57 protein-coding genes, 4 tRNA genes and 1 riboswitch (2 of these 62 running past the window's edge) are annotated in these 57,470 nt (G+C 49.6%); of the genes, 19 read left to right on the forward strand and 42 right to left on the reverse strand.

Translation table 11 applies throughout. The features are described 5' to 3' along the window. The 4 genes from FHS77_RS01075 to FHS77_RS01090 form a co-directional block, all read right to left on the reverse strand. A tRNA-Trp gene (locus tag FHS77_RS01075) sits at positions 1–50 on the reverse strand (it extends 26 nt beyond the left edge of the window). Between the two features lie 143 nt (positions 51–193). Then, positions 194–1,369, reverse strand: a complete 1,176-nt coding sequence (tuf, locus tag FHS77_RS01080; protein ID WP_184218709.1) for an elongation factor Tu — start codon at positions 1,367–1,369, stop codon at positions 194–196. Between the two features lie 131 nt (positions 1,370–1,500). After that, a tRNA-Gly gene (locus FHS77_RS01085) sits at positions 1,501–1,574 on the reverse strand. Between the two features lie 23 nt (positions 1,575–1,597). After that, positions 1,598–1,682 (reverse strand) — tRNA-Tyr (locus tag FHS77_RS01090). A 367-nt stretch (positions 1,683–2,049) separates the two neighbouring features. Between FHS77_RS01090 and rlmB the strand changes: the two genes are divergently transcribed. After that, the gene (rlmB, locus tag FHS77_RS01095) at positions 2,050–2,910 is read left to right on the forward strand and encodes a 23S rRNA (guanosine(2251)-2'-O)-methyltransferase RlmB (RefSeq protein WP_184219619.1); all 861 of its coding nucleotides are present in this window, start codon (positions 2,050–2,052) and stop codon (positions 2,908–2,910) included. Positions 2,911–2,988: 78 nt separating this feature from the next. On the opposite strand, the gene FHS77_RS01100 is transcribed toward rlmB, so the two are convergent. Both FHS77_RS01100 and FHS77_RS01105 read right to left on the reverse strand, forming a co-directional pair. Beyond that, positions 2,989–3,420 carry a CBS domain-containing protein gene (locus tag FHS77_RS01100; protein WP_184218748.1) on the reverse strand — a complete coding sequence of 144 codons (432 nt, stop codon included), beginning with the start codon at positions 3,418–3,420 and terminating at the stop codon, positions 2,989–2,991. Between the two features lie 194 nt (positions 3,421–3,614). After that, a complete protein-coding gene (locus FHS77_RS01105; protein WP_184219622.1) occupies positions 3,615–4,349 on the reverse strand; it encodes a rhomboid family intramembrane serine protease in 735 nt (244 codons plus the stop codon). A gap of 494 nt (positions 4,350–4,843) precedes the next feature. Between FHS77_RS01105 and FHS77_RS01110 the strand changes: the two genes are divergently transcribed. Beyond that, positions 4,844–5,470, forward strand: a complete 627-nt coding sequence (locus FHS77_RS01110; protein ID WP_184218751.1) for a PAS domain-containing protein — start codon at positions 4,844–4,846, stop codon at positions 5,468–5,470. A 39-nt stretch (positions 5,471–5,509) separates the two neighbouring features. Here the strand turns inward: FHS77_RS01110 and FHS77_RS01115 are convergent, their stop codons facing one another. The 6 genes from FHS77_RS01115 to FHS77_RS01140 form a co-directional block, all read right to left on the reverse strand. Beyond that, complete coding sequence (locus FHS77_RS01115) at positions 5,510–6,037, reverse strand: gamma carbonic anhydrase family protein (protein ID WP_184218754.1); 528 nt, start codon at positions 6,035–6,037, stop codon at positions 5,510–5,512. Between the two features lie 212 nt (positions 6,038–6,249). After that, entirely contained in the window at positions 6,250–6,465 is a 216-nt protein-coding gene (locus tag FHS77_RS01120; RefSeq protein ID WP_184218756.1) for a DUF3126 family protein, read from the reverse strand. A gap of 101 nt (positions 6,466–6,566) precedes the next feature. Continuing rightward, entirely contained in the window at positions 6,567–7,391 is an 825-nt protein-coding gene (cysE, locus tag FHS77_RS01125) for a serine O-acetyltransferase (protein WP_184218758.1), read from the reverse strand. Positions 7,392–7,439: 48 nt separating this feature from the next. Then, a complete protein-coding gene (locus tag FHS77_RS01130; RefSeq protein ID WP_184218760.1) occupies positions 7,440–8,222 on the reverse strand; it encodes an alpha/beta fold hydrolase in 783 nt (260 codons plus the stop codon). A gap of 62 nt (positions 8,223–8,284) precedes the next feature. Continuing rightward, positions 8,285–8,755, reverse strand: a complete 471-nt coding sequence (locus tag FHS77_RS01135) for a DUF192 domain-containing protein (protein WP_374786190.1) — start codon at positions 8,753–8,755, stop codon at positions 8,285–8,287. 121 nt (positions 8,756–8,876) lie between these two features. Next, positions 8,877–9,455 carry a cold-shock protein gene (locus FHS77_RS01140; protein ID WP_184218762.1) on the reverse strand — a complete coding sequence of 193 codons (579 nt, stop codon included), beginning with the start codon at positions 9,453–9,455 and terminating at the stop codon, positions 8,877–8,879. Positions 9,456–9,689: 234 nt separating this feature from the next. Between FHS77_RS01140 and gloA the strand changes: the two genes are divergently transcribed. Next, a complete protein-coding gene (gene gloA, locus FHS77_RS01145) occupies positions 9,690–10,130 on the forward strand; it encodes a lactoylglutathione lyase (protein WP_184218764.1) in 441 nt (146 codons plus the stop codon). A gap of 119 nt (positions 10,131–10,249) precedes the next feature. Here gloA and FHS77_RS01150 read toward each other — a convergent pair whose 3' ends face one another. The 6 genes from FHS77_RS01150 to FHS77_RS01175 all read right to left on the reverse strand — a co-directional run bounded on the left by FHS77_RS01150 (position 10,250) and on the right by FHS77_RS01175 (position 17,564). Then, a complete protein-coding gene (locus FHS77_RS01150; protein ID WP_184218766.1) occupies positions 10,250–11,278 on the reverse strand; it encodes a TIM44-like domain-containing protein in 1,029 nt (342 codons plus the stop codon). A gap of 116 nt (positions 11,279–11,394) precedes the next feature. Further along, on the reverse strand, positions 11,395–13,176 hold the full coding sequence (gene recJ, locus FHS77_RS01155; RefSeq protein WP_184219628.1) for a single-stranded-DNA-specific exonuclease RecJ: 1,782 nt from the start codon (positions 13,174–13,176) through the stop codon (positions 11,395–11,397). A gap of 87 nt (positions 13,177–13,263) precedes the next feature. Then, entirely contained in the window at positions 13,264–14,250 is a 987-nt protein-coding gene (gene glpX / locus FHS77_RS01160; protein ID WP_184218768.1) for a class II fructose-bisphosphatase, read from the reverse strand. A gap of 267 nt (positions 14,251–14,517) precedes the next feature. Beyond that, positions 14,518–15,834 carry a homoserine dehydrogenase gene (locus FHS77_RS01165; protein ID WP_184218770.1) on the reverse strand — a complete coding sequence of 439 codons (1,317 nt, stop codon included), beginning with the start codon at positions 15,832–15,834 and terminating at the stop codon, positions 14,518–14,520. Positions 15,835–15,926: 92 nt separating this feature from the next. Further along, positions 15,927–17,120: an LL-diaminopimelate aminotransferase gene (locus FHS77_RS01170; protein ID WP_184218773.1), complete on the reverse strand. Its 1,194-nt coding sequence runs from the start codon at positions 17,118–17,120 to the stop codon at positions 15,927–15,929. A gap of 93 nt (positions 17,121–17,213) precedes the next feature. Further along, a complete protein-coding gene (locus FHS77_RS01175) occupies positions 17,214–17,564 on the reverse strand; it encodes a hypothetical protein (RefSeq protein WP_184218776.1) in 351 nt (116 codons plus the stop codon). A gap of 587 nt (positions 17,565–18,151) precedes the next feature. On the opposite strand from FHS77_RS01175, the gene FHS77_RS01180 reads away from it, so the two are divergent. The 7 genes from FHS77_RS01180 to FHS77_RS01210 all read left to right on the forward strand — a co-directional run bounded on the left by FHS77_RS01180 (position 18,152) and on the right by FHS77_RS01210 (position 23,152). Further along, the gene (locus FHS77_RS01180) at positions 18,152–19,189 is read left to right on the forward strand and encodes a YcbK family protein (protein ID WP_343060937.1); all 1,038 of its coding nucleotides are present in this window, start codon (positions 18,152–18,154) and stop codon (positions 19,187–19,189) included. 122 nt (positions 19,190–19,311) lie between these two features. Then, positions 19,312–19,386 (forward strand) — tRNA-Glu (locus FHS77_RS01185). Between the two features lie 102 nt (positions 19,387–19,488). Next, positions 19,489–19,776 carry a DUF2218 domain-containing protein gene (locus FHS77_RS01190; RefSeq protein ID WP_184218782.1) on the forward strand — a complete coding sequence of 96 codons (288 nt, stop codon included), beginning with the start codon at positions 19,489–19,491 and terminating at the stop codon, positions 19,774–19,776. Positions 19,777–19,852: 76 nt separating this feature from the next. Further along, a complete protein-coding gene (sfsA, locus tag FHS77_RS01195) occupies positions 19,853–20,560 on the forward strand; it encodes a DNA/RNA nuclease SfsA (RefSeq protein WP_184218785.1) in 708 nt (235 codons plus the stop codon). Positions 20,561–20,571: 11 nt separating this feature from the next. After that, positions 20,572–21,399 carry a type I methionyl aminopeptidase gene (map, locus tag FHS77_RS01200; RefSeq protein WP_184218788.1) on the forward strand — a complete coding sequence of 276 codons (828 nt, stop codon included), beginning with the start codon at positions 20,572–20,574 and terminating at the stop codon, positions 21,397–21,399. A 150-nt stretch (positions 21,400–21,549) separates the two neighbouring features. Continuing rightward, the gene (gene radC, locus FHS77_RS01205) at positions 21,550–22,308 is read left to right on the forward strand and encodes a RadC family protein (RefSeq protein ID WP_184218791.1); all 759 of its coding nucleotides are present in this window, start codon (positions 21,550–21,552) and stop codon (positions 22,306–22,308) included. Between the two features lie 205 nt (positions 22,309–22,513). Beyond that, positions 22,514–23,152, forward strand: coding sequence for an outer membrane protein (locus FHS77_RS01210; protein WP_343060924.1), 639 nt, complete (start codon positions 22,514–22,516; stop codon positions 23,150–23,152). Between the two features lie 58 nt (positions 23,153–23,210). Here FHS77_RS01210 and FHS77_RS01215 read toward each other — a convergent pair whose 3' ends face one another. The 3 genes from FHS77_RS01215 to cbiE all read right to left on the reverse strand — a co-directional run bounded on the left by FHS77_RS01215 (position 23,211) and on the right by cbiE (position 27,400). Beyond that, positions 23,211–24,938, reverse strand: a complete 1,728-nt coding sequence (locus FHS77_RS01215) for an ABC transporter ATP-binding protein (RefSeq protein WP_184218793.1) — start codon at positions 24,936–24,938, stop codon at positions 23,211–23,213. Between the two features lie 47 nt (positions 24,939–24,985). After that, positions 24,986–26,095 carry a siderophore-interacting protein gene (locus FHS77_RS01220; protein WP_184218796.1) on the reverse strand — a complete coding sequence of 370 codons (1,110 nt, stop codon included), beginning with the start codon at positions 26,093–26,095 and terminating at the stop codon, positions 24,986–24,988. 93 nt (positions 26,096–26,188) lie between these two features. After that, positions 26,189–27,400 carry a precorrin-6y C5,15-methyltransferase (decarboxylating) subunit CbiE gene (gene cbiE / locus FHS77_RS01225; protein ID WP_184218799.1) on the reverse strand — a complete coding sequence of 404 codons (1,212 nt, stop codon included), beginning with the start codon at positions 27,398–27,400 and terminating at the stop codon, positions 26,189–26,191. A gap of 73 nt (positions 27,401–27,473) precedes the next feature. On the opposite strand from cbiE, the gene cobG reads away from it, so the two are divergent. The 4 genes from cobG to cobJ are packed head-to-tail and all read left to right on the forward strand — an operon-like array spanning position 27,474 to position 31,876. Continuing rightward, complete coding sequence (gene cobG / locus FHS77_RS01230; protein WP_184218802.1) at positions 27,474–28,817, forward strand: precorrin-3B synthase; 1,344 nt, start codon at positions 27,474–27,476, stop codon at positions 28,815–28,817. Further along, positions 28,810–29,436, forward strand: a complete 627-nt coding sequence (locus tag FHS77_RS01235) for a precorrin-8X methylmutase (RefSeq protein ID WP_184218806.1) — start codon at positions 28,810–28,812, stop codon at positions 29,434–29,436. The genes cobG and FHS77_RS01235 overlap by 8 nt, the downstream gene beginning before the upstream one ends. Then, complete coding sequence (locus FHS77_RS01240) at positions 29,436–30,176, forward strand: precorrin-2 C(20)-methyltransferase (RefSeq protein ID WP_184218809.1); 741 nt, start codon at positions 29,436–29,438, stop codon at positions 30,174–30,176. The genes FHS77_RS01235 and FHS77_RS01240 overlap by 1 nt, the downstream gene beginning before the upstream one ends. Further along, a complete protein-coding gene (gene cobJ, locus FHS77_RS01245) occupies positions 30,161–31,876 on the forward strand; it encodes a precorrin-3B C(17)-methyltransferase (protein ID WP_184218812.1) in 1,716 nt (571 codons plus the stop codon). Before FHS77_RS01240 ends, cobJ begins: the two co-directional genes overlap by 16 nt. 58 nt (positions 31,877–31,934) lie before the next feature. On the opposite strand, the gene FHS77_RS01250 is transcribed toward cobJ, so the two are convergent. The 3 genes from FHS77_RS01250 to FHS77_RS01260 all read right to left on the reverse strand — a co-directional run bounded on the left by FHS77_RS01250 (position 31,935) and on the right by FHS77_RS01260 (position 33,940). Further along, positions 31,935–32,435 carry a hypothetical protein gene (locus FHS77_RS01250; RefSeq protein WP_184218815.1) on the reverse strand — a complete coding sequence of 167 codons (501 nt, stop codon included), beginning with the start codon at positions 32,433–32,435 and terminating at the stop codon, positions 31,935–31,937. A 127-nt stretch (positions 32,436–32,562) separates the two neighbouring features. Next, positions 32,563–33,441, reverse strand: a complete 879-nt coding sequence (locus tag FHS77_RS01255; protein ID WP_343060926.1) for an alpha/beta hydrolase — start codon at positions 33,439–33,441, stop codon at positions 32,563–32,565. 43 nt (positions 33,442–33,484) lie between these two features. Next, on the reverse strand, positions 33,485–33,940 hold the full coding sequence (locus tag FHS77_RS01260; protein ID WP_184219637.1) for a flavin reductase family protein: 456 nt from the start codon (positions 33,938–33,940) through the stop codon (positions 33,485–33,487). Positions 33,941–34,187: 247 nt separating this feature from the next. Between FHS77_RS01260 and FHS77_RS01265 the strand changes: the two genes are divergently transcribed. Beyond that, a complete protein-coding gene (locus FHS77_RS01265) occupies positions 34,188–35,273 on the forward strand; it encodes a branched-chain amino acid ABC transporter substrate-binding protein (protein WP_184218818.1) in 1,086 nt (361 codons plus the stop codon). Here the strand turns inward: FHS77_RS01265 and cbiB are convergent. From cbiB to cobA, 4 genes are read right to left on the reverse strand one after another with little or no spacing between them, the layout of a single operon-like run. Further along, on the reverse strand, positions 35,270–36,250 hold the full coding sequence (cbiB, locus tag FHS77_RS01270; protein WP_184218821.1) for an adenosylcobinamide-phosphate synthase CbiB: 981 nt from the start codon (positions 36,248–36,250) through the stop codon (positions 35,270–35,272). The genes FHS77_RS01265 and cbiB overlap by 4 nt on opposite strands. A gap of 30 nt (positions 36,251–36,280) precedes the next feature. Beyond that, on the reverse strand, positions 36,281–37,297 hold the full coding sequence (gene cobD / locus FHS77_RS01275) for a threonine-phosphate decarboxylase CobD (RefSeq protein WP_210307006.1): 1,017 nt from the start codon (positions 37,295–37,297) through the stop codon (positions 36,281–36,283). A gap of 5 nt (positions 37,298–37,302) precedes the next feature. Then, on the reverse strand, positions 37,303–38,610 hold the full coding sequence (locus FHS77_RS01280) for a cobyrinic acid a,c-diamide synthase CobB (RefSeq protein WP_184218826.1): 1,308 nt from the start codon (positions 38,608–38,610) through the stop codon (positions 37,303–37,305). Then, positions 38,607–39,455, reverse strand: a complete 849-nt coding sequence (gene cobA / locus FHS77_RS01285; RefSeq protein ID WP_246431189.1) for a uroporphyrinogen-III C-methyltransferase — start codon at positions 39,453–39,455, stop codon at positions 38,607–38,609. Before cobA ends, FHS77_RS01280 begins: the two co-directional genes overlap by 4 nt. 134 nt (positions 39,456–39,589) lie before the next feature. Here cobA and FHS77_RS01290 point away from each other — a divergent pair, with 134 nt between their 5' ends. Together FHS77_RS01290 and FHS77_RS01295 are read left to right on the forward strand one after the other, a co-directional pair. Next, positions 39,590–40,705, forward strand: coding sequence for a cobalt-precorrin-5B (C(1))-methyltransferase (locus FHS77_RS01290; protein WP_184218832.1), 1,116 nt, complete (start codon positions 39,590–39,592; stop codon positions 40,703–40,705). Beyond that, positions 40,692–41,456: a cobalt-precorrin-6A reductase gene (locus tag FHS77_RS01295; RefSeq protein WP_184218835.1), complete on the forward strand. Its 765-nt coding sequence runs from the start codon at positions 40,692–40,694 to the stop codon at positions 41,454–41,456. The genes FHS77_RS01290 and FHS77_RS01295 overlap by 14 nt, the downstream gene beginning before the upstream one ends. On the opposite strand, the gene cobM is transcribed toward FHS77_RS01295, so the two are convergent. Genes cobM through FHS77_RS01310 form a run of 3 tightly spaced genes read right to left on the reverse strand, consistent with a single transcriptional unit; the run spans position 41,420 to position 43,011 of the window. Further along, positions 41,420–42,187: a precorrin-4 C(11)-methyltransferase gene (gene cobM, locus FHS77_RS01300; protein ID WP_184218838.1), complete on the reverse strand. Its 768-nt coding sequence runs from the start codon at positions 42,185–42,187 to the stop codon at positions 41,420–41,422. The genes FHS77_RS01295 and cobM overlap by 37 nt on opposite strands. 9 nt (positions 42,188–42,196) lie before the next feature. Continuing rightward, positions 42,197–42,574 carry a cobalamin biosynthesis protein gene (locus tag FHS77_RS01305; RefSeq protein WP_184218841.1) on the reverse strand — a complete coding sequence of 126 codons (378 nt, stop codon included), beginning with the start codon at positions 42,572–42,574 and terminating at the stop codon, positions 42,197–42,199. Next, on the reverse strand, positions 42,559–43,011 hold the full coding sequence (locus tag FHS77_RS01310) for a tellurite resistance TerB family protein (RefSeq protein ID WP_184218844.1): 453 nt from the start codon (positions 43,009–43,011) through the stop codon (positions 42,559–42,561). Before FHS77_RS01310 ends, FHS77_RS01305 begins: the two co-directional genes overlap by 16 nt. 148 nt (positions 43,012–43,159) lie before the next feature. Between FHS77_RS01310 and FHS77_RS01315 the strand changes: the two genes are divergently transcribed. Continuing rightward, positions 43,160–43,945 (forward strand): TSUP family transporter, encoded by a 786-nt coding sequence (locus FHS77_RS01315; RefSeq protein WP_184218847.1) that lies wholly within the window; start codon positions 43,160–43,162, stop codon positions 43,943–43,945. On the opposite strand, the gene FHS77_RS01320 is transcribed toward FHS77_RS01315, so the two are convergent. The 11 genes from FHS77_RS01320 to FHS77_RS01370 form a co-directional block, all read right to left on the reverse strand. Beyond that, on the reverse strand, positions 43,942–44,370 hold the full coding sequence (locus FHS77_RS01320; RefSeq protein ID WP_184218850.1) for an EamA family transporter: 429 nt from the start codon (positions 44,368–44,370) through the stop codon (positions 43,942–43,944). The genes FHS77_RS01315 and FHS77_RS01320 overlap by 4 nt on opposite strands. Positions 44,371–44,426: 56 nt before the next feature. Next, positions 44,427–45,065 (reverse strand): cob(I)yrinic acid a,c-diamide adenosyltransferase, encoded by a 639-nt coding sequence (gene cobO, locus FHS77_RS01325; RefSeq protein WP_184218853.1) that lies wholly within the window; start codon positions 45,063–45,065, stop codon positions 44,427–44,429. Beyond that, positions 45,058–48,855: a cobaltochelatase subunit CobN gene (cobN, locus tag FHS77_RS01330; RefSeq protein ID WP_184218856.1), complete on the reverse strand. Its 3,798-nt coding sequence runs from the start codon at positions 48,853–48,855 to the stop codon at positions 45,058–45,060. Before cobN ends, cobO begins: the two co-directional genes overlap by 8 nt. Positions 48,856–48,858: 3 nt before the next feature. Further along, the gene (cobW, locus tag FHS77_RS01335; RefSeq protein WP_184218858.1) at positions 48,859–49,914 is read right to left on the reverse strand and encodes a cobalamin biosynthesis protein CobW; all 1,056 of its coding nucleotides are present in this window, start codon (positions 49,912–49,914) and stop codon (positions 48,859–48,861) included. A 3-nt stretch (positions 49,915–49,917) separates the two neighbouring features. Then, on the reverse strand, positions 49,918–50,436 hold the full coding sequence (gene cobU, locus FHS77_RS01340; protein WP_184218860.1) for a bifunctional adenosylcobinamide kinase/adenosylcobinamide-phosphate guanylyltransferase: 519 nt from the start codon (positions 50,434–50,436) through the stop codon (positions 49,918–49,920). A 5-nt stretch (positions 50,437–50,441) separates the two neighbouring features. Beyond that, the gene (locus FHS77_RS01345; RefSeq protein WP_184218862.1) at positions 50,442–51,155 is read right to left on the reverse strand and encodes a CbtA family protein; all 714 of its coding nucleotides are present in this window, start codon (positions 51,153–51,155) and stop codon (positions 50,442–50,444) included. 90 nt (positions 51,156–51,245) lie between these two features. After that, positions 51,246–51,434, reverse strand: coding sequence for a CbtB domain-containing protein (locus FHS77_RS01350; protein WP_184218864.1), 189 nt, complete (start codon positions 51,432–51,434; stop codon positions 51,246–51,248). Positions 51,435–51,484: 50 nt separating this feature from the next. Beyond that, positions 51,485–51,714: riboswitch (cobalamin riboswitch) on the reverse strand. Between the two features lie 60 nt (positions 51,715–51,774). Then, positions 51,775–53,241, reverse strand: coding sequence for a cobyric acid synthase (locus FHS77_RS01355; protein ID WP_184218865.1), 1,467 nt, complete (start codon positions 53,239–53,241; stop codon positions 51,775–51,777). 416 nt (positions 53,242–53,657) lie between these two features. After that, entirely contained in the window at positions 53,658–53,795 is a 138-nt protein-coding gene (locus tag FHS77_RS01360; RefSeq protein ID WP_184218867.1) for an entericidin EcnAB, read from the reverse strand. A gap of 177 nt (positions 53,796–53,972) precedes the next feature. Then, positions 53,973–54,248 (reverse strand): hypothetical protein, encoded by a 276-nt coding sequence (locus FHS77_RS01365; protein WP_184218870.1) that lies wholly within the window; start codon positions 54,246–54,248, stop codon positions 53,973–53,975. Positions 54,249–54,379: 131 nt separating this feature from the next. Next, positions 54,380–56,746 (reverse strand): mechanosensitive ion channel domain-containing protein, encoded by a 2,367-nt coding sequence (locus FHS77_RS01370; protein ID WP_246431190.1) that lies wholly within the window; start codon positions 56,744–56,746, stop codon positions 54,380–54,382. 367 nt (positions 56,747–57,113) lie between these two features. Here FHS77_RS01370 and FHS77_RS01375 point away from each other — a divergent pair, with 367 nt between their 5' ends. Continuing rightward, a protein-coding gene (locus FHS77_RS01375; RefSeq protein WP_184218876.1) for a hypothetical protein crosses the window boundary here: on the forward strand, positions 57,114–57,470 show its 5' portion. It continues 15 nt past the right edge of the window; 357 of the gene's 372 nt are visible here — the first part of the coding sequence; its start codon is at positions 57,114–57,116; its stop codon lies beyond the right edge, outside the window.

Here is a 57,470-nt window from a genome sequence, read left to right on the forward strand (position 1 = left end):
GCGACCTACGGTTTTGGAGACCGTCGCTCTACCAACTGAGCTATACCCCTAAATACTTGAACCTAAAGGCTCTTGTATTTGACACCAGAGAATCTGATGTCTGAATTCTTTCAACCTCTTAGCGCTCAAATTTTGAAACATCAAGCACTAAAAAGCGCTGATCAGCAATTATTTTCACTGATCAGCATATTTTTTATTCGATGATGGAAGCGACGACGCCGGCACCAACGGTACGGCCACCTTCGCGGATAGCAAAGCGGAGCTTTTCTTCCATAGCGATAGGTACGATCAGCGCAACATCAACAGAAACGTTGTCACCTGGCATAACCATTTCAACGCCTTCTGGCAAGGTTACAATACCGGTAACGTCAGTTGTACGGAAGTAGAACTGAGGACGATAGTTGGTGAAGAACGGAGTATGACGGCCGCCTTCTTCCTTGGTCAGAATATAGGCTTCTGCCTTGAACTTGGTGTGTGGCTTAACGGAACCTGGCTTGCAGAGAACCTGACCACGTTCAACGTCTTCACGGCCTACACCACGTACGAGCGCACCGATGTTATCGCCAGCCTGACCCTGATCGAGCAGCTTGCGGAACATTTCAACGCCGGTAACAGTTGTCTTGCCGGTAGGCTTGATGCCCACGATTTCAACTTCTTCACCAACTTTAACGATACCGCGCTCTACACGACCGGTAACAACTGTACCACGGCCGGAGATCGAGAATACGTCTTCGATTGGCATCAGGAACGGCTGATCAACAGGACGTTCCGGAGTTGGGATGTAGCTGTCAACAGCTGCCATCAGTTCGCGGATTGCATCTTCACCAATGGTTTTGTCTGAATCTTCCAGAGCTGCAAGAGCCGAGCCCTTGATGACCGGAATATCGTCGCCCGGGAAGTCGTATTTCGACAGAAGTTCACGAACTTCCATTTCTACGAGTTCGAGCAGTTCAGCATCGTCAACCTGGTCAACTTTGTTCAAGAAGACAACGATCGCAGGAACACCAACCTGACGAGCAAGCAGAATGTGCTCACGGGTCTGTGGCATTGGACCATCAGCAGCGTTAACAACGAGGATCGCGCCGTCCATCTGAGCAGCACCGGTGATCATGTTCTTAACATAGTCAGCGTGACCTGGGCAGTCGACGTGTGCATAGTGACGGTTTTCGGTTTCATATTCAACGTGGGAAGTTGAAATGGTGATACCACGTGCTTTTTCTTCCGGTGCAGCATCGATCTGGTCGTATGCGCGGAAGTCACCAAAGAATTTGGTGATAGCTGCTGTCAACGAGGTCTTACCATGGTCAACGTGACCGATGGTGCCGATGTTAACGTGCGGTTTGTTACGTTCGAATTTACTCTTAGCCATCGCCGTTGTTCTCTTCTTTTAGAACTGCTTGCGTGCCAGCACAGGTATCCATACCGGCGTTTAATACAGAAAAACGGACCGGTTTCCCGTCCGCTTCATGAAAACTTTACGCCAGTTCGCTCTCGAAACTCTGGAGCGGGTAGCGGGAATCGAACCCGCGTATTCAGCTTGGAAGGCTGCTGCTCTACCATTGAGCTATACCCGCGCATTTGACATCCGCTCCGGCAGTGGTGGAGGAAGTTGGATTTGAACCAACGTAGGCTTAGCCAACGGATTTACAGTCCGTCCCCTTTAACCACTCGGGCATTCCTCCAGCTTACACTGCCAGCGGAGTCGAGCAACTAGGCATTCCACAACGATTTGAGTGACTTAACATTTTGATTTGTCAATCAATCGCTGTTGGTGGCGTTATGACGATAGAGCCGCGAACTGTCAACAGCCAATTCTCAATTCTTTGAAGAAAAATGCATATTCTTTCCACAGCCTGTCAAAAAAATCAGGTTTTTGCGGTTATGAAAGTGATGATTGATGATTGTTTTCAACAGCCTAAGCCGCAAAAACACGTAAAAAACCGCGCAAAACCGGCACATTTTAAGCCTTTCACTCAATATAGGCATACTCAGGCAGCTTTTTCATGTATGCAGACAGTCAAATTCCTCTTTGAAGAAATTAAAATCGCCATGAGCACCGACAACAATAAAAAAACACCCAAAGATTCTCATTACGCACGTCTGAGACGTCAGTTTCGTGACCAGAATGCGAATCCTGCCGCACAAAATTTCCGTAAAAGCACCCGTCCGGCGACAGATGCGCGTGCATTGTCTGATGATTTAGTGCGTCTCTATGGTTTACACACGGTTCGTGCCGCTGTTTTAAACCCGAACCGCAAGATCACCCGCATGTTGGCGACGCGTAACGCCCTCGCCCGTCTTGAAATTGAAGATATCGAATCTCGTAACTTTCCGATTGAGATTGTAACACCCCGCGATATCGACAATGAAACCGGCAGCGAAGCCGTGCATCAGGGTGTGATGATTGAAGCAAAGCCGCTGAAAGCACAAAAACTCAGCGATTTGCAGGACAGCCAGCTGCTTTTGGTGCTGGATCAGGTCACTGATCCGCATAATGTCGGCGCCATCATGCGTTCAGCCGTTGCTTTTGGTGCGCAGGCACTCATTACCACCAGCCGCCACAGCCCGCAAGAATCAGGTGTATTGGCAAAATCTGCCTCCGGTGCGCTGGAACTGATCAATCATATTGAAGTTCGCAACCTTGCCGAGGCACTGGGCGAGCTGCACGAACTTGGCTTTATGACCATCGGTCTTGATTCTGAAGGCTCTGCTGAAATGGAAGCGACCTTAGCGGGTGGCAAAATCGCGCTTGTGCTGGGTGCAGAAGGTAAAGGTCTTCGCCAAAAAACCCGCGAAACCGTTTCAGCTCTTGCCCGCCTTGATATGCCAGGTGAAATCAAATCACTCAACGTTTCTAATGCAGCGGCTATTTCGCTTTATGCAGCCGAGCGTTATCTGCGCAGTAAATAAGCATGCAGCCTTGAAAATAAAAAAAGCGGCTATGGGAAATAGCCGCTTTTTCTTTATCCGATTGAATGTGCGCTTAAATTATGCGCTCGCGATGTAATTGCGAATCTCGTCGGCTTCACGCTCGACCTGCTCAATACGAGCCTTCACCACGTCACCAATAGAAATAATGCCTTCCAGCTTACCGTCACGTTCCACCGGCATATGGCGGAAGCGTTTCTGTGTCATGATTTCCATCACCTGATTGACGGTGTGCTTTTCCTGGCATGTCTCGACTTTTTTGGTCATCACTTCAGACACCGGCATATCCAATGCCTTTTGGCCTTGTGCGGAAAGCATCCGCACCACATCACGCTCTGACAAGATCCCCAGAATCGCATGTGCCTCATCACATATCACCAAAGCACCGATACGATGACGTGCGAGCATGGCGATAACTTCTGACAGGGTCGCATTCGGCATCGCACTGATGACGTCACGCCCTTTTTTTTCCAGAATAGATTTAACCGTCATGATTAATCCTCCCATTTACGGATATGCGAGCTCAATATTGCTTATTAGTTTTATGCATTATTCTCACAACCAAAGCCCTTCCCCCAAAAGCTTCCGTATTCCGTCATGGTGATCTGTCAGATCAAACAAATCAAGTCACTAAACATGATCTGACGTTATAATTATGCAAGCAGCAGATCCGTTACTTCATCTGTTTAGCGCTTAAAATAACGATCATATTCCTTTGGCCGATCCAGCAAAGCAATACCAAAGAAGCCAGCGACAAAACCGCCAATATGCGCTTCCCATGCAATAGAGGCCAGACCTGCCTCCTGCGCCGAATAAACACCGGTGATAATATTGATGATAAACCAGATGCCAACAAAGGTTATGACAGGGCGATAAGTCAGTGTTGTTAAAACGGGCAGTAACGGGCCCGCAAAAGCCGACATGTTTTTATTACCACTATGGGTTGGAACGCGTCTGAAGCCATAGCGTGCCGCCGCACCCATCATGCCGGAGATCGCACCGGATGCCCCCACCAGCGGAATATTGCTGGTCGGATAAATGGCATAATGCGTCAAAACAGCGACAATCGATGTCAGCGCCCAGAAAATCAAAATCTTTGATGTGCCGATGCGGCCAGCCAATGGCGAACCGAAAGCTGCCAGCCAAACCATATTAACCGCCAAATGCGCAAAACTGCCATGCATGAATGAATAACTCAGCATGGTGAACAATGCAGCGGGATCATAAAAGCCGGTACCATAAGTAAAGCGTGCCGGAATGAAGGCAAAATTCAACATGAAGATAAAATTATGCTCTTCAGATATCAGATAGTTTTGGGCGACATAAATCACACCACAAAGCCCGATCAGGCCGATGATAACAGCGGGAATATTGAAAACCGGCTCGCGTGTCTTTTGCGGTTGCGGTGAACCGCCACCCATTTGATCAGTCACATCATAGCTTTCATTTGAATCATGATTTGTCATGAAGTTTTGATTCCCGTCATTTCACATGCTGCACTTCATATCATATGGAGTGCAGCCTTGAAAAAAGAACTGTTCATCAGACAGATAGGTTATTTTTTTGGCTTCAGCGCTCTTTTTCAATTCTTAACAAATTTAACCAAATCACCGCCTGATGCCTACACTTTTGACAGGCTGCGCGAACTGTCCCCCATCCGAAAACTTAAAGTAGAAACAAGTCGAACTGTTAATATTACAATAAAATCAATTAGTTAACATGAAATTCGGAATCAAATTCTGAAAGACTTCATCAAACTCGTTAACCTTAACAAATTCTAACAGTGGATGAGTAAAGGGTTAAGCTGGCATTCAAGTGCTTAATCCTGTTGGATAGGACAAATCACCATATATGCGCATCAGCACCATCAATATCATGATGTGCGGCACAATCTATTTTTAAGCGGAAACCTGTTTTGTCACGTTCCAGCGCCCCTCATGCACTGACACCAGCAGTGCAATTTCTTTCCACCACGTGGCACGCTTTGCGTGAAAATCACGACATCCCTTTGCGTCGTCATTTTACCCCGCGCCTGATGGCAGATTATTTGCCGGATATTTTCATTCTGCATCATAAGGCCAAACGTGGCGTACAGTTTCGCTTGGCTGGCACCCGCCTTTGCGCACGCCATGGTCAGGAACTGGGCAATCAGTTGTTTGCTTCGCTATGGCGTGAAAATGATCAGGTTGTTACGGAAGAAATGTTACACAGTGTTGCAGCAAACAATATGCCTTTATGCGCGCAACTGACCGGCATCAGCCGTGCAAATCGCCAAAACCAGTTCGAACTTTTGATTCTGCCGGTGCAGCATCAGGACGAAACGCAATGGATTGGTGCAATCGCCGCGCATGAAAGCCCTTTTTGGCTGGAAGCAGATCCCATTGAATTTTATCAGATCGATTATTCATTTGCGATTACGCAAGATAATTTGCAGGCAGCCAAAGCACAGGTAAATGCCGCCTACTCTTATAAAAATCCGGCCGCCCAAAAAGCCGCACCTAAAAGACGCCAGTTCCGTATTATTCAAGGTGGCAAGCAATAGGTCCTTGCCACCACCTTGTTGGTTTTTCATGAGCGCCCGTTAAACCGGCTCCATCCCACGCATGAAAGCATGTGATTTCTCAACATAATTGCGTGCTGATTCTTTTAACTTCGCAACCGCTGCATCATCAAGTTGGCGTACCACCCGTGCCGGTGAACCTACAATCAGTGAATTATCCGGAAATTCTTTTCCCTCTGTCACCAGCGCGCCGGCACCAACCAGACAATTATTGCCGATTTTTGCACCATTCAGCACAATCGCGCCGATACCAATCAAGCTGTTTTCACCAATCGTGCAACCATGCAGCATAGCGCGGTGGCCAATGGTGCAGCCCTCCCCGATTGTCAGCGGAAAACCATAATCCGTGTGCATCACACAATGTTCCTGCACGTTACTATTGGCACCGATTTTAATCAGCTCGTTGTCGCCACGTAAAATCACGCCAAACCACAGGCTGGCATTTTCTCCCAGATGCACTTTGCCGATGGCAGTCGCATCCGGCGCAATCCAGTTGGTTTTCACATCATCATAGGTTGGTGCATGACCATTAAAGGCATAAATCGGCATAAAACCTCCTCTTTTTTTGCAACTCATCAGAACCAAAGCCGCTTTTATCTTTATCGCTTCTGCCTCAACTATGTTGCTTGAGGCTAAGCATTACAAGCCATCTCAATCTTATAAAATCGTCTAACTTTGCATGGGCGCATAAGAAAAGCCCTGCCGGAACGAACCAAACAGGGCTTTAATAAATTCAACCGCCGAAACGGGGATGAATTGAATTAGTCGAGATCAACGTCCAGAATAGCCATGGAGAAGTTGTAGGACAATTCACCATCTTCTTCGTCTTCATCGACATAAATCAGGCCGAGAAACTCATCATCCAGATATAATTCGCATGAATCATCCTTACGTGGACGAGCCTTCACCTGCAAAGACGGATTACCAAAAGTCCGTTTGAAATAAGCGTCGAGTTTTTTGATTTCTTCGGGTTTCAACCGGATTCTCCTGATTAGAATGTTAAGCGGGCTTAATGCACCCGCTCCGAATTATTGTAAAGGCTCATCGCCCATTTGTGTCTGTTTATTAAAAGCTGATCTTATTCATCATTGCTGATGGAGTGATCCATCACGCGTGATGGTTCGGCACAACCGGTTTCACCCATCACTTTTGCCGGCACACCGGCAACAGTTACATTGCTCGGCACAGGTTTCAGCACCACAGAACCCGCGGCAATTTTCGAGCAATGACCAATTTCAATATTGCCCAAAATCTTAGCGCCCGCGCCAATCAGCACCCCGTGACGAATCTTTGGATGTCTGTCGCCACCAATTTTACCGGTACCGCCAAGCGTTACCGCGTGCAAAATAGAAACATTATCTTCAATAACCGCTGTTTCACCCACAACCAGACCAGTTGCGTGATCCAAAAAGATACCGCTGCCAAATTTTGCCGCCGGATGAATATCGGTCTGGAAAACAGCTGAAGAGCGGCTTTGCAGATAATAGGCCAGATCAACGCGGCCTTCATTCCACAACCAATGCGCCAGACGATGGGTCTGAATGGCATGAAAGCCTTTCAGATACATCACCGGATCCATAAAACGGTTATAGGCCGGATCACGGTCATATACTGCCTGAATATCAACGCGCAAAACCCGCGACCATTCAGGCCATCCCTCCCGCATCGCCGCAAATGTCTGACGCAGCAAATCAGCGCTTAAATCCTGATGGCCAAGACGCTCGGAGACACGATGTGCCACAGCATCTTCCAGACTTGGCTGACTGATCAGCGATGTATAGAAAAACGATGCCAGCAGCGGGTCTTTACGTGCCGCTTCTTCCGCTTCAGCTTGTATAGCATGCCAGATCGGATCAACCTGACTGATATTTGCAGATAATTTGGCCGGACTTTGCGCTGTCATCTTTTACTCAACAATCGTCTTTAGGCGTTTAAAGGACTTAACCGCTTATCAAAAGCGATGCTGGCTCAAAAATGATAATACACCCTGCTTATACACTTTGTCACCCACAGCTAACATATGATCGCGATCCGGGATATCAAGGGCAGTGCCGTTAGGTAATAGATCAGCCAATGCGTGCGGGTCGCCGGCAATATCATCTTTTGTGCCGACAGCCACCAAGGTCGGTTGTTCAATTGAGCCAATTGCCTGTGCCGTTACCAGTTCTTTAGAGGTGATTACACAAGCGGCCAGCGCCAAACGATCGCTTTTTGTCTGATCGGCAAATTTGCGGAACATTTGGCCGCGCGGATGGGTAACACTATCCGGATCATCAGCAAGCAATGCTTCGCCAATCGGCTCCCAATCACCCGCACCGGTTACCATGCCAATGCCGAGACCACCAAAAACAAGGCTTTGTACTTTTTCAGGGAAATCCAGCGCCAAAAATGCACTAATCCGTGCGCCCATCGAATAACCCATAACATGGGCCTTTTTAATATTCAGATGATCAAGCAGTGCAGCCGCATCAGCCGCCATCATTGCCGGATAATAAAGTTCTTTGTCATGCGGCTTGTCAGAAAAACCATGGCCGCGATTATCAATCGCCACCACATGATAACCAGCTTCAACAAGCGTGCGGAACCAGCCGGGCGAAACCCAATTAACCACACTTGACGACGCAAAACCATGAATAAGAAGGATCGTTTCTGCTAAGGCACCATCTGCTCCGTCTTCACGATAGGCAAAGCGCATACCATTATGGTCGAAATATTTTACATCCAGAGCAGTCACGAAACTTTCCTTAAAAATTCTCAAATCCAAACTATTGTGCAGACGGCATAACGAAAACGAGCTTAATCACAACGCCCGCAAATGGCCGGATGCACGGCTTTATCACCGGCATTCAGCCCCAGCTTTTTAGCCATTCCTGCGTTTAGCTCTATCACATAGGCCACCGGCTCGCCGGATGAAACAATATTTTCTGAAAATGGCGTGGTATTTTCACGGATCACGGCAATTCTGCCGTCCGTATGCAGAAAAACCATATCCAGCGGTAGTGGCGTGTTCTTCATCCACATCAGCACCAGCCGCACTTGTTTGAAGTCAAACAACATGCCGCGCTGAAGCGGTAAATCGGTGCGAAACATCAGCCCGCGCATACGGCTTTCATCCGTATCAGCAATTTCCAGCTCAATCTGCTGTTCACCGGTACTGGTCATGAAAGTCAGCGGATTAGCATCAACTTCCAGACGCATTGGCTCATTATCTTGTGCGACTGCTGTTTGAACAGAAAGCGCCATCAACAAAACGACAATAAAGCCCAAACAGCGCTGCACCACATTGCGCACCATAATATGTGCTCCCGTCATTCAATTATTATCAGATAAGATGATAACCGCCCTCAGCAGACTTTTGCAAATCAGCGAAATACCCCTGATGGACTAATCAGTGCGAAACCGGCATTTGCGTGCCGATATCCGGATGGATTTCTGCAGCCATCAAGCCTTTGTCGCCATCGCCAAAACGGATTAATACCACTTGGCCCGGACGCAGTTCAGCCATGCCGAAGCGACGCAAGGTTTCCATATGGATGAAAATGTCTTCCGTGCCCTCACCGCGGGTAAGAAAGCCAAAACCTTTGGTGCGGTTGAACCACTTGACAATCACACGCTCAAGCCCGCTGGATGGCACAACACTGGAATGGGTGCGCTGGGGCATAGATGCCGGATGCACAGCCGTGGTTGTATCAATCGATACAACTCTGAAACACTGCAAGCCACGATCAGAGTTACGCACTTCACAAACGATGCGCGCACCTTCGGATACAACCTGAAAGCCATCACGGCGCAGGATCGTCACATGCAGCAGAATATCTGAAAAAGAATTATCATCCGGCACCACAAAGCCGTAGCCTTTGGCAACGTCGAACCATTTGATGGTTCCGGAAACTTCGATCAGTTCACCAATATCTTCAGTGGAGCATTTATCCGTCATATGCTTATCCGACATAGTTTTGTCAGCCATTGCCAGTGCTCCTCCTCTCTTGCTGCGCTAAACAGAAGTTGATTCTGATGCGTAGATTAACACTTCATTAACGGGTGGCCGCAAGTGCTAAGTTGCATACTTCACAGTTCTCCTCATTTACTTGTCACATTATATGGCCATCAATTTGTGCTTTAGCTGATAAATTATACTGAATATGGTGATCCGATCAGATAATGTTCAGTTTTTGCGGCTTTTGAAAAAGGGACAATGAGAATGCGCTATTTGCACACAATGGTACGTATCCGCGACATTGATGAATCACTGGATTTTTACGTCAACAAATTCGGCATGAAAGAAGTCCGCCGCATCGAAAATGAAAAAGGACGCTTTACCCTTATTTTTCTGGCCACAGAAAGTGATATCGAACGTGGCCAAGGGGACCGCGCCCCGACACTGGAGCTGACCTACAATTGGGATCCGGAAAATTACACCGGCGGCCGCAATTTCGGCCATTTGGCTTATGGCGTCGATAATATTTATGAGGTCTGTCAGAACTTGGCAGATCAAGGCGTGGTCATCAACCGCCCGCCACGCGATGGCCACATGGCATTCATCCGCTCACCTGATGGTATTTCCATCGAGCTTATCCAAAATGGTGAATCACTGGCACCGCAAGAGCCTTGGGCTTCTGCACCCAATGTCGGCACTTGGTAATATCCCGCTACGCGCCTGAATCAACTTATCAGCCAAAGACCCTAAAATACTGAATTGATTCAACAAACAAAAAGCCCGGCACATTGGCCGGGCTTCTTTTTACACTTTAAGCAAACTGCTTAATCATTAGCGCTCTGAATAGCGGAAAGCTGCCATTCGCCAGCATCCTGACGGACGAATGTCCAAAGCTCGGTGCTTTCAGTCGCTTCATCAGGGTTGCCTTCAACCACATCACCACTCACACGATCCAGCATCACATCAATGCTGGAGTAACGCATCGCAACGGTGACATAATCTTTATCGCCTTCGCTCCATGATTCCGAAATATCGCCCTGCAACAATTTAATATCAGTCACAGAATTGCGTTTGCCGGAAGATGCGATTTCGCCCAGTTCTTCGGCAAGATAAGACATGGCTTCCGGTGTTGAAAGCTTACGCAGCGCTGCATAATCTTCCTGTCCGTAAGCGGTCTGAATTTCAGTCAGCATTTCTTCAAAGCGGTTGAGCTCTTCCTGACCAACTGAAAACGGCTTTTCTTCAACAACCGGCGCTTCATCAGCTTTTGCTTCAAAAGGGTTGACCGAAGGTGTACGACCACCAAACGAATTGCCGGTATTTGGCACAGACGATTTTGTGCCACCAAAACCTTGCGGCTGCGCATAAGCATGCGCATTACCAGCACCCGCCCCAGCGGTTGCCGCCTGACGACGGCTGGCAAAGAAACGCATTGCCAGCATTGCCAAAAGCGCAATGATTGCGACCTGCAACAACATGCCAAACATTCCGGCCATACCGCCAAAACCTGAGCCCAGCAGCATGCCAAGAAGGCCACCCATCATCAGGCCGCCAAGCATGGAGCGACCGAAACCACCAAACAGACCAGGCTTGGCAGCATTAGCTGCAGCAGGTGCGGCTGCCGGACGCTGGGCAGTATTGCCGGTATTTGGTGTCATGCTACGATCAACCGGAGCAGCATTGTTTGGTGCTGTGCGTGTTGGTGCCGGTGCCTGATGCGTACGCGCACCACGGCTGCCGAAACCGCCACCCATCCGCCGTGCATCGGCAGTATCAATAATGACCAGCGAAGTCGCCAGTCCAACTGCCACAATGGCTAAGAGCTGCGTAAAACGCGAAGCAGCACGAAACATACATATCTCCTCGATAGATTTCATATTTGGCTTTATATAAGATGCCGCAAGCGTCATTACACCCCTGTGAGCGCAAAATTACCCACAAAAATCAGTGATATATAAAATTTAATCACTTATTCAGGCTGAGCCGCATCCAGAATTTGAATTTGCGTTGAAACCGAACCATTCCAATGATTGAGATTGAGCGTACCGGCAATATGGACAGGATGCCCGATGCGGCTCAGCAAAAACTTACCCAGCGGTGCATCAGCGGCACGAAATGCAATTCCGTTCACCCGTTTGCCATCAGCACCTTTGAGCGTCACTTTAACATGATCGCGCCCGACAAGCCTCGCATCAGACACAACATGATGCGGTAAAGCCAAAACCGGCTGGCTATGACCGGAACCATAAGGCCCCGCCTTTTGCAAAGCCTGATAAAGCTGAACCGTTGCCCCTGATGCAGCCAAAGCACCATCGACAGAAAGGCTTTGATTTTCGCGTAAATTTCTCACGCGTGCACCTGCTTCTTCTTCCATGAAGCCACGGAAAGCGCCAAGCTTGTCACGTTCAATGGTAATACCTGCCGCCATCGCATGGCCGCCACCCTTAACAAGCAAGCCCTGTTCCACCGCTTTGGCAACCAGCTTACCCAAATCAACGCCATTGATCGAGCGGCCGGAGCCGGTGCCGATATTGTTACGGTTAAATGCAATGGCAAAAGCCGGACGGCGGGCTTTGTCTTTCAGACGCGATGCCAGCAAGCCGACAATGCCCGGATGCCAGTCATTGCTGGCGGTTACAATCACAGATGCGCCCTCACCGCCGGAAATTTCCACCAAAGCTTCCGCTTCGGCTTCAGCCAGCATCTGCACTTCCATCGCTTGCCGCTCCTGATTGAGGCGGTCAAGTTCTTGTGCAATTTGTTCAGCTTCGGCTGGCTCGTGCAACGCAAGCAAGCGTGCACCAAGCCCCGCATCACCAATACGACCACCGGCATTAATACGCGGGCCAATCATAAAACCTAAATGAAATGCATTAAGTGGCTCACCGATACGGGCAACACGCGCCAATGCCGCCAGTCCGATATTGCTTTGCGCATGTGCCACCAACAGGCCTTTGACCACAAAAGCGCGATTGACACCTTTGAGCGGCACCACATCACAAACCGTTGCCAAAGCAACAAGATCAAGCAGCGACAATAAATCCGGCGCGTTTTTTCCACGCGCGCGCATTTGTTTGGCCACCTGCACCAATGTCAGAAAAACCACACCTGCCGCACACAGATGTCCTTGCAGCGAAATATCATCTTCACGATTGGGATTAACGATCGCTACTGCATTTTCAGGCAATTCGCCGCCGACCTGATGGTGATCAAGCACCACAACATCAGCACCCGCCTGATTGGCGGCATCAATGGATGGCGCACTATTGGTGCCGCAATCGACAGTCACGATCAGTGAAGCGCCATTTTCCACCAAGTCCTGCATCGCTTGCGGGTTAGGCCCGTAGCCTTCAAAAATACGATCCGGAATATAAATCTGGTATGGAATATTATAGTGCTGCAAAAATCTGGCCATTAACGCCGATGAACAAGCACCATCCACGTCATAATCGCCAAAAATAGCGATTTTTTCTTGTACCTCTATCGCCTGCACAATGCGTGTCGCCGCTTTGTCCATATCGGTCAGCGTCAAAGGATCAGGCATCAGATTGCGAATTGTCGGATCAATAAATTCGGCAGCAGCGTCCAGCGACACGCCGCGACCAGCCAGCACCCGCGCAACGAGATCATGAATGCCATGATTTTGCGCAATGGCTAAAGCCGTATTGGCTTCACGTAAGCCTAAACGATCCACCCATTTTTGTCCGGTGGCAGACTTCTTGACATTAAGAAAAAGGCGCTCTGAATCCATCATGTCTTTTATGAACACAAAAGACGGCATTTTTGCAATGCCGCCTTTTGAAATATTAGATAAATTATTCCTGGCCGCCAGCCAATCTTAGAACTTTGACAGATCCTGATGGCGGGCTTTGATTTCACGCACGGTCTGCGAGCTTGAACGCATAACGATTGTGTGGGTCTGGATGTAATCACGGGCAAATTTAACGCCCGACAGCATGTTGCCGTCCGTTACACCGGTCGCAGCAAACAGCACATCGCCTTTTGCCATTTCGTTCATGGTGTAGATTTTGTTCGGATCAGAAATGCCCATTTTCGCAGCACGAGCAATTTTTTCTTCGGTGTTGAGCTGCAAACGACCCTGCATCTGACCACCGATGCAGCGCAGAGCTGCGGCAGCCAAAACGCCTTCCGGCGCACCACCGATACCGATATAAATATCAATGCCGGTTTCTTCAGGGTTGGTTGTGTGCATCACACCAGCAACGTCACCGTCACCGATCAGATAAATGGCAGCGCCGGTTGCGCGCACTTCTTCGATCAGGCGGGCATGACGCGGACGATCCATGATGCAGGCGGTGATTGCACTTGGTGCAACGCCTTTAGCTTTTGCCAGCGACAGGATATTTTCAGTCGGCGTTGCATCAAGATGCACAACACCTTCCGGATAACCAGGTCCGACAGCAATCTTTTCCATGTAAACGTCTGGCGCATTGAGCAAATTGCCTTTTTCAGCAATAGCAACAACAGCCAGTGAGTTTGGCAGGTTTTTTGCGCAAAGCGTTGTGCCTTCCAACGGATCAAGCGCGATATCGACATCGGTTCCCTGACGGGTGCCAACTTCTTCACCAATATAAAGCATCGGCGCTTCGTCGCGCTCACCTTCTCCGATCACAACAGTACCATTAATCGGCAGATTGTTGAGTTCCTGACGCATCGCATCAACAGCGGCCTGATCAGCTGCCATTTCATCACCGCGACCGCGTAATCTGGCTGCCGCAACGGCCGCGCGCTCGGTTACACGCACCAGTTCGAGCGTTAAAATACGATCAAGTCCGTGTGGTTGCTGCTCTGCGGTTTTAGCCATTTGAACAAAGTCCTGAATTTTAATCGGTTACTGCGATGATAAATCGAAACCATTATATCGCAAGGAAAGTGGCTGCATTCAGACAAAGGACGCATACCGTTAAACGGCGTAGTCTTAACAAGAGTTAAGCGCCGTAAGGCTCTTTTGTCAAAGTCTCTTATGTCTAGCAAGAGGGATGCAAGCTTAAAAGAACGGCTGTCAAAACCTTAATCGATTTAAGCGGCTACACACTTCATTGCAATGACAGCAGACGTGTGAAAACGCGCCTTAACCGGCGCGCTCAATACGGATCATCTGCGGCTTATCCACCAGATGATCATCTTCCAAAATAGCCTGAAGCGCTGATTTAACCGCCGATTCGGTTGTTTCATGCGTCACCAGAATGATGGTTTTAATGCCTTCAGCATGGTGATCCATCGGCGGACGCTGCACGATCGATTCCAGCGAAATTTCATTTTCAGTCATGCGCTTGGCAATTGCTGCAAATGCGCCAAGACGATCATGCACAGTCAGACGAATGAAATAGCCGCCATCATGTTTACGTACGTCTGCACGTTTATAAGGCGCCAAAGCTTTTGCAGGTGTGCCAAATACAGGACCATGCTGGAAACCCGGACGGCTCTTGGCAATATCAGCCAGATCACCAAGCACAGCCGATGCGGTTGCATTGCCGCCGGCACCCGGTCCCGACAACAGCAATTCACCCAGCAGATCGGTTTCAATCGCCACCGCATTCGTCACGCCATGCACCTGCGCAATAACCGATGAGGTCGGCACCATGGTCGGCTGCACGCGCTGCTCAATACCGGTTGGGGTTTTAAGCGCCACACCCAGCAATTTAATGCGATAGCCCAGTTCATCAGCGGCACGAATATCAGCCAGTGAAATATTGCTGATACCTTCCATATAGATATCATCGGCAGCAATCTGATTGCCAAATGCAAGGCTCGTCAGCAATGCAAGCTTATGCGCGGTATCATTACCTTCAATATCAAAGGTCGGATCAGCTTCGGCATAGCCCAAGCGCTGCGCATCGGTCAGGCAATCTTCAAATGAAATCCCCTCTTCCCACATGCGGGTGAGGATGTAATTGCAAGTGCCGTTCATGATACCGTAAACGCGTGACACAGTATTGCCGGTCAAGGATTCACGCATGGCTTTAATAACAGGAATACCACCGGCAACCGCTGCTTCAAAGTTAAGCAGAATACCTTTTTCTTCGGCAATTTCAGCCAAGGCCACACCATGTTTGGCAAGCAGCGCTTTATTGGCTGTTACCACATGACGACCAGCATTGAGTGCTGCTTCAACTGACGCTTTGGCAGGGCCTTCATCGCCACCGATCAGCTCAACGAACACGTCGATCTTGTCGGATTTGGCCAGTTCCACCGGATCGTCAAACCATGCAATATTTGTCAGATCGACACCACGGTCGCGCGAACGATCTCGCGCACTGACCGCGGTCACAATCATTTCTCTTCCGCACTGACGAGTGAGCATTTCGGCTTTTTCACGCAAAATACGTAGTACTGAGCCGCCAACGGTGCCTAATCCGGCCACGCCGATCCGTAATGCTTCACTCATCGTCTTTTCCTCAAAAGTCTTTCACAGAAGTTGATTTAAATTTGGATGTGCCGCCAAAATTTCCGGCGGCACAGATTTTAAAGTTCGTTTTATCAGGCAGCGCCATCATCATAAGAGCTTAAGAAACGCTTGATGTTGCGTGCTGCCTGACGAATACGATGCTCGTTTTCCACCAGCGCAATACGTACATGATCGTCGCCATGTTCGCCAAAGCCCAAGCCCGGCGCAACGGCCACATCAGCCTTTTCAATGAGCAGTTTTGAAAACTCCAGCGAACCCATTGCCTTGAATTTCTCCGGAATTGGCACCCACGCAAACATTGTTGCTGCTGGCGGCGGCACATCCCATCCGGCGCGTGCAAAACTGTCAACCAGCACATCGCGGCGCTGGTGATAGACATTGCGCACATATTCAATATCGGAGCCGTCACCGTTCAATGCAGCGGTTGCCGCCACCTGAATTGGTGTAAATGCACCATAATCCAAATAGGATTTAACGCGTGTCAGCGCTGCAATCAAACGCTCATTACCAACGGCAAAGCCCATGCGCCAGCCCGGCATTGAGAAAGTCTTGGACATTGAGGTAAATTCAACCGCAACATCCATTGCACCCGGCACCTGAAGCACGGATGGCGGCGGTGTGCCGTCAAAATAGATTTCCGAATAAGCCAGGTCCGACAAAATGATGATTTCATGTTTGCGGGCAAAGTCCACCACTTCCTTATAAAAATCCAGCGTCGCCACATAGGCGGTCGGGTTGGACGGGAAGTTGAGGATCAAAGCGATAGGCTTAGGGATCGAATGCTTGATACCGCGTTCCAGTGACGGAATGAAATTATCATCCGGCTTTGCCTGTACCGAACGGATCACACCGCCGGACATGATAAAGCCAAAGGAATGGATCGGATAGGTTGGATCCGGACACAAAACCACATCACCTGGTGCGGTGATGGCCTGTGCCATATTGGCAAAACCTTCCTTGGAACCCAGTGTCGCAATAACCTGTGTATCCGGATTAAGCTTCACACCAAAACGGCGCTCGTAATAATTTGCCTGCGCCTTGCGCAAACCCGGAATACCCTTCGATGAAGAATAACGGTGCGCGCGCGGGTCCTGAACCGCTTCACATAGTTTATCAACGATATTTTGCGGAGTTGGCAGATCAGGATTCCCCATCCCGAGATCGACTATGTCGGCGCCGCCCGCTCGCGCCGCCGCCTTGAGACGATTAACTTGTTCAAAGACATAAGGCGGCAAACGACGGACTTTATGAAATTCTTCCGACATGATCCTGTTCCGAAAAAGGTTGATATGAAACTTCAGCTAAAAAAAGCCAGCGGCAATACAATGATAGCGTCAGTTTTTAAGTGAAGGCGTTGGTCAATTGCTGTTTTCAATCGCCTGCAAGGTGGCATTGGCCTCGGCCTGAGCTTGTCTGCGAAGCTCGGCCAGCTGTGCGGCAGTCAATGGCGCGTCACCTTTAACAGACTTCAGACGCTTACGCTCCGCATCAAGTGCGGTGGTTGCATCGTCTTTTTCCTGCGCGGTGATCTGGCTGGTTGCCGCCTGAGGCATATGCCCGAAATTCGGATAGACACCGGTACGGCGTGCACCTTCTTGCGGCGTACCCTGAAATTCCGCTCCGCCCGCGCAACCGCCAAGCACGGCAATCATTGCCACTGCCGCAAGGCCAAGGGTGAAACGGGAAGGTTGCCGAAAGTGCACAGTCATATTCGCCTGATCCAAATTTTCATGAACCCGTTTGTACGCATTGGCACAAACGGAACTGACAGTTGCAGCTAACCACAACAAACAGCACTGCTATGTCTGGTTAGTATGCCCGTTTTTGTCAATATCTGAGTTGCGCTTTTCGGGCATGTTTTGCCTTTCTTTATAATAATAGTTCGCAAACGGCTCCCAATTCAGCCGGATCGTTCAAAATCAGCGCAAATTTACCTGCCGGTCTTAAAATTTTACATCTCACAGACAATTAAGCAGAAGCCTGAATTATTTCAATAAAACACAACAGCAAATCAAAAATATCACGCAATGTTACATAGTTTTTACAGGCTGTTACTGCCAAAAGATTGCATTCGACACTGTTTAACCTTAAAACTTTGTTAAACATAAGCATCAATCAGCCCATAATCATCAGGATTAAAAACCTGATTTTTCGGCTGAATTTGTGTGTTTAAACTGAAAGTGCAGAAAGCATATCTGATGTTTTCTAAATGAACCGGCTGCGACTGCGTTATGCTCCGGTGACAATCTGGAGCCTTAACTTGATTGCAAACCAGAAACAGACGCAAAAGTTTCTTCTGAATTCGTCTGCCTGCGCCCGTATTTCCCTGTTTGGATTACTAGCTGCTTTTACATTAAGCGCCTGCACGGCCACCGGCTCCGGCACGTCTGCCCTTCAGCTCGCTTCAAACGCCGACGGTTCACTTGTCGCTGAAGCCTTACAAACAGCGGCCGACGAAAAAATTGCCGAAGAAAATTCAATCACCCCAACACAAACGGCAAATGCGGATACTATTGCAGCAAAAGCTGAAACAAAAACTGAAACCGTCAGTATAGCTGAAGCCGCCCCGGCAGCAGAAACGACCGCAGAAAAGCCGGCGCAAAAATCCTCATTAGTTGCAGCCCTTTTCGCCACACCGAAATCTTCCGAAGCGTTCACTGCTGTGAAGCCTGAAGCAAGTGCTGAACCAGCCCCTGCCATACCAGCAGAAGCGCCAAAAGCACAGACCGCAGAAATATTAACCCCTGCTGCGACTGAAAAACCGGTCGTGCTTGCATCCACATTAAGCAAGCCATCGCTGGAATTAAAAAAACAACCATCCGCACAGACCCATAATTACACACTGCCGGGTGTGCGTGCTTATGGCGGCCTGGAAATCAAACATCGCAATGCCGTTTATGACGACAGCGACATTGATGCTGATGAAGATGACGAAGCGCCACAATTTTTACGCGTTTCAGCTCCCGGCCTTGCACGTCTTGCACCAAACGGTTTGAAAATTCAGCGCGAATCCGTTGATGTCGCCTGTCTCAAGCCTGAACTGGTCAAAACCTTACGCCGCCTTGAAAGTCACTTCAAAAAACCTGTTGTCGTCACTTCCGGCTATCGCAGCCCTTCTTATAATGTGAGGGTCAAAGGTGCTCGCAAATCATTGCATATGAGCTGTGCAGCAGCCGATATTCAGATTGAAGGCGTTTCTAAATGGGAAATCGCCCGCGTAGCGCGCGCCTTGCCGTCACGCGGTGGTGTAGGCACTTATTGCCACACCAAGTCCGTTCATATTGATATCGGCCCGGAACGTGACTGGAACTGGAAGTGCCGCCGCAAGGGCTGATTTCTGGCTACGAAATCAGCAACTTATCCACAATCCAAATTATTTTTGCTTTTTTTCAAAAAAATGAATTTAATGGCTTGCGCGGAATAAATTTCCCACCTATAAGGCACCAACACCAGCGGGCGCCCATCGTCTAGCGGTTAGGACGCCGCCCTTTCACGGCGGAAACAGGGGTTCGATTCCCCTTGGGCGTACCATTCACTGGTGTTTTTTCTTTTTTACTTCCCAACAAAACAGTAGCTTATTTAAAACCTGTCAAATAGGTTCAACTTATGATCTTCATTCATAAGGAATCAAAGATGGCCATTTCTACTGTTACCGTTGCCACCAAAAGCGCCAGCCGCTACCTGCAACAATTATGCAAACACTGGTCGCATAAATTTGAAGTTGAATTCACCCCGCAAGATGGTCGCATTGTTTTTACTGATGGCCGTATTGTAACACTCAAAGCCAGCGACGAAGTTCTCGACATTACCGCTGAAGCACCTGCCGAAACACAGGCGCAGCTGGAAGATGTAGTAGCAAAACATATCATTCAGTTTGCCTTCCGCGAAGAACTGACATTTGACTGGAACCGCCAGGCTTAAAAGCCATTTTTCAAGCCATCAGCATCGCCAAACCTCAGACTTGCAAAGGGCAAGCGGTTTGGCGTAAAGCTTGATAATGCAATTCACGTCTCCCCTCGTCATCGGTCGCCTTGAGCGCCGCTATAAACGCTTTCTGGTGGATGTCACCCTTGATGATGGCAGCTTCATCACCGGTTCGGTTGGCAATACCGGCTCGATGCTCGGCCTGACCACCCCCGGATCACGCATCTGGATGAGCGTTTCTGATGATCCGAAGCGCAAATATCCTCACGCCTTACAAATTGTTGAAGCAGACAACACACTTGTAGGCGTCAACACGGCACTGCCGAACAAAATTGCCGAAGAGGCCTTAATCAAAGGGATTATTCCCGAGCTGAGCAGCTTTGACAGTTTGAAGCGCGAGCAAAAATACGGCAAAAATTCCCGTATTGACCTGCTGTTGCACCAAGAAAACCAGCCTGACATTTATGTCGAAGTGAAAAATGTTCACTTTATCAGAACTCCTCGATTAGCAGAGTTTCCTGATACGGTGACTGCACGCGGTACAAAACATTTGTTCGAGCTGGTTGATATGGTCAAAGCCGGCCATCGCGCTGCAATGCTTTTCGTTATTCAGCGTGAAGATTGCGACGTTTTCCGCATCAGCGGCGACTTAGACCCTGCTTACGCGCAAGCATTTCAGCTTGCCCGTAAAAACGGGGTTGAGGCTTATGCTGTTCGATGCCACATATCACCCCAAGAAATAACCGCTACTGCTATGGTAGCGATCGATGAAACGATCTGATCGGATTTATAATGGTTACTTATATTGATGCCGCCCTTGCCCCTCTCAAGCAAACCGGACAGATTAAGCTTTACGGGCCGGAAGCCTTTGAATCTATGCGCCAGATTTGCAATCTGACCGCGCGTTGCCTTGATGAGCTGAATGATATTGTTAAACCGGGCGTGACCACCAACCAGATCGACAAGTTCGTATTTGAATTTGGTGCTGATCATGGTGCTATTCCGGCGACACTTAACTATCGCGGCTATACAAAGTCAGTTTGCACTTCAATCAACCACGTCGTGTGCCACGGTATTCCCGATGACAAGCCACTGCGCGAAGGCGATATTGTCAATATCGATGTCACCTATCTGAAAGACAATTGGCATGGCGATTCCAGCCGTATGTATCCTGTCGGGCAAATAAAGCGCGCGTCCGAGCGCCTGATGGAAGTGACCTATGAAAGCCTGTTGCGCGGCATTGCCGCCGTTAAACCGGGCGTCAAAACCGGTGCAATTGGTGCAGCGATCCAAACCTATGCTGAAGCTGAGCGCTGCTCGGTTGTGCGTGATTTCTGCGGCCACGGCGTTGGCCAGATTTTCCACGATGCTCCAAATATCCTGCATTACGGCACCGTCAATGACGGCGTTGAAATGCGCGAAGGTATGATCTTCACCATCGAACCTATGATCAATCTGGGCAAACCGGATGTAAAAGTGCTGAAAGATGGCTGGACAGCAGTAACGCGCGACCGCTCGCTCACCGCTCAATATGAGCATACTGTCGGCGTCACCAAAGATGGTTGCGAGATATTTACACTCTCGCCGAAAAACATCTTCGGCCCTGCTTCTATGCGTTAAATATAATTCAACGCCGTCAAATATAATTATTTGGCGGCGTTTTTTATTCATAAAGACTTCATTTTTATATTTATTATGTTCTAATCACGAAAACTGTTGCATCAGTATAAGTCTGTCTGTGTATGCGCAAGGAGGGGGCGACCAAGCAGAATGACTAAAAAAACACCTGAAGAAAATGAATTGCAGGGCTTTTTTGAACAGCCTGCCCAAATTGCTGCCCTCAGCGTCAAACCGGAAGTTCCTCATTACTTCGGTCATCGTGATCGCGTGCGTGAAAAATTTAAAAAAGCCGGCGATGAAATCATGGCCGATTATGAATTACTCGAACTGCTTTTATTCCGCTCAATTCCGCGGGCAGATACAAAACCGCTAGCCAAAGCTTTGCTGGCGCGTTTCGGTTCTTTAAGTGATGTTTTAGGAGCACCGGAACATTTGCTTTGTGAGGTGCGCGGCTGCGGCAAGTCCGTCGCGTTTGATTTAAAACTGGTGGCTGCCATTGGCAAACGGCAAAACCGCAATGAAGTGATAGGGCGTATTGCTTTGGATGCCTGGAGCAAAGTAGTGCAATATTGCATGACCGCCATGGCCTATGAAGAACGTGAGCAATTCCGCATTTTATTTCTGGATAAAAAGAACAGGCTGATCTCTGACGAAGTACAGCAAATCGGAACCGTCGATCATACGCCGGTTTATCCGCGCGAAGTGATACGGCGCGCGCTTGAGCTTTCATCCACCGCGATTATTGTTGTCCATAATCACCCCTCCGGCGACCCTACCCCGTCGCGTGCCGATATTGACATGACCAAGCTGTTAATCGAGGCAGGCAAGCCGTTGGGCGTAACTATTCACGACCACATCATCGTTGGGAAAAGTGGTCATATCAGTATGCGCGGCCTTAAATTGATTTGAATTGCAGTCAATCGGACCGGTTACCAATTATTAATCATGGTGGTAAATTTAAGCGTAGTAACTGCCTGATTGCGGCAGTTCTTCACCAATTTAGTCATAATTATCGATGAAAATCACTCCAACAGCGCCGGATGAACTAAGAATCGAACGGTGCAACAAGTGTTTTGAAGCCACAGTGTTGAGTTTGGTGGCGATGGAGTACCCGATGAGTAAAATGCATATTCTGATTTCAAGCCTCAGCCTAGCCATTCTGGCAGCGCCGGTTGGCGCACAGGCCGCTGATTACCTCAATAACAACAATGACTATTCGTATGATACACCAGTGACATCAAGCTCCGACTGGAACAACACTTATATTGGTGCGCAGATCGGTGCCTCCTCTTCTAAAGTGCCAAGCCCGTTCTCCAGCCGCTCCGGCATATTAACCGGTGTTGTCGCCGGTAAAAACATCCAGTCCGGCAATTTTGTTTTCGGTGGTGAAGTTGAGCTGAACTTTGCTGAAGCCGAGCACAATATTGGCAATGGCGGTCGTTTGCAGCAGTCCTGGAATGCTGCAGCAAAAGCTAAAGCCGGTTACGCAATGGACAGCACCCTTGTCTATGGCACATTGGGTTACGGCACCACCAAGTTCAAAAAGCAGGAAGCAACCACCAAAGGCCCGGGCTGGGAAGGTGGTGTTCTGGTTGGTGCAGGCATTGAGCAGAAGCTCTCCGGCCCTCTTTCCGTCAAAGCAGAATATGACTATATGCGTATCAGCAATGTTAAATCGGAAGTGAACGGTGCATCGCAAACCAACAAGCTGCATAACCACATGCTGAAAGCTGGTTTGAACTACAACTTCTAATCAGTAGAAAATTACAAAAAACGCCGGACTTTAAAAGTCCGGCGTTTTTTATTTATCCTTATTCCGCGGCCACTTGCTCAAACTGCACATCATGCAGGCGCTTATAAATACCGCCCACTTTAAGCAGATCATGATGCGTGCCCTGCTCGGCAATGCCGTTTTCATTGACCACCACAATACGATCAGCATTGCGGATAGTTGCCAAACGGTGCGCAATCACCAGTGATGTACGCCCATCAGAAAGCTCCGCCAGTGAGCGCTGAATGGCGCGCTCTGTCTCAGTATCCAGTGCCGAAGTTGCCTCATCCAAAATAAGGATAGGCGGATTTTTCAGGAACATACGCGCAATAGCTAAGCGCTGTTTTTGCCCGCCCGACAATTTCACACCGCGCTCACCAATCATGGTCTCATAGCTATCGGGCATAGATTCAATCATGGTATCAAGACGCGCGCGCTTAGCTGCCTCGCGGATATCATCCAGACTGGCATCCAAACGACCATAAGCGATATTTTCGCGGATTGTACCACCGAAGAGGAACACATCCTGCTGCACGATACCAATCTGACTGCGCAATGAGGCCAAGGTCATTTTGCGAATGTCGATACCATCAACTTTAATGGCACCCGAATTCACTTCATAAAAGCGCGGCAGCAGTGAGCAAAGCGTGGTTTTACCCGCACCGGACGGGCCAACAAAAGCGATTGTTTCACCGGCTTTGATATCCAGACTGATATTGTTGAGAACCAGCTTCTCCGGCGAATAGCCAAAGCTGACATTTTCAAAGCTAATGTCGCCTTTAAGATCGGTCACAGTCACCGCATCCGGCGCGTCGACAATATCCGGCTCGGTTTCCAAAAGTTCCAGATATCGTCTGAAACCTGCAATGCCTTTTGGATAGGTTTCAATCACCGAGCTGATTTTCTCAACCGGACGGATAAACACGGTCACCAAAAGCAGGAAGGAAACAAATCCACCAGCGCTAAGCTGATCCTGAAGCACGAAATAAGTACCGGCCAGCATCACGATCAACTGGGTCAAACGCATCGACAAATAAGTCAGCGATGTTGAAGCCGCCATGATCTTATAGGCACTCAGCTTGGTTTGACGGTAGTTCTGGTTATCACGGGCAAAAAGCTCACGCTCATGATCTTCATTGGCAAAAGCCTGCACCACACGCATACCGCCGACATTTTCTTCGACGCGCACGTTGAAATCACCAACACGGCGATAAAGAGCGCGGAAGTTTTGCGTCATGCGGCTGCCATAACGACCCGATACCCAAACCACAAATGGCACCACCGCAGCGGTAATCAACGCCAATTGCGGATTGATGTAGAACATCAGAATGAAAGCGCCGATGAAGGTCATAATCGCAATGAACAGATCTTCAGGGCCATGATGGGCAACCTCGCCCACTTCTTCCAGATCCTTGGTCACACGTGCAATCAGATGACCGGTTTTATTATTATCATAAAAACTGAATGATAATTTCTGCAAATGGTCAAACAGCTTGCGGCGCATTTCTGTTTCAATATTGATGCCAAGCATATGGCCCCAATAATTCACAATCGCCATCAGGCCGGTATTCACCAGATAAACAACAAGCAAGGCGGCTGATGCGACTAAAATCAGCCCCCAATGCTGGCTCGGCAGCAAATCATCGACAAATAATTTAACCGCCATCGGGAAACCGAGTTCCAGAAGACCTGCTAAAATCGCGCAGCCAAAATCTAAAAAGAACAAGCCCTTATAGGGCTTGTAATAGTCCATAAACCGACGAAGCATCATCATTCCATATTATTGGCAGGCTGCCGGTCTGGCTGGAGCCTGTATTATTCCCGTCTGGCATCATCGCCGCTGGTGCCTTGGCGCCAATAGGCAACGACCAGATGTTTTTCACGGGGTATTTTCTTTTCCTTGCGAATAAAGCTTCTGATCGAACGAAAAGCGCTGAACTCGCAGCCCACCCAGACAAAAATATTCCCTTCATGATCCGGATAATCAATTTCTCGTACGGCATCATAAAGTAGTTCTTTTTTGTCACCTTTTGTACCATTACGATGTAACCAGCGAAGATCAAGCTCTGCTTTTGTATTTAATACTTGTTCTTCAGCTTTATCTGCAATTTCTATCCGCACTGTGGCTTTACTGCCAGCAGGCAAGTTTTCCAGAATACGCCCGATAGCCGGAAGCGCTGTTTCATCACCCGCCAGCAAATACCAATCAGCTGTTAAAGGCGCATTGCCACCGCCCGGACCTGTCATGCCGACAATATCGCCCGGGCGCGCCTCAATAGCCCAGCGCGCGCCATAGCCGCCTGCCTGCGCACTATCTTCATCACATTCATGCAAAACCAGATCAATATCGACAATGCTTGCATCCACATCGATATGGCGGATCGTATAGGCACGGCCAATAAGCTCCTGCTCACCTTCCGGCCATGTCGGGATGCCGTTTTCACCCATCACAGGCCATTGCGGCTTCACATTTTTATGCTTGGGAAACAACAGGCGAACATGCAAACCATCACGGGTAAAGCGCTCTAGATTTTCACCGCGCAATCGCACCCGACGCATCAAAGGCGTGATTTCAATATTTGAAACCACCTGCATCTCACGTAAAAATGCTAGAACCGTTCCGGCAGCGCCATCACCGCTCCAAACAATCTTTGTGTCTGATTTTTCTTCTTTCAACGTTTCCGTCAGCTGATAGGCAATGGCATATTTCATATAGGCCAGCCCTGCATCATCCTCGGATGTAACATTGACGCAGAATTTTTCCTGTTCAGCAAATAAATCTGCCGAACCATAAGGCAGACTGATTTTTGTCACTGCGCTCTCAGTCGTGATTTGCGCATGTTCTTCAAAAATCTTGACGATCTTATCGATCAAAACGGAAGGATCTTGAACAGAGGTTTCAAGATTCGCTTGTAAAATGCTCATGAATTTTCCCTCTTCTGCAGCGTTCAAATTCGCTACAGATTTCATGATCCAAGCCGTAACTATTTAAACATGATGTTTCAAGTCATATTTAAATTACTCAATTTTCAGCGAACACAATATCGTGACAGGCAAGGCTTGCCGCCACACATCAAAGGAGCCAAGCTCTGCGGCTTGCGCCACGCAAAGGCGCACCAATTCGCCCCCATATTGTGCACGCCATTGATGAAGCGCGATCTCGCTTTGCAGTGTCACGGCATTGGCAACCAATCGGCCACCTGGTTTCAAGGCCTGCCAGCAGCTTTGCAAAACATCCTCACCCGTTACACCGCCACCAATAAAAATGGCATCCGGCACTTCTAATCCGGCCAGTGCTTCCGGCGCTTTACCGCGCACCAACTGCAATGAAGGCACGCCAAGGTTTGCAGCATTTTGCAGGATGAATTCCTGCCTTTGCGCATTGGCTTCAATGGCAATTGCGCGGCAGCTAGGATGCATCCGCATCCATTCAATACTGATCGAGCCACAGCCTGCCCCCACATCCCACAACAGTTGATGCGGTTGCGGCATCAGACGTGCAAGCGTGACTGCGCGAATATCCTGCTTGGTGAGCTGACCATCATTGATAAAATGCGCGTCACTCAAGCCACTGCTCAGTGGCATTAAAACAGGCTTTTCATCGGCGATGCACTCAATTGCCAAGATATTCAGATCGGCACATTCCGATGCCTGCCAAGCCGCCGCTTCTGCACTGTGAATATGTTGTTTTTCACCACCTAAATGCTCAAGCACAGTGATTTGGCTGCGACCAAACCCACGCGCCTGCAATAATTGCGCCACCGCCAAAGGTGTTTTTCCGCTATCGCTCAGCACCAAAAGCTTATTTCCGGCATGGATATATTTTTGCAAAATCGGCAATGGTCGCCCATGTACGCTTAAACATTCCACATCCTGCAATGCCCAGCCCATCCGTGCTGCGGCCAATGAATAAGAGGACGGGAAAGGAATAATCTCCACCTCGGCAAGGGTGAAATGCCGCATCAAGCTGGCGCCCATGCCAAAAAACATAGGATCACCGCTGGCAAGAACCACCACCGGCTTCCCTTGTCGTGCTGCAATCATTTCATAAGATTGTGCAAAAGGCACCGGCCAGGCAGTAGTCTCAGCCTGATGGTGGCCTTCAACCAAGGCCAGATGACGCTGCCCGCCAAAAATCGCTTGTGCTGAAGCAATGGCATTTTTTGCTTGCTGTCCCAGACCGGAAAAACCGTCTTCGCCAATTCCGATCACTGTCAGCCAGCGTGCCATCTTTTTTGCTCCTTTTACACTCAATACTGGTTTGACTGTGGCATGATTAAAGATCAAGGCGTATAAGAAAAAAATGCCAGCAAACCTGCCTCAAAACCCTCATTCTCCTGACCGCCGCAGCGCCTGTCCCGGATTATTCCGCATGACCAGCGCATTAGATGGCCATATCTGCCGCATCAAGCTGCCACTTGGCCGGATAACATGCGCGCAGGCAGAAGAAATAGCACGGTTAAGCGAGCAATATGGCAACGGCATTATTGAGCTGACGATTCGCTCCAATCTGCAATTGCGCGGCGTAAAACCAGAAAACCGCGAAAGACTGATCAAAGCCTTGCTGGCATGTGGCTTGGGGCCTTTGAAAGCTGATGGCGATGATGTGCGTAATGTCATGGTCAACCCGACCGCCGGCATCGATGCAAGCCAGCTGACTGACACCACAAATCTTGCCCATGATTTACTGCGCATTTTGCAATTAACGCCGCGCTACCACGCATTATCGCCAAAGTTTTCGCTGCTTATTGATGGTGGCGAGGCTTGCGCTATCACCACCCATGCCAGCGATATCTGGCTGAGCGCCTGTGCAGATGGTGAGCATTATGCTTTTGGCTTTGCCTCAACACCTTTGCAATCTGCTTATCTGATTAAAACAACCGATGCGCTTGCCTTTGTCTCTGCCTGTCTGGACACATTTCTGACCTTAGCCGAACAATTCAATATCAGTCGCATGAAGCAGTTATTGGCTCATATCAGCCCTGAAGAGTGGATAGTTGCAATCACAAAACAGTTTAACGGGCTTATCCAAACAGCTCATTGGCAGCGCCAAGCGGCTAAAGCTTTTGCCCATCTCGGGCAACACGCCCAAAGCGATAAAACTCAAAACTATGTCGGTGCAACGCCGTTCTTAGGCCGGTTGTCTCCGCATGACATGCAAAAACTTGGCATCATCGCTCTCTCTGCGGGTTCTGATTATTTTTGTCTCACTCCGTGGCAGAGTTTAATCATCCCTAATATTGATGCGATAAAAGCACCCACTATAATACAACAATTGCACGATGCAGGCTTTACCAGTGAAAGCCACGCAATTGCAGCCAATATCCGTGCTTGTTCCGGCTCTAAAGGTTGCGGCTCAGCACTCGCTGACACGCAAAATGATGCCAAACAATTGGCACAGCTGCTCGGCCAACAAACAATGCCGTTTATTCATTTAACCGGCTGTGCCAAATCCTGCGCTTCGTTAAGCGCTCTGCCGGTCACACTTTTAGCAACCAAGCCACAGCATTATGATCTCTTTTTGCAAGACAAAACTGGACGATCACGCTTTGGAACGCTATTGGCCAGCAATATAACAATTCAGGATGCAGCTAAACTGCTGCAACAACACCCAATATCCAAAAATACGGGAACCGGTAATGTCTGATTATATCCGTGACGGACAGGCGATTTATGATCGCTCTTTCGCCATTATTCGCTCTGAAGCCAATCTGGCCAATATTCCGGCCGACATGGAAAAGCTCGCTGTGCGTGTGGCGCACGCTTCCGGCATGGTTGATGTGATTGACGATCTGGTATTTTCAGACGGCGCAGGCAAATCCGGCCGCGATGCATTGCTGGGAGGCGCACCAATTATTTGTGACGCGCGCATGGTTGCCGAAGGTGTGACCCGTGCAAGATTGCCAGCCGACAATCAGGTCATCTGCACCCTAAATGACCCTTCTGTGCCGGAACTGGCCAAAAAACTTGGCAATACACGTTCCGCCGCAGCGCTTGAACTCTGGCTGCCGCATCTGGAAGGCAGTGTTGTTTCCATCGGTAATGCACCAACCGCTCTTTTCCGCCTGTTGGAAATGATTGATCAGGGCGCACCAAAACCTGCACTCATCATTGGTATGCCGGTTGGTTTTGTCGGCGCGGTTGAGTCAAAAGATGAACTGGCCGCTAACAGCCACGGTGTGCCTTTTGTGATTGTGCGCGGTCGTCGTGGCGGCAGTGCCATGGCCGCAGCCGCTATCAATGCCCTTGCTTCGGAGAAGGAATAATGAGCGCCTCTCCCAAGGGTAAACTCTATGGCTTAGGCGTTGGCCCCGGCGACCCTGAACTGATGACACTCAAAGCATTGCGCCTGCTGAAGGCTTCGCCGGTCGTTGCCTATCACGCGGCCAAGGGTAAAAAAGGCAATGCTTTAAGCATCGTCGAAGAGTTTTTATCGCCTGAGCAGACCCTCATTCCGCTGATTTATCCGGTCACCACCGAAAAACTGCCCGAACATATGAATTACGAGCAGATCGTCAGTGATTTTTATACGGAAATCACTGATCAGTTGGCCGCGCATCTTGATGCTGGTCAGGATGTTGCGGTGATTGCCGAAGGTGATCCGTTCTTCTACGGCTCGTTCATGTATATTCATGACCGTTTGGCACAGCGTTTTGAAACCCATGTGGTGCCTGGTGTATGTTCAGTGCTTGCTGCGTCAGCCGTGCTTGGTGCGCCTTTATGCTATCGCAATCAGGTTTTGAGCATCCTCTCCGGCGTGATGAGCCATGAAGAGTTGCGCGAAAAAATCCGTGCTACAGACGCCTGCGCTATCATGAAACTCGGTAAAAACCTTACCAAAGTGCGTGATGTTTTGCGTGAAGAAGGCTTGCTGGAACGTGCACTCTATATTGAGCGCGCCACCATGCAAAACCAGCGCATTATCCCGCTTGATGAAGTCAATGCTGATGAATGCCCCTATTTCTCGCTGATCCTTGTACCGGGTGAAAAATGGAACGGCCTATGACCCTCGCGCCCGCCATTTTGATATTAGGTCAGGCAAGCTTAGAGACCGCAAAAACCATAGCCGGTCTTTATCAGCGCGCCGAAATCTGGGGGCTTGAAGGCCGCGTTCAAGGGGCTGACAAAACCTATTCGCATTTTGGCGATACATTACGCGCCCTTTATCAGGAAGGCCGCCCGCTGATCGCTTTATGCGCCAGCGGCATTATCATTCGCGCACTTGCGCCCCTGCTCAGCAACAAACAGGCCGAGCCTCCGGTTTTAAGCATTGCTGAAGATGGCAGTGCAGTTGTGCCCCTACTTGGCGGCCTGACCGGCGTCAACGATATGGCAAAAACCATTGCCAAGGCCTTCGATGTAAAACCCGCCATTACCACCAGCGGTGAATTGCGCTTTGGCATCAACCTGTTGCATCCGCCGGTTGATATGGTCTTGGCTAATCCCGATGCCGCCAAAAAATTCACCTCTGATTTGCTCGCAGGTGCAGCTTTACGCCTCATCGGTCAGTCACAATGGATCAAGCGCTCTAAATTACCACTCCACGATGATGGCGATTTAACAATCCGTATAACGCCGGAAATCACAAGCCCAAGCGACAATGAGCTGATCTATCACCCGCGCACGATAGTCATTGGTATTGAAAAACCATGTGCGGATTTATATGACCATGTGGCAAAAATCTTAGCAAATGCCGGATTGGCAGCACCCTCATTAGCGCTCATCCTTGCCCATGAACATGATTGCAACAATGATGATATTCGTCGCTTTGCCGCGCAATCCGGCTTACCATTACGTTTTGTCGAAACAGAGGGTGCGCTTACCCCGCATAGTGTTGATGAACCCGTCAAGCTGATTGAAGAAACCCAAGTGACAATCGCAATCGCCGACACACCGCAAGATATTGTCTTGTGCGGGCGTCCGCGCGGGCGTCTCAGCGTGATTGGCTTAGGGCCCGGCGACAAGCAATTTACCACGCCTGCGGTTTTAGCCGAGCTTGCCCAAGCGCAAGATTTACTTGGCTATGAAACCTACATTAAAATGGCCGGAACCTTACGCGACGACCAGCGCATTTATGCAACCGACAATCGCGAAGAAATGCAGCGTGCCCGTCATGCTTTTGAACTCGCTGCATCAGGGCGCTCTGTAGTGATGGTCTCCTCCGGTGATCCGGGTGTTTTTGCCATGGCAACAGCCGTGATGGAAGCGCTTGACCAAAGCGACAATCCAAGCTGGCACGCGGTTGATCTGGTCATTCAGCCCGGCATTTCTGCCGCTATGTCGGCAGCTTCTAAGGCCGGAGCACCATTGGGGCATGATTTCTGCATCATCTCACTTTCGGATAATTTAAAGCCGTGGAGCGTGATTGAAAATCGCATCCACCATGCCGCTTTGGCCGATATGGTGATGGCGTTTTACAATCCGGTTTCCAAGGCACGCCCGCATCAATTGGGACAAGCAATTGAAAAATTACGCCAGCTTCGAACGCCGGAAACGCCTGTCATACTGGCACGCGATATCGGACGCCCTGCCGAAAGCTTACGCCATATCACCCTTAGTGAATTGCATTCCGACATGGTGGATATGCGCACGGTTGTGCTGGTCGGCTCCAGTCTGACACGGACATTTGACCGCGCAATGGGGCAAAAATGGACCTATACGCCGCGCTGGTATGGCGACGAGCACCGCCCTAAAGACTTCAAATAAATCGCAGATACAAAAAAGGCAGGGAAATCCCTGCCTTTTTCATAGGTTCAAATCTCACTTACTTTGCTTTTGCTTTAGCTTTGGCTTTGCCCTTGGCAGAAGCTTTCACAACTTCTGCCTTCTTAGCCGGTGCCTTGTTAGCAGCAGCTGCTGCGGCAGCATTGGCAGCAGCCTGATCAGCACTCATAGGCGTTGTATCAACAACCGAGCGTACGCTGCCCTTAGCATTGACCGAACAAACAGCACTGCGCAAATCAACCTTCAAAATCACATCCGTGCCGCCAGCAGAGCCCGGACGGCTATCAACTGCAGAAATCACTTTTTCAGGCAGGAAATATTTGTTTGCAGCAGCAACAATGCAAGGATCAGCCAATGATGGCTCAACATATTTGGTCGCAGGAGCAAAAAAGCCTGAAGATTTGCCTGATCCCGAAACAGGCATCTGGACTTTGGTCTGCGTGCCGCCTGAAGGTGTAGTTGTGGTTGTACAAGCAGCCACTAAAGGCGCGATCATAGTCACTAAAATAACACGGGTTCCGGTGCGGGCACGACCAAGCATAGCATTCCTCACATAGACTGAAGGGGCAAATTTTAACTGAAATAACTATTCGCTTTTGCGCGATTGTCGAGTGGCAGGAAGGTCACAGCGCAATGTTTAATGCAAAATTGCACAGCTGATTGCACCTTTATTTCAAAATCCAGTTTAAAATTTCACGCCAATCCGCCATCCGGATCGGTGTGCCATGATTGCCGCTTTCAAAGCGACGAAACTGCACCGGATAATTACCACCTGCTTTTTTCAGCTTTTGATAAAAAGCTTCCATATCAGTAACAGCAAAAACCGGATCACGGCTGCCATGCGCCAAAAAGATCGGTAAACGCCGCTTGAAGCTTGCCGTTTTTAAATAGCCGTCATCCCATAGCGAGCCAAGCAATACTAAACCTGTCAAATGTGGTGCTGCCTGTTCATTGGCGGCAATGCGCCAGCACAAGGCACCACCAGCCGAGCCGCAGGATAAAACCAGCTGTGCCGATGGTGATTGCGATTTGAGAACGGCAATCAAAGCTGCAATCTGTGCTTCGCCCTGATTGGCAAAATCTTTAAATTCCGGCGTTACATAAAGGCCGCCATTCTGGCTTGTCAGATATTTGACGCGGTTAAAATTACCACCAAAGGTAAAATCATTCATGCCCTGATGGCGGTTGCCGCCTCGGCCATGCAAATAAATAACAATGAAAGACGCATTTTTCAGCTTGCCCGCCGCCATGGCCTTGACGTTGCCGGCCTCGGTTTTAAACACCAGATCCTGCTGATTGGCACGCGCGCGCAAGCTGACATAATCATCTTTAACACGCTTTTCAGGAATGGCATCGCGGCCATTAATATCACGCATCTCATTGTAATCAATGACCTGATAAGCACCATTATCTTTAGAAGAAATCACTGCGGGATAAGCGAAATACTCATCCTTATAGGCAGGCAAAGCAGCAGCACTCGCCGAACTAACAAAACCGGCACACAGTAATGCTGCCAGCAAAGTGCTGCGTTTTAAAAATCTTGCCACGTCCTGAGACCTCCCCCCGAAATATGTCGCAACTCTCTTTTACTTAAAGCTGCAGCGCATGATAGCGGCGATTGAGATAAATCAGTGCTTCTTCATCGGTTTTTTGCGAAACAGCAACCACTTCGCCAAACACGACATAATGGGTGGAATGCTCCTGTACCGAGGTTACGCGGCAATCAAACGAAGCCAATGCATCGGTTAAAACCGGCGCACCGGTTACCAATGTCTGCCATTCACCCAAATCAAAACGCTCGTCCTGTGACATCTGAAACCGTCCGGAAAAAGCATCTGATAATTTCTGATGGGCTGCTGACAATGTATTAATGGCAAAAACACCATTCTCAATGAACAGCTTGTTATATTCATGCATCTTCTGCAAACAAACCAGCACAGTTGCCGGATTATCCGAAACAGAACAGCACGCCGTCAGGGTAAGACCACGTCTGCCAGCCTCACCATCTGTTGTCACCAATTGTACGGCACCGGCAAAATGGCTCATCGCATTGCGATATACCTGCGGTTCGACTGCGGTACTTTCCAGACCTGTTACCTTCACGCTTTGCACGTTTTCACCCTGAATATGTCAATATGCGATCAATTTACACCGCTCAATACGGTAATCCATAGCAATTGAGCAAGCTATTTCTTGTTATTTTATATGAGGCATTGCACGAAGCGCCTTAAACCGCTACCCACATTTATGTTATTTTCAAATTTTCCATCGCTTTAAACAAGATCGTTTCACCATGATGTCCGGCTCTGCAAAAGCCCTGATAATTGTAAGTTTTCTGTCTGCAACATTTCATGTGGCAGCGCCTGCACGCGCCGATGAAAATAAAATCGGCATTGCAGCACCTTTATCCGGTTCTTTTTCAATGCTCGGCGAACAATTGATCAAAGGCGCCAGACAAGCTCATCCCAATACAGCCTCACTGATCATTGCAGATGATTCTTGCTCGGCTGAAGGCGGAAAACAAGCCGCTGATATTTTTATTAAAGAAAATGTCAGTCTGGTTACAGGCTTTTTATGCAGCGAAGCATTGGAAGCAGCACTTCCGCTTTTGCAACAAAACCATATTCCCGTTCTCAGCAGCGGCGTGCAGGAGCGCACATTGACGGAAAAAAGAAAACCGGCTTCACTGCCTGTTTTTCGTCTTAGTACCGGCATGGAAAAAGAAGTAGCCGCTATCGGCTCAGCCCTTGGCAGCCTTTGGAAGCAAGAAGCTTTTGCCGTGATTGATGATGGCACGATTGAAGGACGCGAACTGGCGGCTGGTGTATTGCACGCGCTTAAAGAGCAACAGCTCGAGCCTGTTTTTACCGACACCTATCGCCCCGGTTTAGATAATCAGTCTGCTTTAGTCTCACGTCTGCGCCGTGCCGGAGCCAGCCATGTCTTTGTTGGCGGACAAGCCGATGATGCAGCGGCTATCGCGCACAGCGCTCAATCACTCAATTATCCGCTGATTATTGCCGGTGGCTCTTTATTGAACACCGCCGCCCCCGATATCACACTTTCAACCGATACATATATGGTTGCGCCGCTTTCGCCGGACAACCTGAAATCCGCACAGGATTTCAGACAAACCATGATCGGAAAAGGCGAAATTGTCGAAACCACACTGACGGCCGGTTTTGCCTCGCTGCAAATAGCCGATCAGGCCATTGCACGAGCACAAGAAAAGCTTGTCCCGATTGCAGAGGTCTTAAACTCCGCTGCCTTTGAAACCGTTCTTGGTACTATTCGTTTTAATCAAAACGGCATGCGCAGTGATAATCCAAACCGGTTGCATCGTTTTAACGGACAAAATTTCGCGCCGGTTGAAAATTAAACCAACCAAGCGACAAGCGTTGCAATAACGATTGCAATGCCCATCACCGTCATTGTGTGCCAGAAAAGCGTAACTGCGGCTGCGATATCATCCGCGTTTGCTTCTCTGCGCCCTCCCTCATTAAGGGTCGGGCTTGCAACCGGCTTGCCATAATAATGGCGAGGCCCTGCCAGCGCCAAACCAAGGGCGGCTGCAAATGCACTTTCCGGCCAGCCGGCATTGGGCGAGCGGTGCGAGCCGGCATCGCGCCACATTACGCGCCAACAATATTTCGCCTGTGACAAACCATGAAACATTAACACAGCCACGACAGTTAACAGCCCTGTGAGCCGTGCAGGTATAAGATTGACCAGATCATCAAATCTGGCCGCAAACCAACCATAATAAAGATAGCGTTCATTCATATGGCCGATCATGGAATCCGCTGTATTAACAAGCTTGTAAACCAGCAAACCCGGCAAGCCTAAAACCAGATACCAAAAGACCGGCGCCACAACACCATCGGATGCATTTTCCGCCAGACTTTCAATGGCCGCACGCGATACACCACCTTCATCCAGACCTTCCGGATCACGCCCGACAATCATCGAAACCGCATATCGCCCTTTAGCAAGGCCTCCTTCACGAAGTCCTGTTGCCACGGCCTGCACGTGATCGGCCAGACTTTTTTGCGCCAGAAACACCATGACAATCAAGGCTTCGACCACAGCCCCTGCAAGTCCTATTTCTCGCAAAAGTAACTGCAAACCAAAGGCCAGAGCGCCCACCACCAGCATCAGAAATGTAAAAGAAACTGTGCCGCGCAGACGCAAGCTCTGAGGTGATATGCCCTTATGATTAAGGCGCTTTTCAAAAAAGCTGATTAGCTTACCAAAAATCATAACGGGATGCGGAACACGCGCCCACATCCAAGCCGGATCGCCGATTATGCGATCTAAGAAAACCGCAAAAAATAATATAATCAGCTTTATTTCCATAAGCTTAGCCCTAAACCTTGAATCAAATCATCAAGCTTTAAATGTCGAAAGAGCGTCTTCCAGACGTTTTAAATCAGACTGGTCTTTGGCAAGCCCCACCCGCAACCAATTGGGCGCATAATCAAACTTACGCACCCAAATATGCTGCTCGGCCAAATGCTCCCATAGGGCATAGGCTTCTTCAGATTGCACCAGCGAGAACAAAGCCGTACCGCCAATTTCTTCCAACTTGTGCCGCGCGAAAACAGCCGACAAACCCTCGCGTCGCTCATCGATACGACGACGGAAACTTTCCAAACCGTCATGGCTGAACGCTGCCTGTGCAATTGCTAATGCAGGGCCTGAAACGGCCCATGGCCCCAAACGCGCCGCGATCTTTTCAACGATAGACGGGTTGGAAAATGCAAAGCCCAAACGCACACCGGCAAGCCCAAAAAACTTGCCGAAAGATTTCAGCACAATCAACGGCTCATGTACGGCATGCGGCACCAGCGATGCCCCTTCATGCACATCGGCAAAGGCCTCATCGACAATCAAAAATCCGCCCTGACGGCCAAGCTCACCCGCAAGGTTTAATAATTGTTTTGCCGGAATATAACGGCCATCCGGATTATTCGGATTAACCACCACGACAACCGAAACATGTGCCGGAATATCTTCAATGGCGGTACAAGAATGGACATTCCAGCCGGAACGCTGAAAACTTGCCGCATATTCCTGATAGGTTGGCGTTAAAATCGCCATATCGCCGGTATCTGCCAAGAGTGGCATAATCTGAATGAGCGCCTGCGTACCGGGAGCCGCCACCATTGGCGCTTGCCCGTCAGCACCATAAAACCCGCGCGCTGCATTTAACGCCGCTTGCAGCACATAATCGTCCGGCAAACGATGCCATAGGCTCAACGGCAGTTCCGGCAGCACGAAGCTTTCCGGATTGATGCCGGTTGACAGATCAAGCCAACCGGAAAACTCGCCGCCAAAATATGCGACTGCTGCATCAATACCGCCGCCATGAAACACTTTTTCCGGCTCACGACTTGTCACCAATGTGGTCACTGATCATCTCCGACCAGATCAATCACATGCATGAAAGAACCGGAAACAGAACCAAGCCGCAGGCCTGCCACGCCCAAATCTTCATCAATCGCATCGCGAACCTGATAAAGCGGCTCTGCGCCACTTTCACGCACAATATTAGCATAGTGAAACTGATGACCGCGCAACTCTGTCTGCCAAGGCGCACCGGCCAATGGTTGCAGTTTACGATAGCCTAAGTTGAGGCGAGGTTTGGCAAAGCTGGTTTCCAGCGGCAAGAGGCCAAGCATTTTATGCTTTTTGCCACTTGCATCTTCCAGTGTTTCACCCAGCATCATATAGCCGCCGCATTCGCCATAAATCGGCACATTTTCTGCCGCCAGGCGATGCATTTCCTGTCTGAAATGCGACGCATTACTTAAAGCTTCAGCAAACAATTCCGGATAGCCACCCGGCAAATAAACCGCATCGCAATCCTTTGCCGGCGCTTCGTCTTTCAAAGGCGAGAAGAACGTAACTTCGGCACCACGACGCACCCAGCCATCAATCAGATGCGTATAGGCAAAAGCAAACGCATCATCACGCGCCACAGCAATGCGCTGACCTAATGGCGGCAGACGCGAAACATTGGCCATTGTGCCATGCAGACGCACGCTTTTCCAAATACGTTCCAGCTGCACAAAATCCAGACGTTCACGCATCACGGATGCCGCATTATCAATAAACGCATCCAGATCGCCATGTTCATTGGCCTGTACAAGCCCGAGATGACGCTCCGGCAGGGTCAGACTATCAATGCGAGGAATTGCACCGACAACCGGAATACCCAGCGGGCTCAAAGCCTCGCGCAGCATTTTTTCATGTCGTGGCGAGCCAACACGGTTCAAAATCACACCGCCAACCATAATGTCGGGGCGGAAATTGGCAAAACCTTGCACCAAAGCTGCGACTGAATGCGACTGACGGGCGCAATCCACAACGAAAATAACCGGCAGCCCCAGCAATTCGGCCAAATCAGCGGCAGAACCGGTGCCGTCAATAGCGCCGTCATAAAGCCCCATCATGCCTTCGGCGATCAGCAATTTGCCGCCCTCAGTCATGCGACCTGCCAAAGCGCTGATCAGCTCACTGCGCATGCCCCACGGATCAAGATTGAAACATCTTGCGCCGCTGGCTGCGGCATGAAAAGCCGGATCAATATAATCAGGGCCGATCTTGGCCGGAGCTAACGGCAAGCCGCGATCTTTCAATACGCGCAAAAGCCCTAAAGTTACGGTTGTTTTACCAGAGCCCGAACATGGTGCGGCTATCACAAAGCCCTTCATGCAGTTTCTCCCTGTTCATTTTCTCGCGTCTGTATTTCACTTTTTAAAACACGGTCACCAGCGACGCCAAGCCAATCAAGGCTCTCCCGCAGTTTAACCACCTCACCCACCACCACAATGGCTGGCGGCTGTAATCCTGCATCACGCACTGCTTTTTCAGCTTTTTCCAAGGTGGTTTCCAGCACAAACTGGTTTTTGAGCGACGCATTACAAACAAATGCCATCGCCTCATCGGCGGCACGTCCGGCTTCAATCAACCGGCGGGTAATTTCACCGATATGTTTCATCGCCATATACATGACGATCACCGGCGAACCGCGCGCAATACCGTGCCAGTCGATCTTATCCGGCATCACACCATTGGCATCATGTCCGGTTAGAAATGTTACACTTTGATTAACAGTGCGGTGCGTTGCCGGAATACCGGCATAGGCCAAACCGCCAATACCTGCGGTCACACCCGGAACAATACGAAACCTGATACCATGCTCCACTAATGTCAGCGCTTCTTCAGCGCCGCGGCCAAACACAAACGGATCACCGCCTTTCAGGCGCAACACCCGCTTATTCTGGCGTGCCAGTTCCACCAGACGCAACGAAATATCGCGTTGCTTGAAGGACGGTTTACCACCGCGTTTACCAGCATATTCCAGCACAGCATTACTATTTGCAAACTGCAAACATGTTTCATCCACCAATGCATCGTAGACAATCACATCCGCCTGCTCAAGCGCACGCACGGCATGCAGCGTCAAAAGACCGGGATCACCGGGTCCGGCTCCCACCAACCATACTTGCCCCGGTTCCATTTTCGGCAACAGATCTTGCCTTACTTGCTTGTTCATGCGGTCTTCTTCATGCATCATAGAATTTCATTCATATCACTGTTATCGGATAATCAGCGGAATTGAATAGTGAATTGCTCTTATTGGCATAAATTTTCTCTGTGTCCGGCCGGATAATAGACTATAAGCCCCTTATGAGCGACATGACAGAACCAGACAATGAACATGAAGAGCACACCGATGCACCCGCCTTGCGCAAAGGCTGGACAACGGGAGCCTGTGCGACAGCCGCAACCAAATCAGCACTCACTGCCCTGATTACCGGCGAATTCATTGATCCGGTCGGCATTATTTTGCCCAAAGGCGAAGTGCCTTTCTTTCCGCTGGTGCTGGAAAGTTTGGGCGATGGCTATGCCATGGCCGGTATTGTTAAAGATGCAGGTGACGATCCTGACATTACCCACGGCGCAACAATCATCTCAACAGTTTTTCCTGCCCCTCCCGGCACCGGTATTATTTTTCAGGCCGGTGATGGTGTCGGCACAGTGACCCGTCCTGGCTTACCGATTCCCCCCGGTGAAGCGGCGATCAATCCTGTACCACGCAAAATGATGACCGAAATTTGCGAGGAAATCTGCGCGCAATATGGTTTGCCTGCCGATCTGGTAATTATGATTTCAGTGCCGGACGGCGAGGAAATTGCCAAAAAAACATGGAACCCCCGCCTTGGTATTGTTGGCGGCATCTCCATTTTAGGCACCACCGGCGTGGTCAATCCTTTTTCCTGCTCGGCATGGATCCACTCCATCCATCGCGGCATTGATGTGGCGCGTGCTGAGAAACAAAACCATGTGCTTGCCGCTACCGGTTCCACATCGGAAACAGCAGCACAAGAGATTTATAATCTGCCGGATTTTGCCATTTTAGATATGGGCGACTTTGCCGGTGGCGTGTTAAAATATCTGCGCAATCATCCGATTGATAAATTAACGCTTGCGGGTGGCTTTGCCAAACTCACCAAGCTTGCTCAAGGCGCGCTTGATCTCCACTCTGCCCGCAGCCAAGTTGATATGGGCTTTTTGTGGGAGACAGCCAAAGCACTCGGCGCACCTGACGATATGCGTGAGATGATTCTATCTGCGAACACTGCACTCGAAGTGCTTGAAATGACTCAAAAGATCGATCTGGGACTACCGCTAGCCATTGCAAAAAAAGCACAGCAAACTGCCCTCAATACGTTGCGCGGCGCACCGGTTGATGTCGAGATTATTGTAACAGATCGCAAAGGCACTATCCTTGCCCGTCTCTGATCAAAACATCCTTTTACTCGGCGGAACCACAGAAGCCACAGAGCTTGCACAAATCTTAAATGCGCAAGGTTTTCCCGTCACCACTTCGCTGGCAGGCAGAACCGCGAACCCCTCACCCGTTGACGGCAATGTGCGCAGTGGCGGCTATGGCGGTATTGAAGGGCTAAGTGACTATATAACGCAACAAAATATTGCGCTCATCATTGATGCCACCCACCCTTTCGCCAGACAGATATCAGCCAATGCACAAAAAGCAGCCGATCAAACCCGCTGCCCGCTCATCCGGCTGGAACGTACAAGCTGGCAGCAACAGTCCGGCGACAAGTGGCAGCTTATTCAAAGTGAAGAAGAAGCAGCGCGCCTGTTACCTGCTGGTGCGCGTGCATTTTTAGGGCTTGGCCGTCAGCATATTGCCCCGTTTCAAAGCCGCGATGATGTGCATTTTATCATGCGGATGATTGATCCGGCCGAAGTGGCGCTGCCACGCCATCACGAAATCATTCTGGCAAAGCCCGCCGACTATGAAGCGGAATTTGACCTGTTGCGCCGATACAAGATCACCCATCTTGTCTGCCGCAATTCAGGTGGTAGCGCATCTTACGAAAAAATTCGTGCCGCCCGCGAACTGGCCATCAATGTGTTGATGATTGAGCGCCCCACACCTGTTGCGCACCACATAGTCGAAGATTCTCACGCAGTGCTGCGCTTTGTCGATCAGCTTCTAGGTTCGCCCCCGCGCAGCACATGCTGATGGCTTTCATGATAAAGCGCTGAATCACGAAAATTCTTTGCGTCCAACGCATGTCCGATAAAAATCATTGCGGTGCGTTTCACACCATGCTCTTCTATTTTGGCACGAATATCAGCCAATGTGCCTTTGATGAACTCCTCATCCGGCCAGCCCACCCGATAAGCCACAATTACCGGACAATCCGCGCGATAAAGCGGCAATAATTCATCTTCTATTTTTGCCAGATTACGGATCGACAAATGGATCACCATTGTCGCACCGGACTGGCCAAGATTACTGAGCGTCTCACCTTCCGGCATGGCAGAAGACTTCATCGAAGTGCGGGTCAGGATGATCGACTGGTTTACACCCGGAATAGTTAGCTCTTGTTTTAAAGCCGCAGCAGCTGCGGCAAAAGCCGGCACACCAGGCGTCACATCATAATCAATGCCAAGCGCATCAAGCCTGCGCATCTGCTCTGCCATCGCACCATAAATCGACGGATCACCGGAGTGGACACGCGCCACATCCAAGCTATTTTCATGGGCCTCGCGCATGGCTTCGATAATTTCATCCAAGGTGAGCGTCGAACTATCAATCAACAGCGCATTTTCTGGCGCACAGGCCACCAATTCCTTTGGCACCAATGAGCCCGCGTAAATGCAAACCGGACATTGTTCAATCAGCCGCTGGCCACGCACTGTAATTAAATCCGCAGCACCTGGCCCCGCGCCGATAAAATGAACAACCATAATCTCAACTCATCCTGTTTGCGCTAATGCAAATGTTGCATTGGCAAAGCTTACCTTTTCAACGATCAGAACTGCGTGTTTTCCCGCTGCCAGCAGTGCCGCAGCCTCCGCCACGCCATGACAACCAATCCGCTTGAACAACTGATCAGACGGATTTTTAAGCCTTGTTGCCATAGTTTCAAGTTCACTGGCCTCATAAAAGAATACCGGAACTTTAAAAGCGGCTGCCAGCGCTGAAATCACTGCACTGCCCCGCTTGGATGCAATGGTGGCTATGCCATCAATCTGATGACCTGCCGTTACATTACGCACCAGCTCAACCACTTCCGCAGGCTTTGCCGCACTGCTGAAGCCGATACCTAAAACAGCCATCAGCAGCGGTCGCATCTGGAAGCAGCACTGGCTTCCTGCAACTCCTGCGGACTCACATTGAGAACCTGCGCCACCCGATTGATTAAAGCAGCTTCCGCTTCATCAAACGCATTATCCGAGCAAGCGACTGTCATCAGATCACGCAGTAATGCCACGCGGCGTTCCGGCGCCATTTCGGCAAGCATCGCCGCCGCCTGTCGCGTATTGGTTTCATAGGCATAATCTTTGAGATATTCGGTCACTTCCGGCAGCTCTTCCGCTGAAATACCAAAATTGGCAAAAGCGATTTCCTTAAAGGCTACAATTTCTGCCGGATGCTGATCACCATCAGCAAACACCACATGCATCAGCAACAACAGCTCTGCCGCCATGGCCGGATCTGCCGCCACCCTCTGCACAGCACTTTTCTTCGAAAGAAACGCATAAATCCGGTCAAACAAGCTTTCAGCCATTGTAACGTTCCCTTTTGAACCATTGATAAACTGAGTGTTGGCAAGCCTTTCTTCAGAAAACAAGCTCTTTTTTATTTCGTGTTAAACCGCTAAGACAATGAAGGACTAAACGCCGCCTTGCCACTTCATTCTTTTTCCGGCTTGCAACATGTTTGAATTTTTCGACCAGCTAACCCTGCTTCTCGTCGCCGCTGCATTTATTGCCGGTATTGTTGATTCGATTGCAGGTGGCGGCGGCATGATTACCATTCCGGCTCTTCTGCTGGCAGGTATTCCGCCTGTAGAAGCTCTAGGCACCAATAAACTGCAAGGGCTTTTCGGCTCCACATCGGCAACAATTGCTTATACACGTAAAGGCCATATTGATCTTGTATCCCTTTGGCCTGCCGCGCTCATGTCGCTCATTGGCTCAGTGTTCGGCGCACTTCTGGCAACGGTTTTGCCAGTTAGCATCATTCGCGGTGCCTTGCCCGTTTTGCTGATTTTGATCGCGCTTTACTTCATGCTGAAGCCCAATATCAGCGATATCGACCGCACCAGCCGGATCAAACCGTTTTTGTTCGGTATCACTATAGTGCCGCTGATTGGGTTTTATGATGGAGTCTTTGGCCCTGGCACCGGCTCGCTCTTTATGCTCGCCTTTGTCTCGCTGGCCGGTTACGGTATTTTGAAAGCAACCGCCCATACCAAGTTGCTCAATTGCGCCTCCAATTTAGGCAGTTTTGTTGCCTTTTCTCTGGTGGTGACAATCAATTGGAAATACGGGATTTTGATGGGGATTGCCCAATTTGCCGGTGCGCAAATCGGCGCTTCGCTGGCCATGCGGGTGGGGTCAAAAATCATCAAGCCATTGCTGATTATTGTCAGCCTGGGCTTAGCTATCCGCCTCATGCTGGAAACGGATAACCCGATGCGCGTCTGGTTGGGTTTTTAAACCCGCAAAGCGACCAGCACCACGCCGCAACCGATCAGTACAATGCCGAGCCAGTTGATCATCGACATGCGCTCACCAAGAAAAACGGCTGCAAAAACAGCAACCAGCACGACCGACAATTTATCAACCGGCGCGACGCGTGCTGCATCGCCCACTTGCAACGCGCGAAAATAAGCCAGCCATGAAGCGCCTGTCGCCAAACCCGACAACACCAGAAACACCCATGATTTGGCTGAAATATCGGCTGGTGATTGCCACTGCCCCGAGACACTTAAAAACACACTCAAGGCACCAATAATGACGAAAGTGCGGATCAGCGTGGCAAAATCTGAATTAACGCCCTGAATACCGACTTTTGCAAAAATTGCCGTGAGTGCCGCAAAAACTGCCGATAAAAGCGCCCAAAACTGCCAGCTATCAACCATTATATTATCCAATAAAAAATGCGTTCAAACTTCGCAAAGCTTGAACGCATCCAGTCTTAAAATTCAATGCCTTTTTGTGCTTTCACACCAGAGCGGAACGGATGTTTGATCATTTCCATTTCGGTGACCAGATCCGCCACTTCAATGAGTTCATCCTTGGCATTGCGTCCGGTGATGATCACATGTTTCATCGGAGCTTTGGCTTTCAGCACGTCGATCACTTCGCTCACCGGCAGGTAATCATAGCGCAGCACAATGTTCAGCTCGTCACAAAGCACCATGTCATAGCTGTCATCGAGGATCATAGCTTTTGCCTGTTCCCATGCATCTTTAGCCATCTGGATATCACGGGCGCGATCCTGCGTTTCCCAAGTAAAGCCTTCACCCAATGCCGAGATTGTCACTTGCTCAGGGAATTTTTCCAGCACCCAGCGCTCACCGGTATCCCATGAACCTTTAACAAACTGCACCACACCGATCTTCATGCCATGACCGAGGGCGCGAAAAACCATGCCAAAACCAGCGGTGGATTTACCTTTACCTTTACCGGTATTAACAATCACCAAGCCTTTTTCATCGGTCTTGGTGGCTTGCATTTTATCGCGTGCCGCTTTGATTTTCTTCATCTTCTCGGCGTGACGCGCGTTCAGCTCTTCTTCAGTCATTCCGATTGTTTTATCAGTCTTTTCAGTCATTTGCCTCGCCTTCCGGAATCAAATTCTGAGCCATCATTTCCAGTTCAAACCGTGCTGAATTCGAACGCGGTGTCCAGAACTGTCGTTTGACAGCCTCTTCTAGTTTCTGCGCAATTTCCCGTAATGCTGCCGGATTCTTATCCGCAATAAAATCGCGCACTTTTGCATCAACAATATAGGCTTGATAGACTGCCTCAAAATGATGGTTTGAGACAGCTCCTGTAGTGGCAGCAAAAGCGAATAAATAATCAACCGTTGCTGCAATTTCGACCGCACCTTTATAGCCGTGACGCATCACACCGGCGATCCATTTCGGATTAACCGCACGACCACGCACAACGCGCGAAAGCTCTTCCTGCAAAGTACGGATGACCGGACGCTCAGGGCGGGAATGGTCATTGTGATAGACATCAGGAGCCTTGCCGGACAAATGCTCAACTGTCGCGGCCATACCGCCTTCAAACTGATAATAATCATCAGAATCAAGCAGGTCATGCTCGCGGTTGTCCTGATTTTGCACAACCGCATCAATTGCTTTGAGGCGCGTTTCTAAAAGGCCGCGTTGCGCATCGCCTTCATCACCCGCACCATAAGCATAGCCACCCCAGACAAGCCAGGCCTCAGCCAGATCGCCACGTGCTTCCCAACCGTTTTCGTCCATCAAGGCTTGTAAGCCGGCACCATAGGCACCCGGCTTCGAGCCAAAGATACGATATCCGGCTTTTTTGTGCGCCTCTTGCTCGCTCTCACCTTTTGCCATCAAAGCATTGGCTTCTTCACGCATACGCGCGGCAACCGGATTATCACCCTCGCTTTCATCCAACTTGCCGACAGCGCGGATTGCTTTGTCGAAAAGTGCAATCTGCTCAGGAAAAGCATCGCGGAAGAAACCGGAAATACGCAATGTCACATCGACACGCGGGCGGCCAAGCTTCGCCATCGGGATAATCTCATAGCCGGTGACACGGCGTGAGGCCATATCCCAAACCGGTTTCACCCCGATCAAAGCCAAGGCTTGCGCAATATCATCACCACCGGTGCGCATATTGGATGTGCCCCATGCGGTCAGCCCGAAAGAACGCGGCCAGTCACCATTATCCTGCGTGTAGCGCGTAATTAAGAGTTCCGCCGATTTCTTTCCCAACTCCCATGCGGCTGGTGTTGGCACGGCACGGCTATCCACGGAAAAGAAGTTGCGCCCCGTTGGCAGCACATCAGGGCGACCACGCGTCGGCGCACCCGACGGCCCCGGATTGACAAAGCGCCCGTCAAGCGCTGCCATAAAGCCAGCGATTTCGGCTTGTCCGCACGCTTCTACACGCTGACGCAAATGATCATTAATAACGCTCAAAACCGCTTGCGTTTCCGGCCAGTCAACAGGACATTCTGCTTCGCCGCTGACAAGTTGCGCCGCAAACAGCTCAATACGTTCAACCGTATCACCATTATTGCGCCAGAGATCACTGCTGACAGCTTGTAAAAGCGCAGGCTTTTCGCCTGTCCACGGCTCAGCCATCGCGCAATCCAGCGGGTCAAACCCCGCCAGCAATTGCGCATCTTTGGCGATTGCCCGTTGCAAACTTTGATCACCAATAGCGCCACCAAGCGACACGGCAATGCCGCGCGGCACACGGGCAAGCGCCACTAACAGATCGGTAAGCAAACGCCCTTCCGGTGCAAGACCGAAAATATGCAAGCCGTCACGGATTTGCATTTCTTTGAGATCGCACAAATAAGCATCAAGCTTTTGCAGTGCCAGATCTTCATCATCATGGGCGTGAATACCGGCATCCTGATCAAGACCAATATCACGCACCAAATCTAAAATCTGGCTTTTAAGACGAATAAGGCGGCGCGGATCAAGCCCCGACGCCTCATAAAATTCATCCACCAAAGCTTCCAGATCTTTTAAGGGGCCATAGCTTTCAGCACGCGTTAAAGGCGGCGTCAAGTGGTCGATGATAACGGCACTGCTGCGTCTTTTGGCTTGTGTGCCTTCGCCCGGATCATTGACGATAAAAGGATAGATATGCGGGGTCGCGCCAAAGACAGCTTCCGGATAACAATTTTCCGATAAAGCCAATGCTTTACCGGGTAACCATTCCATATTGCCATGCTTGCCCATATGGGCAATCGCATCCACTTTGGCCACGTCGCGCAGATAAGCGTAAAACGCCAGATAGCCATGCGGCGGCACTAAATCCGGCGAGTGATAGCTTTCTTTCGGGTCGATATTATAGCCGCGTGCAGGCTGTATCCCCACCAGCGTTTCGCCATATTGCATCAGTGATAAAGCAAAGCTTTGAGGTTCGTTCATAAAAAACGGATCAGCTTGCGGCTCACCCCAGCGATCAAGCACCTCAGCCTGAATCTTATTGGGAAGTTTAGCAAAGAAGGCATTGTATTGATTCAAAGAAATCGTGTTGCGCACCACGCGCCCGTCATCCTCTACACTGGTGGGCGCTGCATTGGTGGGGCCAGCCATCAAATCACCAATCAACTGGTCGCCATCAACCGGCAAATCAGCCACCGGATAATTTTGCGCCTGCATGGCGCGTAAAACTTCCACCGTACCGGCAGGTGTATCAAGCCCGACACCATTGCCAAGCCGCCCGTCCCTGTTTGGATAATTGGCAAGGATTAATGCAACGCGCCGTTCTGATGCCTGTTTTTCTTTCAACCGCACCCATGCTTTGGCTAAATCCGCTACGAAATTCACGCGATCCTGTACCGGCTCATGCGTGACAATATTAGCTTGCACCACCGCATCATAGTTTTTTGCTGACTTAAATGAAACGGCGCGGGTCAATACGCGCCCGTCCACCTCCGGCAGCGCGACATTCATGGCAAGATCACGCGAGGAAAGCCCCTGCGGCGAACCTTCCCACATTTCCAAACTGGAACCGGACAAGATCACTTGCAGCACCATCGCGCCGTTTTTTTCCAGCACGGTCGGTTGTCGTTCTGAGCCGGGAACAGAAACCGCAAAACCAGTTGCGTTTAAAACAAGTGACGGCCTGTCTTCATCAAAAATGCGCTCCAGAACCGCCACCGAAACCGCATCTTTCAAGCTGCTGATATAGACAGGCAAGACATTCAGCCCGCGCGCCTTTAACGCCTCAATCAGCGCTTCAACCGGCTTGGTCTGACCACTTTGGACAAGCGCACGATAAAAACAAATAGCCACCACCGGCGCGTTTTTATCTGCTCTTAGCTCGCGCAATTCTGCAATCGTGGCAATACCATCTTCCGGCCACCAAAGACCGGCTTTTAATAAAGGCGCGGCCTCCACCGGCCGTTCACGGCCATCAATTAATGATGCGCAGCATTCCAGAAAGCCATGCGCATTTTGCGCGCCACCTTCAATCAGATAATGCCACAGTGTATCCAGATCATGCGGGTTAACCGTCGAATAGCGTTTCAGGCTTGCATCAGGCTTGTCATCGCCGGGTAAAACCGCCAGCATAATGCCGTGATTGACGGCGCAGGCATGCAGCGCTTCCAAGCCATATGGCCAGTAGCTTTCACCACCAATCACCCGTACGACAATCAGTTTTGCAAAACGCGCCGTGCGTTCCACATAAGTGTCCACCGACATCGGATGTGACAGTGACATCATATTCACAAGCCGGAGTGTTGGCGCATCACTTATTAAGCGATGCGCCGAGGCCAGACTTGCAAGCTCTGTATCAGCCGCAGAAAGAAACAAAATATCGGCAGGGCTTTGACCTAAATCGATGGCTTCGCTGCCGTCGGCAATTGTCCCTTTCTGGGCAAGCAGTAGATGCATGGATTACGCTGCTTCCTGCACGGATTTGGCAATGGCTGCTTCATCAATATCATGCACACCGATTACCACCAGCTTGGTAGAGCGGGCTTCACCGTCTGCCCATGGACGATCGAAATAATGCTCGATACGCGAACCGACGGCCTGCACAACCAGACGCATCGGCTTACCCGGCACATTGGCAAAACCTTTCAGGCGCAGAATGTCATGTTCGCCAATGATTTTCTTCAGGTTTTCAGCAAATGCTTTCGGGTCGCTTACATCACCGGCTTCAACGACAAAGCTTTCAAACTCGTCATGGCTATGGGTGTGATCATCACCGCTTTCGTGGTGCATTTCATGGTGTGATTTACGGTTGGCAATATCATCTTCCGAACCGACACCCAAACCAAGCAGAATGTCCGCACCGATTTTACCAAAGCTTGCAGGCACCATATTAGTCTGGCGCGATGAGCGTTCCGAAACATCTTTGCGCACAGTTTCAAGCGCTGCTTCATCAAGCAGATCGGCTTTATTCAGCACGATCAGATCAGCGGCATGAATCTGGTCTTCAAACAATTCTTCCAGCGGGCTCTCATGATCAAGCGATTCATCGGCCTGACGCTGCGCATCAATTTTATCATGATCATCCGCAAAGCGGCCTTCGGCAACAGCTGCCGCGTCAATCACGGTTACCACGCCATCAACGGTCACTTGCGTTTTAATTTCCGGCCAGTTGAATGCTGCTACCAGCGGCTGCGGCAGTGCCAGACCGGAGGTTTCAATCACAATATGGTCAGGACGATCAGCTCGTTCCAAAAGCTTGGTCATAGTCGGGATAAAATCATCGGCAACGGTGCAGCAAATGCAACCATTGTTCAGCTCAATGACATCATCTTCTTCACAATTTTCAATGCCGCAGCCTTTTAAAATGCCACCGTCAACGCCAAGATCGCCAAATTCATTAATGATCAGCGCAATGCGCTTGCCATTGGCATTTTCCAGCAAATTACGGATCATCGTGGTTTTACCCGATCCTAAAAAGCCGGTAATCACGGTAGCCGGAATCTTTTGACCCTGCATAGTCTATCCCTTCATTTTCAGCGACAATCCTGCCGCCATAAAGTAAACTTCCCGAGCTTTTTCAGCGACACGCTGATGTAAAAAACCCGCATAGTCCCTAAATTCCCGTGCCATCCGGTTGTCAGGCACAATGCCCAATCCCACTTCATTGGAGACAAAAAATATCTCACCGGACAGTTTGGGAAAAACCTCTAAAAGCCGCGTCGTTTCAGCTTCAATGTCGCGCTCTGCCATCATCAGATTGGTGACCCAGAGCGTTAAACAATCAACCAGCACGAAACGATTTTGCGAAGCCGTTTTCAACAATGAGCCCGCCAGATCAAGCGGTTCTTCAACCGTTGTCCAGTTCAGGCCACGTCTGTCTTGATGAATATTGATACGCGCGCGCATTTCATCATCATAAGCCCGCCCTGTAGCGATATAAAATGGCTCCAGACCAGAGCTTTCTGCACAGTTTTCAGCGTATTTTGATTTTCCCGAGCGAGCGCCGCCGAGAACAAGGGTAATTTTTCCCGACGGCATGCTTATCAAGCCTCGATTTCTGCGGATGCGTAGGTCTGCACCAGCCAGCCAAGCGCCAGACCAATCACCACCCACATGAATAAATTCGTGGCTGTGGTTGCCACTGCATATTGCGATGCCAGCAGTGACGGGATCGGTGAAGAAATATCTTCCGGATGTGGTGCACCATAAAGATGCGGTGCAACAATAGCGACAAGACCTAAAATCTTCGCCCAGATTTCAGCGCGCAACACGAGAAGATAAAGGCCGATTGCCGATAGAATAACAGTCACAACCCACCAAAGCTGACGCTCTGCCAGATCGGCTGCCGGCATGGCTGGCAATTCCGGTGAAAGCCCTAGAGACGGCAGAAATGACACCGCAAAAAAACCGGCAAGTCCCCAATAAATGCCGTTTTGCTTGGTCACACGACGTCCCAGCAATAAAGCCGTGCCGCCCAAAGCCAGCGCAAAGCCGCCGCAAGCAACTAAATTTGCCAGAATTGTATTGCCAAGACGTCCGAAAGGCAGTTCAGCGCCTTCTACTTCATCCTCAGCATCACCATGGCTATGTGGTGCAGCCGCTTCTGACGCCTCACCATGATCATGGCCGCCGGATGCGTCTTCATAGGTTTCAGCCTGCAAAATCAGCGGCACTGTCTTGATATACATAGCGGGCGTCATCAGCAGGCCTGCAATCAGACCAGCTGCTAAAACTGCCAGTAAATAACGAATATACATAGTTCCCCCATAGTGAAATAAACTCACGCTTGCGTGAGCATCACTTCATCAACCAAAATGAATTAACCCCTCAAAATTCCGAGCGGCAACTTAGTGACAAGGGAACCCATAAGAGTGGCGCATATCATGAGCAGAATCATGCAACATGTCAGAATGAGCCAATCCAACACCATAGATTAAGAAAACGCCAAGAATTAACGCAACAAGTGCAGTGCCCAAACGGGCAGCAAGCGGTGTGGAAAGCACATCCGATGCGCTATTATTTGTGTGTGCAGCCATGACAACCTCCGTGCAGGCAGCAGGGAAAACCTCCCCTTAGGTGCAGGCAATATGCCCTTTGCAAACAGGCAGGTCTCCTGGCTCGCGGGTCGTGAAGATGAAGCCGCCTTCCCGGTTTCCCAGTGGCCGCCGGTTTCGCTAAAAAACCAGCTTGGCAACATCCCTCACCGCTCTACAGTCGCGGGGTCGGCTGCTATCAAAATGCTTATACAAGCATTTCACGCATTCCCTCTTCGTTCATCAATTTATCATGATGAAAACCTGATGCAATAAGCTGACATTATGCTGTACGCCTGCGATCGTCAATCAACTTAAGGCTTCGCAGATTGTGGATGAAGGTTTAAATTTTGACCGGCAAACTTAACTGCAATAAGGCATCCACATCGATAAATTGCTCAAGATTTTCTGCAAGCTCGTTCAGGGCATCGTCAACGCTGGCACGATAATTAAAACCAACGCCATGCACACCAAGCTCAGCCAGCAGTTTTGCCCTGAAACTATCGGAGGCAAAAAGCCCGTGTAAATAAGTACCAAAAATGCGGCCATCAGCTGAAACCGCCCCATCAGAACGTCCGTCCACCAAGGCAAATGGGCGAGCACAATCAGGCCCATGGCTCACACCGCAGTGAATTTCATAACCATCAACCGGCACACCATAGGCCACCGCTGTGCCCTGCACCTGGCCAAGTGTTTTTTCAGCCTTCATAACGGTTTCTATTTGCAGCAGCCCTAAACCTTCAGCATCAGTCGTATCGCCGTCAATATGTTCCGGATCACTGATGTTTTGCCCCAGCATTTGATAGCCGCCGCAAATGCCAATCACATGGCCGCCGCGCTTCACATGATCGTGGATCTGAGCGTCCCAGCCATTTTCACGCAAACGCTTTAAGTCACCAATGGTAGACTTGGTGCCAGGCACAATAATCAGCCCTGCATCGGCAGGTATTGGCTCACCTGCCCGCACCATCACCACTTCAACATCCGGCTCGGCTTTTAAAGGATCAAGATCATCAAAATTAGCGATTCGATCCAGCATCGGCACCGCAATTTTCAACGCTTTCGTTTGAATACCCGCCATGCGTTCCAACCCGACTGAGTCTTCGGCAGGCAAACGTGCCACCGCCTTCAACCATGGCACCACACCAAAAGACGGCCAGCCGGTAAATTCGGTGACGGAGCGCAAACCATCATCAAAAAGCGTCACATCACCACGAAACTTATTAATCAGAAAACCGGCAATCATAGCGCGGTCCTGCTCGGGCAAAATCGTATGCGTACCCACCAGCGAAGCAATCACACCGCCGCGGTCAATATCCCCCACCAGCACAACCGGCACGCCGGCCTTAGTGGCAAAGCCCATATTGGCGATATCGTTTTTACGTAAATTAATCTCAGCCGGAGAGCCGGCACCTTCCACCAGCACAATATCAGCACCATCACAAATATGCTGCCATGACTGCATTACGGCATCCATAAATTGTGGTTTCAAACGCTGATAGTCACGCCCCTTGGCTTGCCCTCGCACTTTCCCTTGCACAATGATCTGGCTGCCGGTCTCAGACTGCGGCTTTAATAATACAGGGTTCATATGAACACTGGTCGGCACACCACAAGCCAGTGCCTGCAACCATTGTCCACGGCCTATTTCGCCGCCATCATCGGTAACGGCTGCATTATTGGACATATTTTGCGGCTTGAACGGGCGCACTTTAAGCCCGCGATTGCGCATCACACGACAAAGACCGGCCACAAGAACCGTTTTGCCAACATCAGAACCAGTACCTTGAAACATTATCGCGCGTGTCATGATTGTGACCTATCGCAATCGGCACGCTCTGCATAGAGGCCAAACAAATGTGCGTCCAAAGAATTGTTAAACGCATCTCAGAATCAAACACTCAATTCTTCACATAAGTGACACTTGATATTTACCACTCTTTAACAAACAGAGGCTTTTCAGCCAAAATAACAGCCAAAAAAGTGCAATCTTTAGACTTACTTAAGCTTCTGATAACCATCCGGTAAGAATGTCCTGCTAAAAAGATTATCGAGACGGCAACAAACCGCCTCGATGCTCCGGATAAGGTATTGCGTACCGGAGCCTATAGTATTTCTCACCAGTGTATTGGTCGGTGAGAGCCATGCGTTTGTTGGCAAGGCCGTGCATCTTCGGATAGCGCGGTTTTTGCCATTTTACATGCCGATTTAATATAAACGAAACTATTAGTTTCTGACGGTATCTTCAACCGCTTGAGCGGTTCCCTTCACGTCACGCCCCACACCGCGCACAGTGTTGGCACATGCAACCAATGTAAAAGCGACAAGAACAATAGCTATCGGGGCAAAGCGCGAGATTTTCATTCTTTTACGTCTCCGTTGTAGCATTTAAAAAGTGAAATACTCTCATTAACGAAGAAACAGGCTCTTGGTTGCCTCATAGAAGAAATATTTTTCATTTAAACATGAAAAGCCCGCAAGCATTCATGCTTGCGGGCTTAATTCTGCTTCACGCCAACAATAAAGGTGACACTTGTAAAATTATTTAATCTTTGCCTGACCACCGCTGATCGTCACGGCTTCACCGCCACTCAGCGCTTCACGGTCACCATTTGGCATCGTTACGAAACAGCCTGAAGGGCAAAAGCTAACAGTATCACCGGGTGCAATGACCAGCTCTTGCTTCGATGCACCTTCGGTCACAACAATGGTCTGGGCTGATCCGTCACTGTTGGTCACAGTCGCAGCCGCCGCGTAAGCAATCAATGCTCCAGAAAGCGCAACAGTCACCCCAATGACTTTACCGAATTTGATCATTTTGCTTCGATGTCGCCATCGCCCCTTTTTGGATCAGGCGCCGCTTTTGCTGCACCCTGTCTACTCTAGTAATGCTAACTCTATAGAACACTCAAGCTGAATGTTACCTGAACAAATTGATACATACCTGATCAGATGTCAGCATCTTTCTGAACCACAGCATTTTCTTCTGCCTCAGCTTGAGCTTCGGCTGCTGCGGCTTTTTCCATTTCAATTTCTTTATTAAGCTTATGTAAACGCTCAATGGCAGTAAAGCGCAACTCGTTTCTGATATCGACGGTACTCGTAATATCAGCTAAAAACGCATACATATCAAAAGTAAGCTGCCAATGCGTCACCGTCGTCAGCGCCACATAAGGCGCCGGATTTTTCAACACCGACGGATTGGAACGCACCACATCCAACAACAATGCGTGAACGCGGCGCGGCTCATCCATCATCGGAATCTGGAAGTTAATCTCGATACGGCCAAGCTTGTTATGATGTGTCCAGTTGCCGACATTGCCATTAATTAAAGTCGAATTTGGCACAATAATCGACTGGCGCTGGAAGGTTTCCACTTCTGTGGCACGCACACTGATCTTTTTAACCGTACCGCTAACTGTTCCGGCCTCCACCCAGTCGCCCACTTTAAACGGACGTTCTGCCAGCAAAATCAGACCGGAAACAAAATTCTGAACAATATTTTGTAAGCCAAAACCGATACCAAGCGAAAGACCGCCAGCTATAAGCGCCAGATTGGAAAGATTGAAACCGGCAGCCGAAATACCAACCAATGCCGCTAAGCAAAGCCCGATATAGCCAATCACTGTGCGGATGGAATTACGCACCCCGACATCAACACGGCCACGCACCATCACGGTCGTGTCAAGCCAGCGCTGGAACCAGCGGGTAAAGAAGTAAACCACCAAAAATAAGATAATGCCGGTGAGAATACCCGTTAGCGAAATGGAAAAGTCACCAATGCTGAAACCGGTCATCAGGCGGAAGAACGTATCTTTCAACTCGCTCCACTGGAAACCAAACTGCATCAGGATCAGTGGCAGACCGATGAGCAACACCATCAGATTGATCATAATGCCAACAATCAATCCGGCCTGATCCATCGAACTATCGTCAAGATTAAACTTGTTTTGCAGCCCGTGGCCAATTTTGGTTGACTTAAATGCCCCTTCTTCAATGATGGCACGCGCCGTCAAAAAGCCCAGATACATCATGATTAAGAACGCACCACTCACCATGAACTGCTGAGATGCAAAACGGGCAAATCCGATATAACCACACAATGCGCTGACAACAAGAATAGCACCCAGCGTAACAAGCAGAATTTTTGCCAGTTTCGGCCAGCTATGCACTTCGCCGTCGTCTTCACTCTGGATTGGCTTTAGCAAGGCAATAAAAATAATCAGCGCACCGATCAGCAGCGAGGATAACAAACTCTTGGCAACGGTCAGCGACAACGGCGAAGATAAAACCTGATTAACTGTGCTGAATACATAATCCAACCCGTTGACCAAAGCAGCCGTTGTTGCCAGCACCAGCAAGACTTTGCCTGAGCGCGGCGCAATCGGCATCAACCGCCATGCCGGCATATCATGGCTGATCACCGCTTTTGACATGCGATAAATAAAATAAACCAAGCCGGCTGAACTAAAAACTGACCGCAAAATCAGCGCTATATCGCTGCGAAGCACATTAAAATAATCAAGCAAGAAATAAGTAGTAGCGAAGAAAACGCCCAATGCGGCAGATGGAATGAGTGTCGACCAGAAAGCTACCGACAGACGGCTTAAATAAGATGGGCTTTCGACCTCAGGGTCGCGTTGATAAATCGTGCCGAGGAAGTAACGCGCCCCCAACTCCAAAAGAACCGCTGCTACAAGCGCAAAGAAAGTGGCCGCCAAAAAAGAATTGAGCTTGAAAGATACAACAAAACGCCACCATGAGCGGACGATCCTGCCCAATGCTGTCAGCTGATCACTGGCAGCCGTTGTCACATTATTGCCCAGTGAATAATCAATCTGCACACGCTGAGACAAAGTACCGGTGAAAAGATCACGCCGGATCGTGATCACTTTATTGCTTAAACGATTAACCTGAAGGGACGCATCTTCCGTTTCCCCCAGCACCGCATTGATTTGTGCTTTTTCATTGGTAAGACGCGCGCGCTCTTCGGTTACCACCTCAGCTTCGCTTGGTTGCCCTTCTGCCGGTGGCGAGCCCAATTGTTCAAGGCGCGAATTAATTTCGGTCAGTCTCGGACGAAATGAGACCCCGGCATCCAGTAACTTACGGGAGATTTCATCAAGCTTCAGCTTGATACCGGCAAGTTCCTCATCATTGGTAAGGTTTTGTTCCAGCCTCGCTTCCAGCTGGGCAACAGATTGCTTCAACTCATTGATAACAGGGCGTTTTTCATCCGCCACAGTTTCGGCTAAAACCGGCGCAGACAGAGCCGCTATAAGCCAGATAAAAGATAAAACGAGAAGCTTTGGCATAAATAACCGGTTCAATTTTCTCACTCGTATTACCCTTTTACAATCATCAGCAATAGGCATTGTATTGATGCTTTTATAAAGCAGCATCATTTGGCAAAATACATATCTTTTCAATCAAAAAACATAATTTGCTTATATTGAAAATCCAACGCAAGCATAGGCTAATTTTGCCCATGGGTTAAGATAATGGTTGTATTTTCCTTGTGGGCACGCACACAGTTGGTTAATGAGGATTCTCAATCGGATTTCTATGTGTTATCCATAGGCGCACTTAGAGAGCTTCAAATTGTAACGCAAACAGCACAGGCCCCAACTTTTGGCAAAGCATGTGAAACATAGATTGAATAAACAAGCACATGATTTCATCATGCTTTTTTCGATTCTGGTTTCATTTCTGACGCTGTTTCTGATCGCACAATTCAACGCTTCTTCTGATGTTCAAAGCCAGACAATCCTCCAGCTTGATGCAATCAGTCAAACGGATTTGCGGATAACAGCCAACGGGCGGCATCAGTCTGCACCGGCCAATCTGCCATCACGCTCTTCTGTTGCCGAACTTTATCAGAATAAATTCAAGCCCCAGCGCTTTGATCATGCTGACCCGTTTCTTGGTGCTGTTCTTCATGATTTTGCCGCCGATTATTTCTCCGGCCTGCAAATCATCTATTTTACAGAAAAACTAATTGCTCTGCCCGTAGCCTCTACAGGCGCACGCGCTCCACCG

It is taken from the genome of Paenochrobactrum gallinarii (genome assembly GCF_014205685.1).
Taxonomy (GTDB): domain Bacteria; phylum Pseudomonadota; class Alphaproteobacteria; order Rhizobiales; family Rhizobiaceae; genus Paenochrobactrum; species Paenochrobactrum gallinarii.

Excerpts from the sequence above, each read along its gene's own strand:
- FHS77_RS01290 (WP_184218832.1), top strand. The coding sequence starts at position 39,590 with ATGAGCGACATGACAGAACCAGACAATGAACATGAAGAGCACACCGAT.
- FHS77_RS01250 (WP_184218815.1), bottom strand. The coding sequence starts at position 32,435 with ATGCTTGGTCGTGCCCGCACCGGAACCCGTGTTATTTTAGTGACTATG.
- recJ (WP_184219628.1), bottom strand. The coding sequence starts at position 13,176 with ATGGATTCAGAGCGCCTTTTTCTTAATGTCAAGAAGTCTGCCACCGGA.
- cobM (WP_184218838.1), bottom strand. The coding sequence starts at position 42,187 with ATGGTTGTTCATTTTATCGGCGCGGGGCCAGGTGCTGCGGATTTAATT.
- FHS77_RS01365 (WP_184218870.1), bottom strand. The coding sequence starts at position 54,248 with ATGATCAAATTCGGTAAAGTCATTGGGGTGACTGTTGCGCTTTCTGGA.
- FHS77_RS01280 (WP_184218826.1), bottom strand. The coding sequence starts at position 38,610 with ATGAAGGGCTTTGTGATAGCCGCACCATGTTCGGGCTCTGGTAAAACA.
- FHS77_RS01220 (WP_184218796.1), bottom strand. The coding sequence starts at position 26,095 with ATGAGCATTTTACAAGCGAATCTTGAAACCTCTGTTCAAGATCCTTCC.
- cobU (WP_184218860.1), bottom strand. The coding sequence starts at position 50,436 with ATGCCGTCGGGAAAAATTACCCTTGTTCTCGGCGGCGCTCGCTCGGGA.
- FHS77_RS01170 (WP_184218773.1), bottom strand. The coding sequence starts at position 17,120 with ATGTCGGAAGAATTTCATAAAGTCCGTCGTTTGCCGCCTTATGTCTTT.
- FHS77_RS01215 (WP_184218793.1), bottom strand. The coding sequence starts at position 24,938 with ATGCTTCGTCGGTTTATGGACTATTACAAGCCCTATAAGGGCTTGTTC.
- cbiE (WP_184218799.1), bottom strand. The coding sequence starts at position 27,400 with ATGGCACGCTGGCTGACAGTGATCGGAATTGGCGAAGACGGTTTTTCC.
- cobO (WP_184218853.1), bottom strand. The coding sequence starts at position 45,065 with ATGACTGAAAAGACTGATAAAACAATCGGAATGACTGAAGAAGAGCTG.
- FHS77_RS01175 (WP_184218776.1), bottom strand. The coding sequence starts at position 17,564 with ATGACTGTGCACTTTCGGCAACCTTCCCGTTTCACCCTTGGCCTTGCG.
- FHS77_RS01260 (WP_184219637.1), bottom strand. The coding sequence starts at position 33,940 with ATGAGCCATTTTGCCGGTGCCGTACAATTGGTGACAACAGATGGTGAG.
- cobA (WP_246431189.1), bottom strand. The coding sequence starts at position 39,455 with ATGAACAAGCAAGTAAGGCAAGATCTGTTGCCGAAAATGGAACCGGGG.
- FHS77_RS01100 (WP_184218748.1), bottom strand. The coding sequence starts at position 3,420 with ATGACGGTTAAATCTATTCTGGAAAAAAAAGGGCGTGACGTCATCAGT.
- FHS77_RS01140 (WP_184218762.1), bottom strand. The coding sequence starts at position 9,455 with ATGGCTGACAAAACTATGTCGGATAAGCATATGACGGATAAATGCTCC.
- rlmB (WP_184219619.1), top strand. The coding sequence starts at position 2,050 with ATGAGCACCGACAACAATAAAAAAACACCCAAAGATTCTCATTACGCA.
- FHS77_RS01210 (WP_343060924.1), top strand. The coding sequence starts at position 22,514 with ATGAGTAAAATGCATATTCTGATTTCAAGCCTCAGCCTAGCCATTCTG.
- FHS77_RS01320 (WP_184218850.1), bottom strand. The coding sequence starts at position 44,370 with ATGGTTGATAGCTGGCAGTTTTGGGCGCTTTTATCGGCAGTTTTTGCG.
- cbiB (WP_184218821.1), bottom strand. The coding sequence starts at position 36,250 with ATGGAAATAAAGCTGATTATATTATTTTTTGCGGTTTTCTTAGATCGC.
- FHS77_RS01115 (WP_184218754.1), bottom strand. The coding sequence starts at position 6,037 with ATGCCGATTTATGCCTTTAATGGTCATGCACCAACCTATGATGATGTG.
- FHS77_RS01165 (WP_184218770.1), bottom strand. The coding sequence starts at position 15,834 with ATGAGTGAAGCATTACGGATCGGCGTGGCCGGATTAGGCACCGTTGGC.
- tuf (WP_184218709.1), bottom strand. The coding sequence starts at position 1,369 with ATGGCTAAGAGTAAATTCGAACGTAACAAACCGCACGTTAACATCGGC.
- FHS77_RS01315 (WP_184218847.1), top strand. The coding sequence starts at position 43,160 with ATGTTTGAATTTTTCGACCAGCTAACCCTGCTTCTCGTCGCCGCTGCA.
- sfsA (WP_184218785.1), top strand. The coding sequence starts at position 19,853 with ATGCAATTCACGTCTCCCCTCGTCATCGGTCGCCTTGAGCGCCGCTAT.
- FHS77_RS01355 (WP_184218865.1), bottom strand. The coding sequence starts at position 53,241 with ATGACACGCGCGATAATGTTTCAAGGTACTGGTTCTGATGTTGGCAAA.
- FHS77_RS01190 (WP_184218782.1), top strand. The coding sequence starts at position 19,489 with ATGGCCATTTCTACTGTTACCGTTGCCACCAAAAGCGCCAGCCGCTAC.
- FHS77_RS01105 (WP_184219622.1), bottom strand. The coding sequence starts at position 4,349 with ATGGGTGGCGGTTCACCGCAACCGCAAAAGACACGCGAGCCGGTTTTC.
- FHS77_RS01350 (WP_184218864.1), bottom strand. The coding sequence starts at position 51,434 with ATGGCTGCACACACAAATAATAGCGCATCGGATGTGCTTTCCACACCG.
- FHS77_RS01265 (WP_184218818.1), top strand. The coding sequence starts at position 34,188 with ATGATGTCCGGCTCTGCAAAAGCCCTGATAATTGTAAGTTTTCTGTCT.
- FHS77_RS01370 (WP_246431190.1), bottom strand. The coding sequence starts at position 56,746 with ATGCCAAAGCTTCTCGTTTTATCTTTTATCTGGCTTATAGCGGCTCTG.
- gloA (WP_184218764.1), top strand. The coding sequence starts at position 9,690 with ATGCGCTATTTGCACACAATGGTACGTATCCGCGACATTGATGAATCA.
- radC (WP_184218791.1), top strand. The coding sequence starts at position 21,550 with ATGACTAAAAAAACACCTGAAGAAAATGAATTGCAGGGCTTTTTTGAA.
- FHS77_RS01240 (WP_184218809.1), top strand. The coding sequence starts at position 29,436 with ATGAGCGCCTCTCCCAAGGGTAAACTCTATGGCTTAGGCGTTGGCCCC.
- cobJ (WP_184218812.1), top strand. The coding sequence starts at position 30,161 with ATGGAACGGCCTATGACCCTCGCGCCCGCCATTTTGATATTAGGTCAG.
- glpX (WP_184218768.1), bottom strand. The coding sequence starts at position 14,250 with ATGGCTAAAACCGCAGAGCAGCAACCACACGGACTTGATCGTATTTTA.
- map (WP_184218788.1), top strand. The coding sequence starts at position 20,572 with ATGGTTACTTATATTGATGCCGCCCTTGCCCCTCTCAAGCAAACCGGA.
- FHS77_RS01235 (WP_184218806.1), top strand. The coding sequence starts at position 28,810 with ATGTCTGATTATATCCGTGACGGACAGGCGATTTATGATCGCTCTTTC.
- cobG (WP_184218802.1), top strand. The coding sequence starts at position 27,474 with ATGCCAGCAAACCTGCCTCAAAACCCTCATTCTCCTGACCGCCGCAGC.
- FHS77_RS01310 (WP_184218844.1), bottom strand. The coding sequence starts at position 43,011 with ATGGCTGAAAGCTTGTTTGACCGGATTTATGCGTTTCTTTCGAAGAAA.
- FHS77_RS01305 (WP_184218841.1), bottom strand. The coding sequence starts at position 42,574 with ATGCGACCGCTGCTGATGGCTGTTTTAGGTATCGGCTTCAGCAGTGCG.
- cobN (WP_184218856.1), bottom strand. The coding sequence starts at position 48,855 with ATGCATCTACTGCTTGCCCAGAAAGGGACAATTGCCGACGGCAGCGAA.
- cysE (WP_184218758.1), bottom strand. The coding sequence starts at position 7,391 with ATGACAGCGCAAAGTCCGGCCAAATTATCTGCAAATATCAGTCAGGTT.
- FHS77_RS01150 (WP_184218766.1), bottom strand. The coding sequence starts at position 11,278 with ATGTTTCGTGCTGCTTCGCGTTTTACGCAGCTCTTAGCCATTGTGGCA.
- cobW (WP_184218858.1), bottom strand. The coding sequence starts at position 49,914 with ATGCAGGGTCAAAAGATTCCGGCTACCGTGATTACCGGCTTTTTAGGA.
- FHS77_RS01345 (WP_184218862.1), bottom strand. The coding sequence starts at position 51,155 with ATGTATATTCGTTATTTACTGGCAGTTTTAGCAGCTGGTCTGATTGCA.
- FHS77_RS01360 (WP_184218867.1), bottom strand. The coding sequence starts at position 53,795 with ATGAAAATCTCGCGCTTTGCCCCGATAGCTATTGTTCTTGTCGCTTTT.